Source organism: Nocardia jejuensis NBRC 103114, assembly GCF_001613145.1.
Lineage (GTDB): Bacteria > Actinomycetota > Actinomycetes > Mycobacteriales > Mycobacteriaceae > Nocardia > Nocardia jejuensis.
In genome coordinates this window covers 1-57517 of the sequence record NZ_BDBU01000053.1, presented here as the reverse complement: position 1 = coordinate 57517, position 57517 = coordinate 1, and the positions used below count along the sequence as shown (strand labels likewise).

51 protein-coding genes and 1 tRNA gene (1 of these 52 cut by a window edge) are annotated in these 57517 nt (G+C 66.6%); 30 read left to right on the top strand and 22 right to left on the bottom strand.

Features of this window, described 5'->3' with window-relative positions; all coding sequences use genetic code 11:
- The 7 genes in view from NJ1_RS33090 to NJ1_RS33060 are tightly spaced (at most 31 nt apart) and all read left to right on the top strand, a layout consistent with a single transcriptional unit that may run on beyond the window.
- Positions 1-1158, top strand: partial view of an MlaD family protein gene (locus NJ1_RS33090; protein WP_339381228.1) — the 3' portion only. It extends 213 nt beyond the left edge of the window; the window shows 1158 of its 1371 coding nt (coding positions 214-1371); its start codon lies off the left edge, out of view; it ends in the stop codon at positions 1156-1158.
- Positions 1155-2174: an MCE family protein gene (locus tag NJ1_RS33085; protein ID WP_067702605.1), complete on the top strand. Its 1020-nt coding sequence runs from the start codon at positions 1155-1157 to the stop codon at positions 2172-2174. Before NJ1_RS33090 ends, NJ1_RS33085 begins: the two co-directional genes overlap by 4 nt.
- Positions 2171-3247 carry an MCE family protein gene (locus NJ1_RS33080; RefSeq protein ID WP_339381227.1) on the top strand — a complete coding sequence of 359 codons (1077 nt, stop codon included), beginning with the start codon at positions 2171-2173 and terminating at the stop codon, positions 3245-3247. The genes NJ1_RS33085 and NJ1_RS33080 overlap by 4 nt, the downstream gene beginning before the upstream one ends.
- Before the next feature lie 8 nt (positions 3248-3255).
- On the top strand, positions 3256-4347 hold the full coding sequence (locus tag NJ1_RS33075) for an MCE family protein (RefSeq protein ID WP_245717688.1): 1092 nt from the start codon (positions 3256-3258) through the stop codon (positions 4345-4347).
- Entirely contained in the window at positions 4344-5426 is a 1083-nt protein-coding gene (locus NJ1_RS33070) for an MCE family protein (RefSeq protein WP_067702599.1), read from the top strand. The genes NJ1_RS33075 and NJ1_RS33070 overlap by 4 nt, the downstream gene beginning before the upstream one ends.
- Entirely contained in the window at positions 5423-6682 is a 1260-nt protein-coding gene (locus tag NJ1_RS33065; protein WP_084479102.1) for an MCE family protein, read from the top strand. The genes NJ1_RS33070 and NJ1_RS33065 overlap by 4 nt, the downstream gene beginning before the upstream one ends.
- 31 nt (positions 6683-6713) lie before the next feature.
- Positions 6714-7469 (top strand): Rv1363c family protein, encoded by a 756-nt coding sequence (locus NJ1_RS33060; protein WP_067702596.1) that lies wholly within the window; start codon positions 6714-6716, stop codon positions 7467-7469.
- Between the two features lie 29 nt (positions 7470-7498).
- Here NJ1_RS33060 and NJ1_RS33055 read toward each other — a convergent pair whose 3' ends face one another.
- Both NJ1_RS33055 and NJ1_RS33050 read right to left on the bottom strand, forming a co-directional pair.
- Positions 7499-8371 (bottom strand): TIGR03619 family F420-dependent LLM class oxidoreductase, encoded by an 873-nt coding sequence (locus NJ1_RS33055; RefSeq protein WP_067702593.1) that lies wholly within the window; start codon positions 8369-8371, stop codon positions 7499-7501.
- A gap of 245 nt (positions 8372-8616) precedes the next feature.
- Complete coding sequence (locus NJ1_RS33050; RefSeq protein WP_067702667.1) at positions 8617-9615, bottom strand: AurF N-oxygenase family protein; 999 nt, start codon at positions 9613-9615, stop codon at positions 8617-8619.
- A gap of 409 nt (positions 9616-10024) precedes the next feature.
- Between NJ1_RS33050 and NJ1_RS33045 the strand changes: the two genes are divergently transcribed.
- Positions 10025-10603 (top strand): HdeD family acid-resistance protein, encoded by a 579-nt coding sequence (locus NJ1_RS33045; RefSeq protein ID WP_084479101.1) that lies wholly within the window; start codon positions 10025-10027, stop codon positions 10601-10603.
- On the opposite strand, the gene NJ1_RS33040 is transcribed toward NJ1_RS33045, so the two are convergent.
- From NJ1_RS33040 to NJ1_RS33030, 3 genes are all read right to left on the bottom strand, one after another.
- Positions 10570-11865: a DUF2786 domain-containing protein gene (locus tag NJ1_RS33040; protein WP_067702589.1), complete on the bottom strand. Its 1296-nt coding sequence runs from the start codon at positions 11863-11865 to the stop codon at positions 10570-10572. The genes NJ1_RS33045 and NJ1_RS33040 overlap by 34 nt on opposite strands.
- 144 nt (positions 11866-12009) lie before the next feature.
- Positions 12010-12420 (bottom strand): nitroreductase/quinone reductase family protein, encoded by a 411-nt coding sequence (locus NJ1_RS33035; RefSeq protein WP_067702586.1) that lies wholly within the window; start codon positions 12418-12420, stop codon positions 12010-12012.
- A gap of 83 nt (positions 12421-12503) precedes the next feature.
- A complete protein-coding gene (locus NJ1_RS33030) occupies positions 12504-12896 on the bottom strand; it encodes an ankyrin repeat domain-containing protein (RefSeq protein WP_067702583.1) in 393 nt (130 codons plus the stop codon).
- A gap of 257 nt (positions 12897-13153) precedes the next feature.
- Between NJ1_RS33030 and car the strand changes: the two genes are divergently transcribed.
- Positions 13154-16654, top strand: a complete 3501-nt coding sequence (gene car, locus NJ1_RS33025; RefSeq protein WP_067702580.1) for a carboxylic acid reductase — start codon at positions 13154-13156, stop codon at positions 16652-16654.
- 200 nt (positions 16655-16854) lie between these two features.
- Here the strand turns inward: car and NJ1_RS39500 are convergent, their stop codons facing one another.
- On the bottom strand, positions 16855-17025 hold the full coding sequence (locus tag NJ1_RS39500) for a hypothetical protein (protein WP_157574452.1): 171 nt from the start codon (positions 17023-17025) through the stop codon (positions 16855-16857).
- A gap of 106 nt (positions 17026-17131) precedes the next feature.
- Complete coding sequence (locus NJ1_RS33020) at positions 17132-18523, bottom strand: PucR family transcriptional regulator (protein WP_067702578.1); 1392 nt, start codon at positions 18521-18523, stop codon at positions 17132-17134.
- Positions 18524-18690: 167 nt separating this feature from the next.
- On the opposite strand from NJ1_RS33020, the gene NJ1_RS33015 reads away from it, so the two are divergent.
- Together NJ1_RS33015 and NJ1_RS33010 are read left to right on the top strand one after the other, a co-directional pair.
- Positions 18691-20427, top strand: coding sequence for an aldehyde dehydrogenase family protein (locus NJ1_RS33015; RefSeq protein WP_067702575.1), 1737 nt, complete (start codon positions 18691-18693; stop codon positions 20425-20427).
- A gap of 249 nt (positions 20428-20676) precedes the next feature.
- Complete coding sequence (locus tag NJ1_RS33010; protein WP_067702572.1) at positions 20677-21195, top strand: hypothetical protein; 519 nt, start codon at positions 20677-20679, stop codon at positions 21193-21195.
- Here the strand turns inward: NJ1_RS33010 and NJ1_RS33005 are convergent.
- From NJ1_RS33005 to NJ1_RS32985, 5 genes are all read right to left on the bottom strand, one after another.
- Positions 21192-22226 (bottom strand): AraC family transcriptional regulator ligand-binding domain-containing protein, encoded by a 1035-nt coding sequence (locus tag NJ1_RS33005; RefSeq protein WP_067702660.1) that lies wholly within the window; start codon positions 22224-22226, stop codon positions 21192-21194. The two genes, NJ1_RS33010 and NJ1_RS33005, sit on opposite strands and share 4 nt — an antisense overlap.
- 90 nt (positions 22227-22316) lie before the next feature.
- Positions 22317-23006 carry a response regulator gene (locus NJ1_RS33000; protein ID WP_067702569.1) on the bottom strand — a complete coding sequence of 230 codons (690 nt, stop codon included), beginning with the start codon at positions 23004-23006 and terminating at the stop codon, positions 22317-22319.
- On the bottom strand, positions 23003-24289 hold the full coding sequence (locus NJ1_RS32995; protein ID WP_067702566.1) for a sensor histidine kinase: 1287 nt from the start codon (positions 24287-24289) through the stop codon (positions 23003-23005). Before NJ1_RS32995 ends, NJ1_RS33000 begins: the two co-directional genes overlap by 4 nt.
- Before the next feature lie 96 nt (positions 24290-24385).
- Positions 24386-26620, bottom strand: a complete 2235-nt coding sequence (locus NJ1_RS32990) for an MMPL family transporter (protein ID WP_067702656.1) — start codon at positions 26618-26620, stop codon at positions 24386-24388.
- 110 nt (positions 26621-26730) lie between these two features.
- The gene (locus NJ1_RS32985; protein ID WP_067702563.1) at positions 26731-27216 is read right to left on the bottom strand and encodes an FKBP-type peptidyl-prolyl cis-trans isomerase; all 486 of its coding nucleotides are present in this window, start codon (positions 27214-27216) and stop codon (positions 26731-26733) included.
- 576 nt (positions 27217-27792) lie between these two features.
- Between NJ1_RS32985 and NJ1_RS32975 the strand changes: the two genes are divergently transcribed.
- Positions 27793-29802: a TerD family protein gene (locus tag NJ1_RS32975; protein WP_067702557.1), complete on the top strand. Its 2010-nt coding sequence runs from the start codon at positions 27793-27795 to the stop codon at positions 29800-29802.
- Between the two features lie 220 nt (positions 29803-30022).
- Here NJ1_RS32975 and NJ1_RS32970 read toward each other — a convergent pair whose 3' ends face one another.
- Positions 30023-30661, bottom strand: a complete 639-nt coding sequence (locus NJ1_RS32970) for a carbonic anhydrase (protein WP_067702554.1) — start codon at positions 30659-30661, stop codon at positions 30023-30025.
- A gap of 127 nt (positions 30662-30788) precedes the next feature.
- Here NJ1_RS32970 and NJ1_RS32965 point away from each other — a divergent pair, with 127 nt between their 5' ends.
- The gene (locus tag NJ1_RS32965) at positions 30789-31121 is read left to right on the top strand and encodes a hypothetical protein (protein WP_067702551.1); all 333 of its coding nucleotides are present in this window, start codon (positions 30789-30791) and stop codon (positions 31119-31121) included.
- A 50-nt stretch (positions 31122-31171) separates the two neighbouring features.
- On the opposite strand, the gene NJ1_RS32960 is transcribed toward NJ1_RS32965, so the two are convergent.
- From NJ1_RS32960 to NJ1_RS39495, 3 genes are all read right to left on the bottom strand, one after another.
- Positions 31172-32449: a lipase family protein gene (locus NJ1_RS32960; RefSeq protein ID WP_067702653.1), complete on the bottom strand. Its 1278-nt coding sequence runs from the start codon at positions 32447-32449 to the stop codon at positions 31172-31174.
- A 47-nt stretch (positions 32450-32496) separates the two neighbouring features.
- On the bottom strand, positions 32497-33774 hold the full coding sequence (locus tag NJ1_RS32955) for a hypothetical protein (protein WP_067702548.1): 1278 nt from the start codon (positions 33772-33774) through the stop codon (positions 32497-32499).
- 110 nt (positions 33775-33884) lie between these two features.
- Entirely contained in the window at positions 33885-34109 is a 225-nt protein-coding gene (locus NJ1_RS39495; protein WP_157574450.1) for a hypothetical protein, read from the bottom strand.
- A 130-nt stretch (positions 34110-34239) separates the two neighbouring features.
- On the opposite strand from NJ1_RS39495, the gene NJ1_RS32950 reads away from it, so the two are divergent.
- From NJ1_RS32950 to NJ1_RS32915, 8 genes are all read left to right on the top strand, one after another.
- Positions 34240-36612, top strand: a complete 2373-nt coding sequence (locus NJ1_RS32950; protein WP_067702650.1) for a phosphoketolase family protein — start codon at positions 34240-34242, stop codon at positions 36610-36612.
- 186 nt (positions 36613-36798) lie between these two features.
- Complete coding sequence (locus tag NJ1_RS32945; protein WP_067702545.1) at positions 36799-37668, top strand: MinD/ParA family ATP-binding protein; 870 nt, start codon at positions 36799-36801, stop codon at positions 37666-37668.
- Between the two features lie 126 nt (positions 37669-37794).
- A tRNA-Pro gene (locus NJ1_RS32940) sits at positions 37795-37868 on the top strand.
- A 455-nt stretch (positions 37869-38323) separates the two neighbouring features.
- Positions 38324-38728 carry a hypothetical protein gene (locus NJ1_RS32935; RefSeq protein ID WP_067702541.1) on the top strand — a complete coding sequence of 135 codons (405 nt, stop codon included), beginning with the start codon at positions 38324-38326 and terminating at the stop codon, positions 38726-38728.
- Between the two features lie 296 nt (positions 38729-39024).
- Positions 39025-39519 (top strand): hypothetical protein, encoded by a 495-nt coding sequence (locus NJ1_RS32930; RefSeq protein WP_157574448.1) that lies wholly within the window; start codon positions 39025-39027, stop codon positions 39517-39519.
- Positions 39520-39786: 267 nt separating this feature from the next.
- A complete protein-coding gene (locus NJ1_RS32925; RefSeq protein WP_067702646.1) occupies positions 39787-40314 on the top strand; it encodes an AAA family ATPase in 528 nt (175 codons plus the stop codon).
- Positions 40315-40597: 283 nt separating this feature from the next.
- Positions 40598-41962, top strand: coding sequence for an ABC1 kinase family protein (locus tag NJ1_RS32920; RefSeq protein WP_067702535.1), 1365 nt, complete (start codon positions 40598-40600; stop codon positions 41960-41962).
- Between the two features lie 313 nt (positions 41963-42275).
- Positions 42276-42731 carry a nitroreductase/quinone reductase family protein gene (locus tag NJ1_RS32915; protein WP_067702532.1) on the top strand — a complete coding sequence of 152 codons (456 nt, stop codon included), beginning with the start codon at positions 42276-42278 and terminating at the stop codon, positions 42729-42731.
- A 66-nt stretch (positions 42732-42797) separates the two neighbouring features.
- On the opposite strand, the gene NJ1_RS39490 is transcribed toward NJ1_RS32915, so the two are convergent.
- Positions 42798-42947: a hypothetical protein gene (locus NJ1_RS39490; RefSeq protein ID WP_157574444.1), complete on the bottom strand. Its 150-nt coding sequence runs from the start codon at positions 42945-42947 to the stop codon at positions 42798-42800.
- Between the two features lie 193 nt (positions 42948-43140).
- Here NJ1_RS39490 and NJ1_RS32910 point away from each other — a divergent pair, with 193 nt between their 5' ends.
- Positions 43141-43851, top strand: a complete 711-nt coding sequence (locus NJ1_RS32910) for a hypothetical protein (RefSeq protein WP_169813236.1) — start codon at positions 43141-43143, stop codon at positions 43849-43851.
- 446 nt (positions 43852-44297) lie between these two features.
- Here the strand turns inward: NJ1_RS32910 and NJ1_RS32905 are convergent, their stop codons facing one another.
- Positions 44298-44783 (bottom strand): hypothetical protein, encoded by a 486-nt coding sequence (locus tag NJ1_RS32905; protein ID WP_157574442.1) that lies wholly within the window; start codon positions 44781-44783, stop codon positions 44298-44300.
- Positions 44784-45259: 476 nt separating this feature from the next.
- On the opposite strand from NJ1_RS32905, the gene NJ1_RS32900 reads away from it, so the two are divergent.
- Genes NJ1_RS32900 through NJ1_RS32890 form a run of 3 tightly spaced genes read left to right on the top strand, consistent with a single transcriptional unit; the run spans position 45260 to position 46972 of the window.
- The gene (locus NJ1_RS32900; protein WP_067702522.1) at positions 45260-45589 is read left to right on the top strand and encodes a hypothetical protein; all 330 of its coding nucleotides are present in this window, start codon (positions 45260-45262) and stop codon (positions 45587-45589) included.
- Entirely contained in the window at positions 45570-46109 is a 540-nt protein-coding gene (locus tag NJ1_RS32895; RefSeq protein WP_245717687.1) for a DUF6879 family protein, read from the top strand. The genes NJ1_RS32900 and NJ1_RS32895 overlap by 20 nt, the downstream gene beginning before the upstream one ends.
- Complete coding sequence (locus NJ1_RS32890; protein WP_084479099.1) at positions 46106-46972, top strand: helix-turn-helix domain-containing protein; 867 nt, start codon at positions 46106-46108, stop codon at positions 46970-46972. Before NJ1_RS32895 ends, NJ1_RS32890 begins: the two co-directional genes overlap by 4 nt.
- A gap of 113 nt (positions 46973-47085) precedes the next feature.
- Here the strand turns inward: NJ1_RS32890 and NJ1_RS32885 are convergent, their stop codons facing one another.
- The 4 genes from NJ1_RS32885 to NJ1_RS32870 form a co-directional block, all read right to left on the bottom strand.
- Positions 47086-49179, bottom strand: coding sequence for a xanthine dehydrogenase family protein molybdopterin-binding subunit (locus NJ1_RS32885; RefSeq protein WP_067702516.1), 2094 nt, complete (start codon positions 49177-49179; stop codon positions 47086-47088).
- On the bottom strand, positions 49176-50174 hold the full coding sequence (locus tag NJ1_RS32880; protein WP_067702513.1) for an FAD binding domain-containing protein: 999 nt from the start codon (positions 50172-50174) through the stop codon (positions 49176-49178). The genes NJ1_RS32885 and NJ1_RS32880 overlap by 4 nt, the downstream gene beginning before the upstream one ends.
- Positions 50171-50692: a 2Fe-2S iron-sulfur cluster-binding protein gene (locus NJ1_RS32875; protein ID WP_067702510.1), complete on the bottom strand. Its 522-nt coding sequence runs from the start codon at positions 50690-50692 to the stop codon at positions 50171-50173. Before NJ1_RS32875 ends, NJ1_RS32880 begins: the two co-directional genes overlap by 4 nt.
- A 98-nt stretch (positions 50693-50790) precedes the next feature.
- Positions 50791-51432: a TetR/AcrR family transcriptional regulator gene (locus NJ1_RS32870; RefSeq protein WP_084479098.1), complete on the bottom strand. Its 642-nt coding sequence runs from the start codon at positions 51430-51432 to the stop codon at positions 50791-50793.
- Between the two features lie 166 nt (positions 51433-51598).
- On the opposite strand from NJ1_RS32870, the gene NJ1_RS32865 reads away from it, so the two are divergent.
- The 5 genes from NJ1_RS32865 to NJ1_RS32845 form a co-directional block, all read left to right on the top strand.
- Positions 51599-53410 (top strand): multicopper oxidase family protein, encoded by a 1812-nt coding sequence (locus tag NJ1_RS32865; protein WP_067702507.1) that lies wholly within the window; start codon positions 51599-51601, stop codon positions 53408-53410.
- A 128-nt stretch (positions 53411-53538) separates the two neighbouring features.
- Complete coding sequence (locus NJ1_RS32860) at positions 53539-54828, top strand: oxygenase MpaB family protein (protein WP_067702505.1); 1290 nt, start codon at positions 53539-53541, stop codon at positions 54826-54828.
- A gap of 53 nt (positions 54829-54881) precedes the next feature.
- Positions 54882-55946: a lipocalin-like domain-containing protein gene (locus NJ1_RS32855; protein ID WP_067702502.1), complete on the top strand. Its 1065-nt coding sequence runs from the start codon at positions 54882-54884 to the stop codon at positions 55944-55946.
- Between the two features lie 176 nt (positions 55947-56122).
- Positions 56123-56659 carry a hypothetical protein gene (locus NJ1_RS32850; protein ID WP_339381221.1) on the top strand — a complete coding sequence of 179 codons (537 nt, stop codon included), beginning with the start codon at positions 56123-56125 and terminating at the stop codon, positions 56657-56659.
- 217 nt (positions 56660-56876) lie between these two features.
- The coding region (locus NJ1_RS32845; protein ID WP_157574438.1) for an alpha/beta hydrolase at positions 56877-57517 on the top strand (641 nt) is incomplete at its 3' end.

Here is a 57517-nt window from a genome sequence, read left to right as displayed (position 1 = left end):
CTGGTCGGGACCGTGCATTCGGTGGACATCGCCGCGAAGGGACGCCGTCAGGATGTGCGCATCGAACTGAAATCCGCTGCCGCGGAGGCTATTCCCAGCACCGTGACCGCCCGCGTGATTCCCGCCAATATCTTCGGCGTCACCGCGCTGGAACTGGTCGACAACGGCGCGGGCCCGCGCGGCCTGCGCGCCGGAGCGAGGATCGCCCAGGACACCAGCCGCGGCACCGCCGAACTGCAGACCACCCTGACCACGCTGCGCACGGTGCTGGCGAACATCCAGCCCGAGAAGCTCGGCCACGTGCTCGGCACCCTGGCCGACGCGCTCGATCCCGGTGCGCGAGTGCCGGGTTCGACCATCGAGCGGCTCGATCAGTGGGTCACCGAGGTGCACGCGGTGCCCGGGGTCGGTGACCTGCTGGGCAATCTCGGACTCGCCGCCTCGGCGGTGAGCCGGTCCGCGCCGGACCTGATCGACGCGCTGAACCAGTCGGTGACCTCGGCCCGCACGCTGGTCGATCGGCGCGCGAACCTCGTCGCACTGCTCACCTCGGCCGGTTCCGCACTCGACACCACCAACGCCCTCTTCGCCCGGAACCCCGACTCCGGAAAGGAATTGGTGGTCGGACTGGATCAGACCTTCGGTGCGCTGGCCGCCGACCCGGACGCCATCGCCTTCGCGATCGGCAATCTCAACACCGCCCTGAGCCGGTTGGCCTCGGTCTTCAGCTGGGGTCCGGGCAAGCAGATGGTCTGGAGCATCGATGTGACCTTCACGCCGTTCACCCAGTACACGGCGGCGGACTGCCCGCGCTACGGCGATCTCACCGGACCGCGCTGCCGTGCCGGAACCGTGCCGGAAACAGCCCCGGCGCAGGAGTTTCCGGCACAGCTTCAGCCCGGCGCGGTCGGACCGCGCGACCCGGTGGCGGCGCCGGGCGTCCCCGGACTGCCCACGATCCCGGGCCTGCCGACCCTGCCGTTCACGCTGCCCGGCCAGGCCCAGCCCGCCTCGGCGCCGATCATGCTGAGCGGACCCGACGCGGTCAGCGCCCTGACCGGCGGGAAACCCAACGCCGCGCAGTCGCTGCTGCTCGGTGCCGCGCTGACCGGCGGCTCCGTGACGCTCGCACCCACCCCGGAAGGGGCGAACCGATGAAGAATCGTTCCGCCACACTCGGTTTCGCGGTCTTCGTGCTGGCCTCGGTGATCGCCACCTACACGATCTGGTCGACCCTGCAGCGCTCGGTTCCGGGGGACACGCACAAGTACGCGGCGACCTTCCACGATGTGCTCGGCCTGCGCGTCGGAGACGACGTTCGCGTGGCCGGCGTGCGGGTGGGCCGGGTCGACGCCATCGGATTCGACTCCGGCCGCAATGCGCGCGTCGTCGTGCAAGTGCGTGCCCGACAGTCGATCTACCCGGCGACCAAGGCACTCATCCGGTATCAGAACCTGATCGGGCAGCGCTACGTCGAGCTGTCGGGTCCCCCCGGTGGTGAGCCGCTGCCCCCGGGCGCCACCATCCCGCTCGAGCGCACCGAATCCTCCTTCGACGTCTCGACTCTGCTCTCCGGCTTCGAACCGCTGTTCAGCCTGCTGCAACCCGATCAGGTCAATTCGCTCTCGCAGACCCTGGTGCAGGCGCTGCAGGGTGACGGAGTATCGCTGAGCGCCTTGATCACTCAGGCCGCCGGCCTGGCCTCGACCTTCCAGCTGCGCGATCAGATCCTCGGTGACGTCATCACCAACCTCAGCGGTGTGGTCGCCGGTCTGGCCAATCGCAGTACCGAACTGGAAACCCTGATCGCGCAATCCAATGCCCTCGTCAGCGGCCTGTATGCGGAGGGCGAGACGCTGAAGAACGCCGTCACCCAGGCCGCGACCTCCACCACCTCGCTCACCGATCTGATCCTGCGGGTGAAGCCGGGAATGGCGCGCGCCCAGGCCGAGGCCACCACCGGGGTGAACCTGCTGCTGTCCAATGGGGCGCGGCTCGACACGGCGGCCTCGGAACTGCCCTTCGTGCTCGCGGGCCTGGCCCGGATCAGCGGCAACGGCGCGTACATCAGTTCCTATATCTGCTCGCTGGACGTGTCGCTGTGGGGTGTCCTGCTGCCCCCGGGACTGCTGCCACAGGTCGGCGGCAACAGTCATTCGGAGGTGTGCCGATGATGGAACGATTCCGCACCCGGTTCGATCGCGGGCTCGAACGGTTCGGGCTCCCGCGCCTGTCGCGCATGTGGGCCGCCGTTCCCGGCTTCTCGCAGAACCGGCACTGGTGGCTGGGCGTCGGAGTGGGCGGGGCGATCCTCGCGCTGCTGCTGGGCTCCGGCATCGTGACCCGCCTGCACCTGGGCGAATCCACCGTGTACGGCGAGTTCGCGCAGGCGGCCGGACTGCGGACGGGCGACAGCGTCGACATGTCCGGAATCCAGGTCGGCACGGTCGAATCCGCGCGCATCGAGAACGGGCACATCCTGGTCGAGATGGCGGTGGACCGCTCGGTCGAGCTCGGAGCGGACGCTCGCGCCGACATCAAGATGTCGACGATTCTCGGCAAGATGCACATCGCGCTGACCCCGGGCACCGGATCGGGGCTGCCGCAGCGACGAATTCGCCTGGACCACACCACCGTTCCGTACAACCTGGCCAAGGTCGTGAACGATCCGACCTACAAGAACTCCTTCGAACACCTCGAGCGCCTGGATCCGGAGCTGCTGCGCAGATCCCTCGACGCGGTCGGGCAGCAGCTGGGTGATTCGCCGAAGCTGACCGCGCAGGCCCTGGACAGCGTCGGCGCGCTGGCAAAGATCATCAGCGACCGCCGCGACGAGGTCGACTCGCTGCTGAAGAACATGGGTCAGGTGTCCCAGCTGGTGGCCGACAACCAGAACAGCGTTCTCCTGCTGCTCACCCGAGGTCAGGCCATCGGTGACGCGGTGTCCAGTCGCCAGGATCTGCTGCGTCAGCTGCTGGACAATATCGCCTCGGTCTCGAAAGCCCTGCGGGACATGGGCGTGGAGAACGGCGGGCAACTCGGGCCGCTGATCGAGAACCTGAACACCATGTCCGACGGTCTCACCAAGAACAAGGAGAACCTGGACCGGCTGTACCAGGTCATGCCGGTGACATTGCGCCAGTTCAACAATGCGTTCGGCAACGGACCCTATGGCGACATCTACCTGCCGTGGATCTTCCCGGACAACTGGCTGTGCCTGCCCAACGCCGTTCAGGACTGCAGATGAGGACCCGGATGCGTGTCTTGCTCCAATTGACCGTACTGGCCGCGGTGGCGCTGCTCGGCGCGGGTTGTGCACTGCCGCAGGCGTTCACCTCGCTGGCGGACTCGGTGCGCGGCGGCCGGATCCATTTCAGCGCCGACTTCGAGAACGTCGCGGGACTGTATGTCGGCAACGAGGTGGCGGTACTCGGCCTGCCGGTCGGCACGGTCGATGCCATCACCCCGCGCGGTGAGTACGTCGAGGTCCGCATGAGCGTGGATCACGGCACCGAGGTGCCGCAGGACGCGCTCGCCGCGCTCATCTCCCCGCAGCTGATCACCAACCGCCACGTCGAGCTCACCCCCGCCTACACGGGCACCGGTCCGCTGCTCACCGACGGCATGCATATTCCGTTGGCGCGCACCAGAACCCCAGTGGATCTCGATCGCGTCCTGCGCAATTTCGAGCAGCTGGGCCAATCGCTGCAGGGCGATCCGGCCGACGGCCCGATGGCCAGCCGCGTGCTGTTCCCGATGCTCGACGGCAACGGCGACAAGATCCGCCAGACCCTGGACGCGCTGTCCTCGGCGCTCGAGGTCGGCATGGCGAACAAGGACCAGGTGTCCACGACCATTGTGAAACTCAACGAGATCACCCAGATCGTCGCCGACAACGACCAGACCGTGCGCGATTTCAGCGGCAGGCTCACCGAATTGATGACGCTGCTGCGTGATCAGGCTCCCGGCCTGCAGGCGGTGCTGGCCCAGCTCGACGACTTCGTCACCAACACCAGCTCGGTCGTCGCGGACAATCGCGGCCCGCTGACCACCGCGCTGAGCAAGCTCACCACCATCACCCAGCAGATGCGCGACAACTCGCGCGGGCTCACCGAGGTGGTGGACATCGCACCGCTGTTCTTCCAGAACTACGCCAATGCCACCAGCAACGAACAGGGCGCGCTGCGCCTGCACCTGCTGACCGGAAAGACGTTGCTGGACAACGAACTGCTCTCGCTGTTCTGCGAACGCGTCCAATTGCGTTCGGACGGTTGCCGAACCGGGCGGCTGATGGATTTCGGTCCCGACTTCGGGCTCACCGCCGCACTCCTGGGGCTGACTCGATGAGCCGCCGATTCGCCGGCGTGGCAGCGGTCGTGCTGACCACCTCGGCCCTGGCCGGGTGCGCCGTCACCGTCGACAATGTCCCTTTGCCCAAGCCCGGCGTCTCCGGGTCCGGCTACACCCTGCACGCCGTCTTCGACAATGCGCTCAACCTGCCCGAACGCGCGCACGTGAAGATCGGCGGCACCGACGTCGGCCTGGTCACCGCGCTCGACACCGTCGACTACCTGGCCACGGTGGACCTGAAGATCCAGGGTGACATCCAGTTGCCCGCGGGAACCCGCGCGGAACTGCGGCAGGCGACCCCGCTGGGCGATATCTTCATCGCCCTGACCCTGCCCGAAATGAACGCCGACACGAAGATATTGCGCGACGGCGACAGCATTCCGCGCGAGCAGACCTCGGCCGGGGCGTCGGTGGAGGAACTCATGTCCTCCATCGCCATGCTGCTCGGTGGCGGTGCGCTCGAGCAGGTCGCGCGCATCACCACCGAGATGAACTCGATGGTCGGCGGGCGCGGACCGCAGCTGTCGCATCTGCTGACCGAACTCACCTCGGTGCTCTCGGCCCTGGATCAGCGGACCGGCCAGCTCGACGGCGTCCTGGTCGGATTGAACGGCCTGACCGTGACACTGAATCAGCGCAAGGCCGAGCTCGGACAGGCCGCCGAGGCCTTCCCACCCCTGATCGGCGTACTCGCCGAAAACAACCAGCGCATAGCCGATCTCGCCGGAAAGGTCTCGGTCACCGCGGCGGCGCTCGGCGATTTCGCCGACACCACCGGACCGCAGTTTCTCGGATTGTTCGACAGCGTGCAGAAGCTGATGGAGGGCTTCACCAAGATGGGTGACAACCTCGCGGGCACCCTCGAGGGCCTGCACACCCTGTATCCGTCCCTGCTGGCCACCACGGAGGGCACGAGCCTCGCAGTCGCGGCGAAGATTTCGTACCTGAGCGTCGGTGCGCTCACCGATCCGCAGGGGAGCCGACTCCCGGACGGCTCCGATGTCCCGGCGTTCATCGGCAGTCTCGCGCAGGTGCTCGCCCGGGTGATCGAGCGACTGCGGGGCGGGCAGCGATGAGCGCCGAGCGCCCCGAGCAGGTTCGCGGAAGGTTCAGCGCGCTGGGCCTGGTGGATACCGGCACCGCACACGCGGCGAGCCTCGCCGTGCGCGGCGGCGAATGGGCCAGCCGCCGCCGATTGACCCTGGCCACCCTGGGCATGGTGATCATGCTGCTGCTCGGCAGCGCCTACCTCGTGCTCGACATCATGCGGGTGAACCCGCTGCACCGGACCTTCGCGGTCCGGGTGCTGATGCCGGTCTCCGGCGGCCTGCTGCCGCACAACGACGTCACCTTCCGGGGCTCCCGAGTGGGCAGCGTCCGTTCGGTGGACCTGGCCGACAGCGGTGTGCTCGCGGTACTCGACATCGATTCCGGCACACAGATTTCCACCGGCAGCGCGGTAGTGGTGCAGCGGCTCTCGGCGGCGGGGGAGCAGTTCCTGGACTTCCGCCCCGACACCGGTTCGGGCCCATTCCTCTCGGACGGGTCCGTCATCGACGCCGCCCGGGTCAGCACCCCGGTCAGCATCGAATCGTTCCTGACCAATACCGGCGGCCTGATCGGCGGGCTCAATCCCGAACGCCTGACCGTCATCGTGAACGAACTGGACAAGGCGCTGGCCGACGGACCGGACAAGCTCCGCAATGTGATCAGCGGACTCAGTCACGCCATGTCGGGACTCACCGAACTGCTGCCCCAGACCCGGCAGTTGATCGCGAATCTGTCGGTGATCGCGGAGACCACCAGCCACGCGCAACCGGATCTCACCACCCTGGTGCGCGGCTCCGGCGAGTTGTTCGCGCAACTGTCCGCCGCCGACCAGGAGGTCCGCCGTCTGCTCGAGCAGGGCCCCGGCCAACTCGACACCCTGGGCGGCGTCATCGCCGAAACCTCCGACCCCATCACCAATCTCGTCACCAACTTCATCGCCATCACCCGCGCCGCACGCCTGCGCACCCCCGCGCTGACCGCGCTGTTCCCGGCCCTGCGTGCGGGTTCCGAGGCCATCGGCGTCCCGGCCCACGATGGTGCGTTCAACACTCTCCTGGACATCTGGCCCCGCCCCACCTGCGAATACGACACCATCCCGGTCTCCCCGTCCCAGGTCTCCGACGGTCGCGTCAGCCTCTACAACTACTGCCTCACCGGCGATCCCAGCCTCCAGACCCGCGGCTCCGCCAACGCCCCCCGCCCCGACATCCCCGACAACGGCGCATCCCGCCCACCCGATGTCACGGGCAACGAACAATCGGTCCCCCTGCCGGGCCGCTGACCCGAACCCCTACCTCATCGGAGCCTTCGACATGACCGACAAATCCACCACCGATCACAGCGAAACAGCTTCCGCACCAATAGAACTCGTCAAGTCGGATCCCGGAACACCCCCCTCGGACACCGCCGCGACCGACACCCCGTCGGAGCCCGCGCGAGCTGAAGTCCTCGACGACTCCGACGCGACGGGTCGGGCCGCCGCGGCTGCGGCGTCCGACCCGTCCGCCGCCTCGACGGATCCCGGTTCGCCATCGCGTATTCGTGGCGCGGGGGCGTGGCTGCGCGGGCACGCCGTTGTCGTCGGCGCGGTCGCGGTGTGCCTGGTAGCCGCCGGTGTGACAACGCATTTCGTGCTGCGGGCGGGTGACCTCACCGACCGTGAGGACGCTCGCGCCGAAGCATTGCAGGCGGCCTGTGCCTACGCACCGGTCCTGGCCACCTATGACGCCAAGGACATCGACGGCTACTTCCGCACGGTGCTCGCGGGCGCGACCGGCAATTGGAAAGAGGAGTTCGACAGCACCAGCAAAGATCTGCGCGAGGTCCTCATCCAGGGCCAGGTCACCTCCAAGGCCACCGACGTCCAGTGCGGCATACAGTCTTTCGCGCCCGGCACCGCCAAAGCCCTGGTCGCGATCAACCAGACCATAACCAGCGCGGGCACCTCGGGCCAGCCCCGCGCCGGCCAACTGACGGTCGGACTGACCCTGAAGCAGACCGAGGGCCGCTGGTTGGTGGACAAGGTCGACTCACCTCAGATCCCGAAACCGGCCACCTCACCCAAGTGAGCGACGTCGGGACCGTGTGATCGGCCGGGTCAGGTCGAACGCGCGAAGCAGCTCAGCCGGGACAGCGCGTCGAGCTGTTCCAGGTAGTGCCCCAGCGACTTGTGCCGTATCCGGGGCTGGACGATCGTCGATCCCGCGTCGGCCAGTCTCTCGATGATCTGCTCGGCACACGCGAGATCCTGGATCGGATCCAGTGCCTCGGCGGTGCCGACCACCACGTCGAACTCCGGCGGCAGGTCGTGGTCGGCGAGACGCGCACGCAGCGTCTCGGGTGCGACCGCGGCGGGGATCCAGCCGTCGCCGAGGGTCAGGGCCCGGTGGAGTGCGGCGTCGCTGATGCCGCCGACCCAGATCGGGGCACGCTCACGCACCGCATGCGGATCGACCACCATTCCGCTGAATTCGTAGTAGCGGCCGCTGAATTCGGGCTCGCGCCGACCCCATGCCGCCCGCAGCGCCGCGATCGCGTCGTCGGCCCGTCGCCCGCGATCGGAGAACGACGCGCCGAGCAGGTCGAATTCCTCACGCGCCGTACCGACTCCGACGCCGAGCACCACGCGGCCGCCACTCATCGTGTCCAGCGTTCCGTATCTCTTGGCTATCGCCAGCGGATGGTGGTAGCCGAGCACGAGAACGCTGGGGCACAGTCGAATTCGCTCGGTACGCGCGGCCAGATAGGACAGCGTCGCGAGCGGATCCCAGTACCGCGTTCCCCGCGATCCGCCCAGCATGCCCGAGGTCGTGGTCGTCGCCAGCGCCACATGCTCACTGCACGTGACATGGTCGAAGCCGAGCCGATCGGCGGTCTCGGCGATGCGCGCGATCTCCGCGATCCCGGCCGTGCGCTCCCACTCGGCCGAGCGCCCCGGGATCTCCAGGACCACCGGGGTGCTGATCCCCATGCGTACCGACACCGAACCTCCTGCGCCATGACCGAGCCCGGTGATGTCACCGTGCCCCGCCATAGTGCCTCGTGGTCCACGGCGCTGCGCCGGGCAGTCCGGTCATCGGAACCGACCCGGTAGGCCCAGCTCACGCGGGTGCGCTCGGCCCGCGGGTCCGAAGGTCGGCACCGGGCGTGGGGTGAACACGGCCGAACGGCGCGGACCGGGCTCACCCGAGGCGAACCCGGCCCCCGGACACCGGCTCAGGCCGCGTGGGTGGTGCGCCGCTCGGGCTCGCTGCGGTAGCGGGACTCGTCGCCGTCCACGTGCAGCACCTTCCACAGCGTCCGCGTCACCGGATTCATCAGCCCCATGTCGCCGGCCAGCTTGCGCATATCACCGAAGTATCCCGACAGGATCTTGCGTGAGGACGGCGCTTCCCAGAAGGCCTCCTTGATCACGCTGCGCGGAATGTCGAACGTCCGCGCGAACGACGGTGGGGGAGCCATGATCTCGCCCGCGAGCCATCGCATGGCGAGGGGGAAGGCCAGGCCGCACACGGTTCGATAGACCGTGTTCATCGCGGGCACATGCTCTTTGAGGAATTCGTTGGCGAAGGAGATGTGCCGTGCCTCCTCGGCGATATGAATCTCCATGCAGCGCACCACCGCCGGCGGCAGGTGCGCTCCCTCGCGGATGATCGCCTTCTGATAGTGGTCGATCGGCTCCTCGCCGCCGAGGATCCCGATGAACAGGATCGCCCACGCGTACCCGCCCGCGACGCCGATGAGCGGGGACAGCGCCCGGAAGATCGGCCGCATCCCCGGCACGTCATCGCCGATCCGATTGACCAGCTCCTGGAACATCTGAATGTGATTGCACTCTTCGGTCATCTCGTGCAGGCAGTACCGGAACTCGGGCGAGTTGTTCGGCAGCTGCATGATGTACTGCATCATTCCGCGGATCAGCACGCTCTCGAAGGCCGCTCCGACCTTGATGGAATTGGCGATGCGCCACCGCCCGATCTCTATCTGCCGCTCGAGCGGCAGGCTCCGATACCAGTCCGTCGCACCGAGCGGATCGATCTCCGGCGCGAGCACCCAGCGCGGATCGTTCCGGTCGATCGCGAATTCCGGTGCGTCCCAAGGAATATCGAGGTAGGGGTCGAAGTGGCGCTGCACCGACCCTTCGGAGAGAGTCAGCAGGACATCGTGGTAGTCCTGCCCGCTGGTCGCGGTGTCCGGTGTGGTCGAAAGAGCCATCGTCGCCTCCTCATCGTTGAGCGCGATGCACCAGCTCACAGCGGACGACTCCGCGACCACGGCGATGTGGTGCAACACGTTCCACGATAAGTGGTAATCCAAGTCACACACAAGTGCCGAATTCGACGACGCCCCGTATGTGCTGGTCGGGCGAGCCTCTCAAGCTCATGGCAATTATTTGGCAATTCCGTTCCAGTGCCGCCTTTCCGGCCGGCGATCAACTTCTTCGGCGGCGACACCGCCGTGGAACGGATTCGGCGACATCCGCTTTCGGGCTCGTTCTGGTCAGTGTCGCCACGCGTCGGTGCGGGTACCGGCCGGTGTAATCCCTGGTGGATATCCGTCACGATACGAACATTCATCGTTGTGATCGGCCCGAATCGACCTGCCTTTTCGTTACTCTCCATCAATGGCAGGCAACTTCGAGCAAACCGCCCCTGGATCGCTCGCTGCGCCCGCGCCCGATCTGGGACGACTCCTCTCCCCACTCGCCGTGGCCTCCCTGGTGTTCGGAGTCCTGATCGTGCTCTGGCCCGCGCCGACCGTCACGGTGGTGGGCAGGCTCTTCGGCGCCTACCTCGCCATGTCCGGTGGCGCGCACCTGTTCCTGGCGGTGGTGGTCGAACGCGATTTCGTGGCGCGGGCGCTCGCGCTGATCGGGGCGATCCTCACCCTCGTGCTGGCGGTGGTCTGCTTCCGGCACGAACTCGCCTCGACATTGTTGCTGGCGCTGTGGATCGGCGTGTTCTGGGTCTTCCGGGGGCTCGGCATGCTGGTGGCCGTGTTCCTGGAAAGTGATCTACCGGGCCGATTCTGGCAGGGGGTGGTGGGCGTGCTGGCGACCGTGGCCGGCATCTACATGATCACCTGCCCAGTCGAGAGACTGACCGACCTGGCCGGCCTGGCCGGGTGGTTCCTGATCGTCCTGAGCCTCGCGGAACTGGCTCGGCCGCTCTATCTGTCGATCGGTCGGCGAGCTCCGAGCTGAGCGCGGTCCGCCGCCGCCTGCCCGGCCTGCCAGCCCTCGGCGCTACCCGCGGAGATCCGGGACGACTTCACCGTCGGGAACAGGGTGTCGAAGGCGTTGTCGACCGCGAGCTGATGCGAGGCCAGCACCGGCAACAGGCGTTCGGGCTCGGCGGATTTCGCGATGGTGGCCTCGTTGGCCAGCGCCAGTCGCTCACCGATGCGGGTGGCATAGGCGATCAGGAACGATTTGCGGAACGAGCGGCTGCGCGCCTCGGCGCTGCGTGCGGCGTCGTTGCCGCTCGCGATCATCGCCCGGGTCGCCTGCACCAGCAACGAGGTGGTCAGCAGTTCGACAGCGTCGAGATCGGCGTCGTCGCCGACGATCGCGACGAAACCCCATTCGGCGGAGAAGATGGCGCGGCAGCGGTTGGCCTGGGCGACCACATCCACCAGCAGCGCCTTGGCGTCGACGTACGGCGTCTCGAGCCACAGCCTGCGCGCCCCGGGCAGATCCGGGTCGCGGGCGTCGGCATCGAGCAGCACGCGGTCGATGGCGTACTTGGTCATGAGTTCCTGGGCCTTGGCGGAGAGGGTTTCGGCCTCCTCCGGGAACGCCGTCGACTCGGCCTTGGCGAGCAGCCCGCGCACCTTGCCGAGCACCTTCTCATCGACCGCGTGATGCGATACCGCGTGCGGTCGCGCGTCACCGGGCAGCGGCCGGATGAGCTGCATCTTCGGCAACCGGAACAGCAGCCCCACCGCCTCGACGACGGTCGTGAGCGCCTCGGCCGGGATCAGCAGCTGCTTCGCCGCCCACTGGCGCAGATGCGGATCGCCCGTGGACCACCAGCGGGTCGCGCCGAGCTGCTCGAGCTGGACCTGCCACGTCGGGTCGATCGTGTCGGGTGCGAAGTGTGCGATGTGCACGGCCATCATGTCGGTCAGATAGCCGACCGCGAACGCGTCGAGGTTCCGGGCGGCAGCCTGGTGGATGTCCTCGGGCAGCCAGCCGTTCTTGTACACGGCGGCCAGTACCTGCAGCGCCGCCTCCTGCGCGCCTTCCTCGAGAATCGGCGTGAACACCCCGTCCCGAATCAGCGCATCAGCGAAATGCCGTGCGGCGCGGGTGTTTCCGCGCGAAGACTCCAGTGCGCCCATGAGTATCGCGTGCGCCGGCTCGGCGGCAGTCGCGGCGTCCATGAGCGCGGCGAATTCGGGCCCGTGGTCGGCAGCCGTCCGACGCGCCTGCGCCGCCGCCTTGTGCCGCCGATTCTTACCCATGACCCGACCCGCTCCTGTTGTCCGCGCCTGTTCCCGACGGACAGCAACGATAGAGGTGACCACCGGCATCCGGCGGCGGGCGGTCGGCTTCGGTCCGGGACCGCGCTGCCCGCGGCAGCTCCGACCCCGGCCGGGCCGACGATCTCAGGCGATGCGGTTGGCGGCGATCACCGGGATCACACGGGTGGTGGCGCGCTCGTAGTCACCGAACCCCGGCATGATCTCCACCATCCGGGCGTAGAGCCGATCGCGCTCCTCGCCGGTGATGAATTCGGCTTCGGCGCGGTAGGTTTCGGTGCCCGTCTCGACGGTGAACTCCGGATTTGCCCGCAGATTGTGATACCAGGCGGGGTTCTTGTCCGCGCCGCCGTTGGAGGCGATCAGCACGATCCGATCGCCGTCGGGCAGGCACACCAGCGGATTGGTGATCTCGCGCCCGGATTTCGCGCCGACGGTCGTGATGACCACCATGTTCGGGTTGCCCTCGAACATGCCGCCGACCCGGCCCTCGTTGGCCCGGAACTCCTCGATCACACCCGTATTGAAGTCGTTCATAGGTCCTCTCCCGTCGCGGTGTCCGTCACCGCCAACCGACCTTGCCACAGGAAAATTCCGCGTCCGGGAGGGCACGCGGCGCCTCAGGAAGGTGAGAAGAACTTCAGCAGTTCGGTCCGCTCGAACATGGTCGCGGAGTCCCGTGCGGACGGATTGCCCGCATCCGGATCCGCGCCCGCGGCCAGCAGCAGTCGCACGACCTTCTCGTCGCCCTTGAACACCGCGCCCGCCAGCGGCGTGGCTCCGGCGTCCTCGGGTCCGTTGGCGTCGGCCCCGCGCTCGAGCAGCACCGCCACCGCGTCGCTGTGCCCGTAGTACGCCGCCAGCATCAGCAGCGTGTCGCCACGCTCGTTGGTCAGATTCACCGGCACGCCGGCGTCCACGTAGGAGGCCAGCCCGGCGGCGTCGCCGTTGCGGGCGAGGTCGAAGATCTTCCCCGCCAGCTCGATCACCCGTGCGTCGTCGTCAGCGCTCATCAGCCATTCCTATCATCTGCGCGAGACGGACCGCGGGCGAGCGGCGCAACGATTCGACACTCACGCGCGATGCTCCGCATTTACCGGGGTAATGGTCCGTCTCAGCGGGATTCGACCCGGTGGGACGTGGGATGCTTGACATTCGTCCGGGGGCGGCCCATCGTGAAATGGTTAGCAAAGCTAATTGGCTGCGGGGGTTGTGGCCCGCGGATGTGATTCACGACCGTTGATGATTGTGACGATCCAGGAGGCAGTCCATGGCGCAGGATGCCCGTAAGGCCGAGCGCGAGGCTCGATTCGCCGAATTGCTGGCAGACGAGCAGATTCGGGCGGCGATCCCGGTGCCGGCGGTCGGCGAGGCGGCCCGCGCACCCGGGCTGAGCTTGGCGCAGATCGTGGGCACGATCATGCAGGGGTACGCCGATCGGCCCGCGATCGGTTCGCGGGCCGCGGAGCTGGTGACCGACGACTCCGGGCGGCGAGCGCGGCGGCTGCTGCCGACCTACGAGACCGTGAGCTATCGCCAATTGTGGTCGGGCGCAGGGGCCGTCGCGGCGGCCTGGGAGCGGGACCCGCGCCATCCGGTCCGGCCCGGGGACTTCGTGTGCATGCTGGGATTCGCCAGTCGCGACACCACCCTGCTGGATCTGGCGTGCGTGCGGCTCGGTGCGGTCAGCGTGCCGCTGCAATCGAGTGCTTCTGCGGCACAGTGGAGTTCGATCATCGCTGAGACCGATCCCCGGGTACTGGCGGTCAGCGCGGAACTGCTGGACGCGGCCGTCGACAGCGTGCTGGCGAGCAGCACCCTCGAGTCCGTGGTGGTCTTCGACTACGAATCCGGCGACGACTATCAGTCGGCGGCGGTCGAGGCGGCCCGGGAGCGACTCGTCGCGGCAGGCAGCACCGTCGTCGTGGAATCGCTCGACACCGTGCTGGAACGCGGCGCGCAGCTGCCCGAACCGCCGTTGCACGTCAGCGGCGACGGGGACACCCTCGCCCTGCTGATCTACACCTCGGGCAGCACCGGCACGCCCAAGGGCGCCATGTACCCCGAACGGTTGCTGTCCCGGATGTGGCTGGGCCCCACCGAGATTCCCATGCCGGTCGTCAATTTCAGTTATATGCCGATGAGTCACGTGGCCGGGCGCATGGTGGTCACCGGGACCCTGGCGCGCGGCGGCGCCACGTACTTCACCGCGTCGAGCGATATGTCCACGCTCTTCGACGACATCTCCCTGGTCCGCCCGACCGAGATCTTCTTCGTTCCGCGCGTGTGCGACATGGTGTTCCAGCGCTACCAGAGCGAACTCGAGCGCCGCGTCACCGGTGGTCAGGACCGGGCCGAGGCCGACGCGGCGGTGAAAGCCGAACTGCGGCAACGGTTCCTCGGTGGCCGCCTGGTCTGGACCATGGTCGGGAGCGCGCCCGTCTCCGCGGAGATGAAGACGTTCATGGAGTCGGTGCTCGATGCCGACCTGCACGACGGCTACGGCTCGACCGAGGCGGGCGGCGGCCTGCTGATGGACAATCAGATCCGGCGTCCCCCGGTCATCGACTACAAGCTCGCGGATGTGCCCGAACTCGGTTACTACACCACCGACAAGCCTTATCCGCGTGGCGAACTGCTGGTGAAGTCGACGCAGATGGTGCCGGGCTACTACAAGCGGCCCGAGGTGACGGCCGACATCTTCGACCCGGACGGCTTCTACAAGACCGGGGACATCGTGGCCGAGATCGAGCCGGATCATCTCGTCTACGTGGACCGCCGCAACAATGTGCTCAAGCTGTCCCAGGGCGAGTTCGTGGCGGTGGCCAAGCTCGAGGCCGTCTACGCCACCAGCCCACTGGTCCGGCAGATCTTCGTGCACGGGTCGAGCGAACGCGCGTTCCTGCTCGCGGTGATCGTGCCGACCCCCGAGGTGCTCGCCCTCGGCGACGTGCGAGCCACCGCGGCGCTGAACGAATCGCTGCAGCGGCTCGCCAAGGACAATGCCCTCGAGTCCTACGAGATCCCGCGGGCGCTGCTGCTGGAGAGCGAGCCGTTCACGATGGAGAACGGGCTGCTCTCCGGCATCGGAAAACACCTGCGCCCCAAGCTCAAAGAGCACTACGGATCGCGACTGGATCAGCTCTACACCGACCTGTCCCAGCGGCAGGAGAACGAACTGCTGGAGCTGCGCCGCCACGCCGCGGACCGCCCGGTGCTCGAGACGGTCGCCCGCGCCGCGGCGGCGATACTCGGCTGTGCCGCAAGCGATGTGCGCACCGATGCCCAGTTCACCGATCTGGGCGGCGACTCGCTCTCGGCCCTGTCCTTCTCCACCCTGCTGCGCGAGATCTTCGGCATCGAGGTGCCGGTGGGCGTGATCGTCAGTCCCGCCAACGATCTGCGTCAGCTGGCCGAGCACATCGAGGCCGAGCGTCACTCCGGCGGCACCCGTCCCACCGCGACCTCGGTGCACGGCGACGGCGGTGAGATCCGCGCCGCGGACCTCACCCTGGACCGATTCATCGACGCGGGGACCCTGGCTGCCGCTCCCACCCTTCCCGCCGCCCCGCAGCCGCCCCGCACGGTGCTGCTCACCGGCGCGAACGGCTACCTGGGTCGCTTCCTGTGCCTGGAATGGCTACAGCGCCTGGACGATTCGGACGGCACCCTGATCTGCGTGGTACGTGGCAGCGATGCCGCCGCCGCGCGCGAACGACTCGATTCGGTCTTCGACAGCGGCGATCCGGACCTGCTGCGCCATTACCGGGATCTGGCCGAGCGCCGCCTCACGGTCCTCGCCGGGGACATCGGCGAACCGAATCTCGGTCTCGGCGAACAGGAATGGCAGCACTTGGCCGACACCGTGGATCTGATCGTGCACCCCGCTGCCCTGGTCAACCACGTCCTGCCCTACGACCAGTTGTTCGGGCCCAATGTCGTCGGCACCGCGGAGGTCATCCGCCTCGCCCTCACCACCCGGCTCAAGCCGGTCACCTACCTGTCCACGGTCGCGGTGGCCGCTCAGATCGCCCCGTCGGCCTTCGAGGAGGACGGCGACATCCGCGAGATGAGCGCGGTGCGATCCCTGGACGAGCACTACGCCAACGGCTACGGCAACAGCAAATGGGCGGGCGAGGTCCTGCTGCGCGAAGCCCACGATCTGTGCGGGCTCCCGGTGGCCGTGTTCCGCTCGGACATGATCCTGGCGCACAGCCGCTACGCCGGGCAGTTCAACCTGCCCGACATCTTCACCCGTCTGCTGCTCAGCGTGCTCGTCACCGGCGTGGCCCCGAAGTCCTTCTACCGCACCGATTCTCAGGGCAACCGGCAGCGCGCTCACTACGACGGGCTGCCCGCGGATTTCACCGCCGCGGCCATCACCGCGCTCGGCGTCCGCGCCGCAACGGGCTTCGACACCTTCGACGTCCTCAATCCGCACGACGACGGCGTCTCTCTCGACGAATTCATCGACTGGCTGATCGAGGCCGGCCATCCGATCGAGCGATTCGACGATCACGACGCCTGGTTCACCCGCTTCGGCACCGCCCTGCGCGCGCTTCCGGAACGTCAGCGCCAGCATTCGCTGATTCCGCTGCTGCACGCCTACCGCCACCCGGCCCCGCCGATCAAGGGCGCGGCGTTGCCTGCCAAGAAGTTCCAGGCCGCGGTGCAACAGGCGAAAGTCGGTCCCCAGGGCGATATTCCGCATCTGACGCGGGATCTCATCGTCAAATACGTCGACGACTTGAATTTGCGCGGCCTGCTCTAGTGATTGCCGAAGGGTAACGGAACGCTCGGTCCCGGCGATTTCGACATATATCGACAATCGCCGGAACCGAGGGAAAGGTCAGGCCGTGAACTTCGTCAATGGACTCGTCAACGCGGCGTATCAGTTCGCCATCGGTGCGCCGCAGGACATCGTCATCGGCTGGCTGCTGTACGCCATCTCCTAGCCCGCGCCGATTCGCGCTAGGCCGCCTTGCGGTCGGGAGCGCCGCCGTTCGCCTCGTTCCGTTCGGCCTGATGCTGCGCGCACAGGTACAGGAAGCGCTGACCCCGGCGATTGAACGCCGGATCGAGTCGCTGGACGAAACTCAGATTCTCGCGACGCCAGCAATCGCCGCAAATGAACTCGTTCATGCCGGGCCTCCTCGGTGCTTCGCTCAGCGTGTGCACCGGGGGTGCCCATTTCCGGCCGTGCTCAGTCCTGCCGTTCTCATAGCCAGGCCCTACGGAGGCCGGATCGTTACGTCGTGCCGACCCGGACACTTCGCGACCGAGACGACGCGGCCGTGAGTCGGTCGGTGCGATCGCCCCGCAACTGGACCGCCTGCAAGGCGACGAACAGTTCGGCGGCCTGAGCGGGATTGTCGCAATCGCGGCCGGTCAGGTCCCGGATCTTGCGAAGGCGATAGAGCATGGTGTTGCGGTGGCAGTGCAGGTGGCGGGCGGCGGCCGGGTTCGATCCGGCGTGATCGAACCACGCGCGCAGCGTCGCCAGCAGTTCCGCGCGTTCGGGAGCGGGCAGGCTCAGCACCGGGCCGAGAATCTGCTCGGCGGCGCGATGCGCCGCCTCGGGAAGTTGCACCAGCAGTAGCGGGATCGGGTCCGCGCCGTATCGGGTGACCGCGGCCGACCCCGCGCGGCCGCAACGCAGCGCCAGCCGGGCTTCGTCGTAGGCCACGGCGATCGTCGTCGGCCGGGTGGTCGAGCGACTAAGGCCGACGCGAGCACTCGGCTCCTCGGCGAGAATCGCCTCATGGGCCGAGTCGAGAATCGCCTCTTGGGCCGAGTCGAGAATCGCCTCTTGGGCGGAGTCGAGAATCGCGTCTTCGGCCGAGTCGAGAATCGCCTCTCGGGCCGAGCCGAGAGTTGACTCTGTCCAGGAGCCGAGAATCGTCTCCGCCGTGGCGATATCGGCCTCCGACCGCCCGCAGATCAGACCCACACAGGAATCGATCCGCTGATCCCAGACCGAGGCGATACCGCGCGCCCGCAGACGTTCCGCCACCGCGCCCGCCCCGTCGGCGGACATGCGCCCGGCCTCGGCGGCGACCACCACGAAGGTGCCGGTCTCCGGAAGGCTCAGTGCGCGTAGCGTTTCCAGCACCCGCGCGGGGTTCTCGGAGTGATCGTCGAACAGGGTGCGGGTCAGATGGGCGCGCACCTGGGCGTCCGCGCGCACCAGTTCGGCCTCGGTGTCGCGGTAGCCCTCCGCCGCGGCCTCGGAGCACAGATCGACCACTTCCCACAGTGCGGCAGCGAGTTTCATCAGTTCGTCCCCCGAGATGCCCTCCGCGCGGGCCGCGTACTCCTCCCAGATGAGCCGACCGCCGAGCCGGAAGGCGTGCAGCGCGGCGGCCAGCGGAATGCCCTGCTCGGCCTTCAATCGTCCGGTGGCACGGGCGGATTCGAGCCGGATGGGGTGCCGACCGGAGAGATACTCGAAGATCTCGGTCAGATTGTCCAGCACCGAACCGCGCAGCTGCTCGTCGGTCAGCAGCTGGGTTTCGAGGTAGGAGCGCTCGGCGTCGATGATCCGCGCGGTCACGGTGTCGGCCAGGGTGTCCACCGAGTCCAGCAGGTTCTGCGCCACTTGTGCCAGCGCAGTGCGTCCGGTGGTCGACGAGATGCTCATACTGCGAGAATAGCGGGGGACCGGACCAGCCGCCGTGGCCCCTTCTGTGCCCGGGCACAAGAGGCTCGAGTCGGAGACGGTGCCGGGGCCTATGGCCGAACGGCGCTCCCGAGCGGAGAATCGAGGGTAGTTGTGACCCGAGCGCGTTCGAATTGGAGATCCCCGGAATGACTGCCGAACACCCGCACGCCGATCCCGCCCCCGCTGATCCCACCCCTGAAATCCTTGTCGACACGGCGCTCGCGGAGCTGGTCGAGGGTGAGAAGGCATGGGGTGCGACCACTCTCGCCCAGCGTGCCGCCCTGCTGGATCGTATTCGGGTGCTCGCCTCGGGACACGGCGCGCAATGGGTGGCGGCCGCCGCTCGCTACAAACAGCTCGATCCGGATTCGCCGCTGCTGGGCGAGGAATGGATGTCCGGCCCCTACGCCATGGCGACCGGCGCGGGCGCCATGGCTCGGTCGCTCGCCGACCTCGCCGCACACCGCAGCCCGCTGCACGAGGCCGACTTCGGTACCGCCGCCGGCCGCACCACCGTGCGGGTGCTGCCATCCTCGACCTTCGATTCGTTGCTGCTCAGCGGATTTCGCGCCGACGTGTGGCTGCGTCCCGGCGTGGATCAGGCCACCGCGACCGGCACCGCGGGCCTGGCCCAGCTGGATCCGACCACGACCCACGGCATCGGCGTCGTGCTCGGCGCGGGCAACATCACCTCGATCGCGCCCCTGGACGTGCTCTACGAACTGATCGCCCACAATCGCGTGGCGGTGCTCAAGCTCAACCCGCTCACCGATCCGATGTTCGACGTGCTGAGCACGGTGCTCGAGCCGCTCATCGCCCTCGGTGTCGTCCGGATCCTGCGCGGCGGCGCGGACGTCGGCGGATATCTGGTGCGGCACCCCTCCGTCGCGCACGTGCACATGACCGGTAGCGCCGCCACTCACGATGCCATCGTGTGGGGTGTGGGGGAGGAGGCGCTGCGGCGCAAGGCGGCCAACGAGCCGCTGCTGGACAAGCCGATCACCAGCGAACTGGGCGGTGTCTCGCCGACCATCGTGCTGCCGGGCACGTGGAGTCGCGCGGATATCCGGTATCAAGCCGAACATATCGCGACACAGCGCCTGCACAACGGCGGCTACAACTGTGTCGCCGCCCAAGCGGTCGTGCTGTCCTCGGACTGGGAACAGAAGCAGGAGTTCCTGACCGCGCTGCGCGAGGCCCTGGATCAGGCTCCCGCGCGCACCGCCTACTACCCCGGCAGCGACCAGCGCGTCGCGTCCGCCGTGGAGTCCTACCCGAACGCCGAGTTGCGCGGCGGCGGCAAGCGGGTGCTGGTCACCGGTCTGCGGCCCGAGGCCGTGGAAGACCTGCTGCACACCGAATACTTCGCCCCGGTTCTGGGCGTCGTCGAAATCGCCGGTACCGGTGCGCAATTCGCGCAGCGTGCCACGGCGGCGGCGAACGACGAATTCGTCGGCACCTTGGGCGTGAACATCATCGGCCACCCCGCGACCATCAAGTCCCTGGGCGCGGACTTCGACACCATGCTCACGGACCTGCGCTACGGCACCATCGCCGTGAACGCCTGGACCGCGCTGGGCTTCCTCACCGCCGCCGCCACCTGGGGCGCGTTCCCGGGCCACACCATCGACGACGTCCAGAGCGGTATCGGCCTGGTGCACAACGCGTTCCTGATCGACGGCGCGGAACGCACCGTCGTGCGCGGCCCGTTCCGCCCGGCCCCGCGCTCGCTGCTGCACGGCGAATTCGCGCTGACCCCCAAGCCGCCGTGGTTCGTGAACAACAAGTCCGCCGTGACGACCGCGCAGCGGCTCAACGACTTCGCGGGTGATCCCCGCTGGTCCCGTCTGCCCGGAATATTCGCCTCGGCATTGCGCGGCTGACTCCCCGAATTCCGTCGGCCCGGCCGTTCTCTACGGCCGGGCCGATATTTTTCTTCTGATCCGGCCGACTTTCGGCGTTTCTGGCCCACGGCATACCGGTGTAACCGGAACTGTGGAGGTAGCCTCACACTACTAGCAACCTTTCCGCGAATATTCGCGGCGGGGACATGTCCTGGGGAAACAGCACGAATATCCATGCTGCGGGATGCGTTCCGCGTCTCGCATCGCCAACGGACAGGGAGGGCCACGATGACGGTGAGCATTGCGCAGTTGCGGGCGGTGTTGGCGATATTGAACGTCTATCCCGAGGATGTGATCGCGCCCATGGGTAGCGCCGATCATCGGGAGCAGTCCGAGCGGGCGATGCTGATCGGTCTCCTGCACGCGCGGACCAGTGGTGAATTGCGGCGCATGATCGACACCACCGAGGAGACCGCCGCGAGCGTGATCGCGCACGGCGTGGGTTCCTCACACGGTGAGGATGTCTGGGCGCAGGCGGATTTCGATTCCCGCTGGCTGCGCGACCGAGTAGAGCTGCTGGCCGCCGCGGCCACGGTGGATCCGACTCCGATCCTGCTCGACGCGGCGGCTCGCTCCGCGGACGCAACCGCCGCGCTACTGGCGCTGAGCCGCAATCCGAACGATCCGGCGGCCGAATATCGGTGGCAGCGCGCCCTGCACGGCCTCGGGCAGGCCTATCGATCCATCAACGACGAGTACATCGATCGGTCGAACACGGTCACCGCACCACTGCGGCAACTGATCTAGCCCTCCGAGGCGAGCTGGCCCCGATGCGTCCGGGCGAATGTCCCGGGCGTCTGGCCCTTCCAGGCGCGGAAGGTCGAGGCGAACGCCGAGACACTGGCATAGCCGAGCCGGTCGGCCACCGATTCGACCGTCAGCCCCGCCAGCAGCAGTTCCTCGGCGAGCAATCCGACGGTCTCGCAACTCAATTCGCGGAAGGTGGTGCCCTCCTCCGCCAGCCGGCGGCGGAGGGTCCGCACACTGACGTCCAGGTCCGCGGCGATAGACGTCTGATCGACGACGCCGGACTGTTGCACCAGCATCTCCCGGACCCGGCCGCTGATTCCGGCCCGCCGCTTGCGCCGCTGCATGATGCTCACGCACTGCTGCTCGTACGCGCGCGCGAGCGCGGCATTGGCCTGACTCGGCCGCATCTCCAGCATGGCCGATTGCAGCACGATCTTGAATTCCGGTGCCTTGAAGACCAATTCGTCGACATTGAGCACGACCCCGAGGGTCTCGTACACCGGATGCGCCTCCCACTCGAGTTCCACGCGCTGCACCGGGAACTGCATGGGCAGCAGATCCTGCTGAATGGTGGAGATCATCGCGATATCGCGCTCCTGCGCGAACCGGCGCAGGTCCGAGGGCACCACGCGATCATCGCGCAGCATCGCCACCTCGGATCCGTTGGTCTCGAGATGATGAGAGGCGATGGCCACTGACAGATCGGTGTACTTCAGGGCCACCTCGAGCGCGCAGCGCAGCGTCGGGCTGCTGATCATCGCGAACCCGAGCACGCCGAAACTGGTGGGATGACACTGGAATCCGGCCAGGAACCCCAGTCCGGGTTCGTCGCCGATGCCCTCGACGACATTGCGCATCACGACCAGTTCCTGATCCAGCATGATCTCGCTCGCGGGGTCCGACAGGTCCGCCTCGGCGATCCCGCTGCCGTGCAGGATCGAGGACATCGTCAGCCCCCGCCCGACGCCGAATTCGGCCAGTAGCGCCGTGCTCGCGATGGAACGCAGTCTCCCCAACCCGTCGACCATCTGCGAATCGTCGCAAACAGTGGGCATACAGGTGGGGCGAACCAGTCGGTAACTTCGAAATCGTGGCCGATTGTCGAGGTTTTTGCCCGATTACCGGCGACCGTCGTCGGATCGCGGCGGTTCCACCCGCACCAGGCCCGACTGGAACGCGATCACCACCAGCTGCGCCCGATTCTGTACGCCCACTTTGGACATCGCCCGCTGCACATGTGTGCGCACCGTCAGCGGGCTGACGTACATCTTCTCCGCGATCTCCTCGTTGGACAGTCCCTCCGCGACCATCGCGACCACCTCGCGTTCGCGGGCGGTCAGCACCTCGAGCGATTCCGCCGCGCTGATCCGGCTTTCGGGCCGGGACAGATACCGTGCGATCAGGGTGCGGGTCGCGGTGGGGGACAACAGCGCATCGCCCGCCGCCACGGCGCGGATCGAGCGCAGCAGCTCCTCGGGGCCGACGTCCTTGCCCAGGAAACCGCTCGCCCCGGCCCGAAGCGCCTGGGCCACATACTCGTCCAGTTCGAAGGTGGTGAGAATCAGGACCCGGGTCTCGCGCAACGCCTCGTCCGCGCAGATCTCCTGCGTCGCGGTCAGCCCGTCGACCCCCGGCATGCGGATGTCCATCACGACCACGTCCGGCGTGGTCGATCGAGCCAATTCCACTGCCTCCCGGCCGTTTCCGGCGATACCGACCACGTCCATATCCTCGGCGGAATCGATCAGCAGCCGGAAGGTGCCCGCCAGCAGGGCTTGATCGTCGGCCAGCAGTACCCGGATGGTCATGGCGTGATGTCCTCGTGGTCGGGGGTGGTCGCGGGTTCGAGCGGAAGTTCGGTGGTGACCTCGAAGCCGCCGCCCGGCCTGCGCCCGGCGCGCAGATGACCGCCGACCGAATTGGCCCGCTCGTTCATTCCGATGAGACCGTAACCGTTGACGCCCGGGTCCTCGCCGTCCGCGTCGCGGCCGTCCGAATGCTGTTCGCCGCGCGGACCTTCGGCGCTCGCGGCGCGGTCGGGCCCGTCCAGGACGCCGTCGTCGATCACGCTGATCGTCAGCAACAGCCGCGAGTACACCAGTCGCACCGTGGCCGTCGCCGTACTCGCGTGCTTGGTGACGTTGGTCAGCGCCTCCTGGATGATCCGGTAGGCGGTCAGATCCGCGCCGGGGGACAGCGGCCGCGGCACCCCCGTGATCGACACCGACACCGTCAGGCCGGTCCGCTCGAACGAGGTGAGCAGCTCCGACAATTGGCCCAGCCCCGGGGTCGGCTCCAGCGGCGCGTCCGAATCGTCCTCGCGCAGTAGGCCGACGGTCGATTTGAGTTCGCGCAGCGCCGCGGACGTGGTGCCCGCCAGCTGGTCGAGCATCTCCTGCGCCTGATCGGGCTGGCTGCGCAAAAGGTATGCGGCCGTGGAGGCTTGCGCGTGCGCCAGCGCCATATGGTGCGCGACGATATCGTGCAGCTCACGCGCGATCCGCAGGCGCTCCTCGCCCACCCGCTGGCGCGCCTCCTCCTCCCGGGTCCGTTCGGCCAGCTCCGCTCGTGCGTGCAGCGCCGCCAGATAATTGCGTCTGCTGCGGCCCGCTTCGGCGAACGCGCCCGCCACCATGATCCCGGCGATCAACGTGATCCGGCCGCCGGTCAGCAGGGGATAGAGATGGTGAACGAAGGACATGACGAGCAGCGCGCCACCGGCGACCAGCGGTGCGACCTTCGCGATACAGAGATTGGACGACCACAGCCCGAGTGAGTACATCGCGACGAACGCCGCGCCCGCGCTGAAGACCGACACCTCGAAACCCAGCGCGCCGATCGTCAGCGCACAGCCGGTCGTGATCACCAGGACCGGCCACGGAAACCGCCGCCGGAACAGCAACGCCACCGAGGCCGTGGCCGAGAGCCAGAACACCGCGAGCGACGCCGGCCGGACCACCATCGCCGCCTGCTCGCGCGTCTCGTCGCTCAGTTTGCTCGCATAGGTGGCCAGAGCGCACAGCATGACGGCGACGACGATGTCGATGACCCGGCTGTGCCGGCGCGGCCACTGCGACCATTCGACGGCCATGTGCACTCCTGTTCTGTCTGCGAGAACCCTAATCGTCCGGTTCCGAAGCGACCGGTAGGCCGCCCATCCGGGACGGCCTACCGGTGCGTTCGAGACTCAGGCCCGGGCGCTCTCCAGCTCCCGCTCCGGCTCGGCCTGCTCGAGACGGGCGAGGCTCTCACCCTCCACATCCACGTTCGGCAGGATCCGGCTCAGCCAGTTCGGCAGCCACCAGGCCTTGTCGCCGAGCAGTGCCAGCACCGCCGGGACCAGGGTCATCCGCACCACGAAGGCGTCGAAGAAGACCGCCGCCGCCAATCCCAGGCCCATCATCTTGATCATCGGTTCACCGCCGCCGACGAACCCGGCGAACACCGCGATCATGATCGCCGCGGCGGCCACCACCACCCGCCCGCTGTGCCGGAATCCGGTGACGATGGAGTCCTTCGCGCTCTCGCCGTGGGCGAAGGCCTCGCGCATGCGGGTCACCAGGAACACCTCGTAGTCCATCGCGAGTCCGAACACCACGCCGATCAGGAAGATCGGCATCATGCTCATCACCGGTCCGGTCTGATGCACGCCGATGAGCTCGGCCAGCCAGCCCCACTGGAACACCGCGACGATCACGCCGAAGGCCGCACCCACCGAGAGCAGGAAGCCCAGCGCCGCCTTGATCGGGACCGCGATCGAGCGGAACACGATCATCAGCAACAGGATCGCCAGGCCGACCACCACCGCGAGGTAGGGCAGCAGCGCGTCCGTCATCTTCTGCGAGACGTCGATGTTCATCGCGGTCGCACCCGTGACCAGCATGGTCGCGCCGGTGGCCGCGTGCAGGCCGCTCGCCTCGCCGCGCAGGGCGTGCACGAGATCCTTGGTCTCGGTCGTGGACGGGCCCGTCGAGGGAACCACCGTGATCATGGCGGCGTCACCGGCCTGATTGAAGATCGCGGGGGAGACCGACACGACGCCCCGGGTATCCGCCAGCGTCCGAGTCGCCTGCTCCACAGCGGCTTTCGGGTCCGCGAGGCCCTTGACGTCCAGCGCCACGGTCAGCGGCCCGTTGAACCCGGGACCGAAGCCCTCGGCGAGCGCATCGTAGGCGCGGCGCTGGGTGGTCGAGGTCGGCTGCGATTCCTCGCCGGGCATGCCCAGCTCCAGACTGGTGACCGGCAGCGCCAGCGCACCCATTCCGACCAACCCGATCAGCAGCACGGCCACCGGGCGACGGACCACGAATCCGGCCCAGCGCGTGGCCATTCCGGCCTTCTCGTCCGGACCGCTGACGGTCGCGTGTGCGATGTCGCCGCCGGAGGCCTGCGCCCTGCGGGAGGCGAGCGCGTTGCGGAACTTCTTCGGCATGACCGCGTTCTGGAAGAACCCGAGCAGCGCGGGCAGCAGACTCAGCGCGATCGTGACCGCCACGACCACGGTGCCCGCCGCGGCCAGCCCCATCTTGGTCAGCACCGGAATGCCGACCACGGCCAGTCCCGCGAGCGCGATGACCACGGTGAGTCCGGCGAAAACCACTGCGGAACCGGCGGTTCCGACCGCGCGGCCCGCGGCCTCCTCGGCGCTGTAGCCCTCGGCGCGTTCGGTGCGATACCGCGAGACGATGAACAGCGCGTAGTCGATGCCGACCGCGAGTCCCAGCATCATGGCGAGAGTCGTTGTGGTGGTCGACATTCCGATCGCCACGATGGCGGCGATGCCGACGCCGATGCCGATCAGCGCGGTGAGCAGCGGCAGCCCGGCCGCCGCGAAGGCGCCGAAGGTGACCATCAGGACCACCGCGGCGATGGCGATGCCGATGGCCTCGGTGGCGCCGCCCATCTCGGGTTCGGCCAGCAGCGCCGATCCGCCGATCTCGACGGTGACTCCGGCGGACTTGCCGGTCTCGACCGCGTCGGTGAGCGCGGACTTGGTGGCGTCGGTGAGGTCGTTGCTGGTCGCGCCGTAACTGACGCTCGCGTACGCGGTGCTGCCGTTCTTGCTGATCGCACCGGTCTGGAACGGGTCGAGTACACCCTTCACCTGCGTACCGCTCGCCACCTCCGAGACGATCTTCTCGATCGCGGCCTTGCTGGTCTCGGAGGTGATCTGCTGGCCTTCGGGCGCCACGAAGACGATCCGGGCTTCCGCGCCGTCGGATTTGGTTCCCGGGAACCGCTCACCCAGCAGGTCGAAGGCCTGCTGCGATTCGGTGCCGGGAATGGAGAAGGAATCCGGTGGAGGGGTGGGTGCGTTGGCCGCTCCGGCCACCAGCGCGGCCATGACCCCCAGCCAGAGCAGGACGACCAGCCGCCGCTTCTCGAACGAGAACCGACCGAGTCGGTACAGGAATTTCGCCATGCCGCCATGCTCGTTCGCGGCGGCCGTAGTCGGCATCGTGCGCGAGGAGGCCGTTGCGCGTACTGCCGATGCAGTACGCGCACCTCATGGCGTACTCGATTCGCAGGTGATCAGTGGTCGTGATCGTCCTCGCCGTGCACGTGACCGTGCGCCAGCTCGTCCTCGGTGGCGTCGCGGACCTCGACGACCTTGATCTGGAAGTGCAGGCGCTGACCGGCCAGCGGGTGATTGCCGTCGATGGTGACGTCGTCGCCGTCCACCTCGCGGACCGTGATGATCTGCACATCGCCGTCCGGATCCTCGGCCTGCAGCTGCATGCCGACCTCGAGGTCGTCGATGCCCTCGAACATATCCCGGCTCAGGGTGCTGACCAGCTCGGGAATGAATTCGCCGTACCCGTCCTCGGGCTCGACGACGACGGCCAGCTCGGCGCCGGCCTCCTTGCCCTCCAGCGCGGCTTCCAGACCCTGCACGATGTTCCCCGCGCCGTGCAGGTACACCAGCGCGGGCCCACCGGCCGAGCTGTCGACGACGTCGCCGTCATCGTCGGTCAGGGTGTATTCGATGGCCACTGCCTTGTTGGCGGCGATCAGCATGAGGGGGACCTTTCGCGAAGAATCGAGGACACGCAAGCTTAGCCACGCGGTCGCTCACGGCCGTGGTCCGGGAGCACGCCGTGTCCCCGACGGCGGTGCACGACCGGCGGCTACTCGCTACGGGCCGAGCCGCAGCCCGTACCTCACTCCCGGCCACACCACCACAGTCCTGGACGACTCGAGCCCGACCCCGGCCGCCGACTGACTTTCTGCGCCAATAGTTCGGCCCTCGAATGCCAATCTCCTCGGGCCGGATCGCCTCGATCGCCGAAAAGGTCGATCGTTCGGTGGATCTCCCTATCGTGTTAAGCAGCCGGATCGCCCTTTCAGCGCTCCGGCTATTCGTCGTGATCGCTACCGCCGCAATGGGAATCGCCGGATTGAAATGGTGTGTCCTCGGCACTGGAAATGGCTCTCCCGCCGCGTTCGCGGGCGTGTAACGGCGGCCTCGGCACCGCCGAATACGACTGCGTCGCCGCCATTGTGCGGCGCCGATGCACTGGGGCAGCATCCGGATCGATTCCACTCGGATTTGCCCGCGACAGCGCGTGCCGAACACCGCGAAAGGCGAATCCCGTGACGTCTCCGATACTGTCCAAGGGCCAGAACGTGCCGCTGCCGAACGACCTGGATCGGGTCGATGTGGTGATCGGCTGGACCGAATCGGAGTTCGAGGTCGACGCCTCGGCGCTCCTGCTCGGAGCGGACCGAAAGGTTCGCTCCGACAGTCATTTCGTCTTCTACAACCAACCCGAATCCGAAGACGGCTCGGTCCGATTCCTGGGCACCAGCGCGACCGAGGAGGGCGCGCAGACCCGGATCTCGATCGAACTGTCCACCGTTCCGCAGGATGTGCACGTCGTCGCCCTGGCGGGCAGCCTCAACTCGGGTGTCTTCGGCGAGGTCGGCAAGATCGCCCTGCGAGTCGTCGACGGTGCGGGAGGCTCGGTGGCCGAATACGTGACGGCGGACGCCACCTCGGAGTCGGCCTTCCTGTTCGGTGAGGTGTATCGCCGCGACGGGCAGTGGAAGGTGCGGGCAGTCGGTCAGGGCTGGGAATCCGGATTGGCAGGTCTGGCAACGGATTTCGGGGTCTCGATCGCCGATGACGCCGAACCCGAGTCGGGTGCCGTGTCACAGGATGTGCCGGTCGTGCAAGCACGCGTGCAGGAGTCGCCCGTCCCCGCACCGGCGCCCGAACAGCCGGGCCCCAAGACTCCCGCGCGTGCCCGCGGCGTGCGCACCGCCAAACGCGTCGCCAAGAAGATCAAGCCGGTCGAGTTCACTCTCGCCGAACAGGACAGTTGGCAACCGGCGCGGCTGTTCTCGGTGATCGGCGTCGGCACCGGTGAGGAACAGGAGCGCCGCGCGACCTCGGCGCTGATCTCGACCATGCAGGCGGTCAGGCCGTTCGCGCGCGCCATCTGCGCGCGAATGGGCGCTCCCGCAGGCGCTTTCGAGGGATACATCGAGGTGCCGTACGAGCGGGGCGAGAGCAAGGTCATCCCCGACGCGGTGCTCAAGGTGGTCCGGGGGAGCCGGGTGTGGACCGGGCTGCTCGAGGTCAAGACCGGGAACGGCAAGCTCAGGCGCGATCAGCTCGAGAGCTATCTCGATGTGGCGCGTAAGAAGAAGTACGACGCGGTGATCAGTCTGTCCAACGATGTGCCCGCCGGTCCGGGGGAGTTGCCGGTCGAGGTCGATCGCCGGAAACTGACCAAGGTCGCGCTGCGGCATCTCTCGTGGGCGGAGGTGGCGCACGAGGCGCGAATGCTGCTCTCGCACGGCGATATAGACAATGAACTGCACATCTGGCTGCTGAGCGAATTCCTGCGCTATCTCGACCACCCCCGCTCCGGCGCCGCCGAGTTCATCGACATGGGACGGCACTGGGTGGCCGTGCGCGACGCGGTCACCGCGGGCACGCTGCGCGCGGGTGATCCCAAGGCCCTGACCGTCGCCGATACCTGGGTGTCGCTGTCGCGCCACCTCGCTCTCCGTATGACCGCCGAACTCGGGGCCACCGTGACGCACGTGCTGCCGCGCCGCCACAAGAGCGATCCCGCCGCACGCAACGCCGCGGTAGCCGAGCGTCTGGCGACGGACGGCAGTTTCGAGGCTCTGCTGCGAATCCCCGACACCGCGGGCGATCTGGCCATCGTCGCGGACGTGCGCACCAACCGAATCCAGTGCCGCACCACCCTGGACGCGCCCAACGAGGGAACCTCCGCCCGTCGCCTGACCTGGCTCCTCAAACAACTCGCGGACGCACCCGGTGCGCTCCGGGTCGAGGCGGTGTTCTCCGAGCGCGGCAACGAGGCCTGCGAACTGCTCTCCGCGGTCCGCGCGGAACCGAAACTCCTGACCGCCGGACGTGCGGGCGAGATCACCTCGTTCACGCTCGAACAGTCGTTTCCGATGGGCAACAGGCGATCCGGCACCGCCACCAGCTTCATCGCCAGCATCACCGCCGCGACCGACGCGTTCTACGGCTCGGTGGTGCAACCCCTGCGGGAATGGGTTCCCGCCGCCCCGAAGCAGTCGGAAATCGCCCCCCTCGAGGGTGATTCGGCGAGCAACGCGTGAACCCGCACGGTATTTCCGGGAAGGACGATATGCCAGCGGTCGACAACAGCGGCATCGCCGAGGAACCCATCTGAGGCCCGGGCCGTGGCGTGCGCCGCGGCGGATGTGGTCGGCGACGCACGGAACAGGAGCCGGACCGGCGCCCCGGGGTGGTTCGAGCTTGGGGAGCGGCTCGACCGGATGCCGTGAGTCCTGTTCCGTGCGAGGCGGATTCGACCGGTCAGGCTTTGGCGGGGACCTCTTCGCCGATATCGCCGACCACGCCCTGGAGATGGACGTGGCCGTCGGCCAGGGCGTAGGTGACGCCGACGATGGCGCACTTACCGGCCTCGACGGCGGCGGAGATGTAGGTCGAGCGCTGCATCAGGAGCTGACTGGTTTCCACGACGTGGCGGGCTTCGAGTTCGTCGATCTCGGTGAGACCTTCGCGGCGGCCGATCAGAATCGAGGGGGTGACGCGCTCGACGAGGCTGCGGATGAATCCGCCGGGCACATCACCGCCGTCGAGGGCGTTGACGGTGGCCGCGACCGCGCCGCAGCTGTCGTGGCCCAGCACCACGATCAGCGGAACGCCGAGCACCTCCACGCCGTATTCGATGGAGCCCAGGACCGAGGAGTCGATGACGTGTCCCGCGGTGCGGACCACGAACATATCGCCGAGACCCTGGTCGAAGATGAGTTCGGCGGCCACCCGGGAGTCACCGCAACCGAACAGGATCGCGGAGGGATGCTGGCCCGCGACCAGCTTCGCGCGGTCGGCGGCGCCTTGACCAGGGTGTACCAGTGTGCCTTCGACGAAGCGCTCGTTCCCTTCGCGGAGCGCTTTCCAGGCAGTGATCGGATTCTTGGTATGGGGCATAGGTCCGATTTATCACGTTCAGATGAGGAGTTGCTGAGGGGGCACGCTCAACGTAGTGATTTGTGCCGAAGTCGAGCGGTCTACAAGATCGGAAACCCGACGCCCGAAGCTGTGATACTTCTCGACTATGTCGACGAAAGTACGAGGACAGTCCGGGCCCAAGCGGTTCGGACGGCGAGGCAATCAGCCGACCGGCGGCCGGTCGGGACTGTGGTCGCTGGGCCTCATGCAGTTGCTGTTCCTGGTTCCGTTCGCGGTCATCCTGCTCGGCCTCGGCGTCCTGATCGCGATCGTCCTGTTCGGATCGCATTCGGATCCGAAGCCCGGCGGCACCACACCCACCTCGGCCGTGAACTCCCCGGCCGCCACCCCCGGAGCCCCGGTCACCACCCCCGGGTCCCCCGCGGTGGCCCCCACCACCGAAGTGCGCGCCTGCTACCCGTTCCAGCCGAACTGCTGAGCCGCGACCGGCCCCGGCGACGAACACCGGGGCCGGTCACCGAACCCGGTTCAGTCGAACGAGCTCTCCATCCAGTCGATGGTCTGCATGCCGAAAAGGTCTGTGCCCCAGCCGTATATATCGGTCAGCATCTTGACCATCCCGCAGTCCGTCGGCTGATAGGTGACGTCGGTACCCTGCGCGCGATAGGTGTCGACCAGGTTGCGCGCATCCTGCGCCGGAACCAGCGACATGAACGAATCGTCCCGCGCGCACGAGGCGACCAGCACCTTGGCCTTCGGAGTTCCGAAGCGCCCCAGCTGATTGTCGTCGAACGCCGCCTGGAACGCCGGCTCGTCCGCGGGGGAGACCCCCGAGCTGAACAGTGTCCGCAGCGGCAGGAACGGCAGCGTGAAATACGCGTCCTGGCACTGGGTCCGGTAGATGTTCGCCACCCCGAGCCCCGCCGAGTTCAGTCGCGAGTCCAGCGCCATCTCCGGATACCACGGCTCCAGCCCGAGCAGGGTCGCGAACGCGAAGCCCGCCCCGACCGAACCGTCCGCCACCCGCAGGAAGTTCCGCTGATCGACGACCATCCCTTCCAGCACAGCCGATTTCACGTTCAGCTCCGGTGCGTACTCCGGCTGCAGCTCTGCCGAGAACGCCGCGCCCACACCACCGCCCGCGATCCCGAACAGCGCGATCTGGGTGGCCGGATTCAACCCCGCCTCGGTGAGGTGCAGTGCCGCCCGTGCCGCGTCGAGTTGGGTGTGCGCGGCGAACTTGCCCGCGAACACCCCGTGCGGCCTGCGATCGGCGTCGTTGCCCACATCCGAGATCACCACCGCGTGCCCCTTGCCGAAGATCAGCGCCAGCGGCCCGAGCGCGGACCACGACGCCCCGTCGAGCGGATCGCCGCCGGTCCACTGCGTGCTGGGATGGCAGCCCCACCCGACACTGTCGTTGGCTTCCTGATAGGACACCAGCTTCTTGTCCGCGATCGGCGTCCCGTCCAGCGGGATCATGAGAATGCCGGTGCTGATCGCCGGAGTCACGCCGTCCACGCCCGTGCTCACGAACATCAGCTTGTAGGCCAGGAGATTCGCCGGCTTCACGCCGGTGAACAGCACATCAACCCGCTTGGCCTTCAGCAGCGTCCCGGGCTGCTCCGATCCGCTCAGCACCGGTTCCCGATAGAACGGATCATTGACCAGCAGCGCCTCGAACGCCTCCTGCGGCGAGGCCGGTGTCGCGCCGCGCAGCGATCCGACGACGAACCCGTTGAACACCTCGTCCAGCCCGGGTGTCCGAGGCGGAACCGGTTGCGCCGCAGCGGTGGTCCCGCCCATCGCGATGATCGAGAGCGCGACGAACGCGAGGATCAATGCCCTGAATTTCACGGCTGTGCACCATCATTTCCGGTGTCGACGGGGGTTATCTTCATCTCTCGTACCGCGGAATCGAGCAGTTGCGGAATGTTCAGCAGCGGGCGGTGCGATTCCATCTGCACCTCGTAGGGGGTGCGCATCACCGATTCCAGTGCGGGCCAGTCGTTCTGGACCTGGAAGGCGTACTTGGGCAGCAGTTCGGTGGTGATGTAGTCCCAGCGGGCATCGAACACCGCCCAGTTCCAGTCCGGCAGCGGCAGCGTGAGCACCGCGGGCCTGCCGTCGGCCATGGTGAATTCGATACTCGCAGGGCGGAATTCGCGCGGGGGAGTGACCCCGGCCACGGAGGGGGAACCGGCCGCGCCGCTGACATAGGTGATCGCCTCGCCGACGACTCCCTTGTAGGTGCGCACCGAATCCCACTGTCCGCCGATGGCCCACTGTTGTTCACGGCGCAGCAGAACCCCGTTGCCCGCGGCGATTCCGTCCGGATTCCCGGAGGCGACATCACGCCACGCGCCCAGGATGTCGTCTCCGAACAACCCGGCGGCCCGGAACTCCTCCAGCGCGGGCAGGCCCTCGGTGACGTACGCGTCGTGCATGGGCATCAGATCCGAGAAGATGTTCTTCTGCATCACCAGGATCATCCCGATGATGTAGTGCAGATCCTCGGGTGTGATCTGCGGCCCCGCCTGTGCGAGCGCCACCAGTCCGCGCGGCAGTCGATCGAGAGCGGCGGGACCTGCGGCCTGTTCCACCGCCCCCAACACCGCCCGCGCCGAGTCGGATATCCCGGCCAGTCCGTAGATCGTGCTCATCAACTCGAAATCGAGCAGCCCGCCACCGAAATCCGCGCCGACCTGACCGCCCATTCCCGCCCACTGCAATTCGCGATGCGCCAGCTGCAGATCTTCGTAATAGCGATACGACTTGATGAGGTTGTTGCGATTGGCCTGCACGCCGGTGCGCGGATTCCAGGAGCGCAAATCGATACCCGCGCGACCGGTCGCATCCACGAGCCAGAACTGATACAGCAGCGCCGCGTAGCGAGTCGGCGCGATTCTCCGAGAGCGCGCCTCGTCCAACAGCCCGCGCAACTCCAGCGCGTCGTACGGCAATTCGGGATTCACACCGCCGGGCCCGTTCGAGGCGTCTCTGTTGATCAGAGGGAGATCCAGATATCGATCGATCTCGGAGGCCGTCGCGGGACCCGCCGCGGCGAGCCCGAGCCCGACCGTGGCGGTCAGAGCCAGTGCCATCGCGCGCAGCGAAACACCGATACGCATCAGTTGTTCAGCCTTCCCTTCAGCACATTCGAGTCGCACGATCCATGGAATGGCAGATCTCTGCTCAGTAGCTGTGGTGCACAAATGCTGCCGTCGCGAGACGGCGCTGGTCAGCGAGGCGTGCCGGCTGCGGAGTCGAAATGTCGCAGGCCTGCGGGATTTTGGAGCACACGGCGGCCATCGGCCGCTTTCGCGCGCACGACCGTAACACCTCTCGCGCCGTGCGATAGCCGTACTTGTCGAGTGTCGAGCGCGGTGTGGAATTCGATCGCGATTTCCGCATCACGGTCACCACGCGCATCACGTATCGACGCGGCGGCCGACTCGATCGCCATCGGTAGTATCGGCGGAAGCAGGACAGACACGGCACAACCCCCACGGCACGATCAGGCGCGCGAAAGGGTGAACGTGAGTTCGACCAGCGATACCTCAGCGGACAACGAGACCGGCGGCGACGGCGAGACCATCGCCCCCACCGCGTACCACCTGGGATCGGCCCCCGGACCCCTCTCTCCCGACGAACTCACGTCCATAGACGCCTGGTGGCGGGCCGCGAACTATCTCGCCGTCGGACAGATTTATCTGCGGGACAATCCGCTGCTGCGCACGCCATTGCTGCCCGAACACATCAAACCCCGCCTGCTCGGACATTTCGGCACCGTGCCCGGCCTGAATTTGGTCTGGGTGCACGCCAACCGCGTCATTCGCGAGCGCGATCTGAACGCGGTCTTCGTCGCCGGACCGGGCCACGGCGGGCCGGGCCCGAACGCCTGCGCCTGGCTGGAGGGCACCTACTCGGAGCTGTACAGCGATATCCCGCGCGACGCCGACGGCATGCGGGCGCTTTTCGCGCAGTTCTCGTTCCCCGGGGGCGTGCCGAGCCACTGCGCGCCCGAGACGCCCGGGTCCTTCCACGAGGGCGGCGAACTGGGGTACTCGCTGCTGCATGCCTTCGGCGCGGCCCTGGACAACCCGGACCTGACCGTGTTCTGCGTGGTCGGCGACGGCGAGGCCGAGACCGGCCCGCTGGCCGGCAGCTGGCACGCGAACAAGTTCCTCAATCCGGGCCGTGACGGTGCGGTCGTCCCGATTCTGGCGCTGAACCAGTACAAGATCGCGAACCCGACCATCTTCGCCCGGATCCCCGAGTCCGAACTGGAGTCGCTGCTGCGCGGCTACGGCTACGAGCCGATCATCGTCTCGGGCAGCGATCCCGCCACCGTGCACCAGGCGATGGCACAGGCCATGGCCGACTGCATGGATCGGATCGCGGCGATCAAGGCCGCCGACACCGAAGAACGCGCGATCTGGCCCATGATCGTGCTGCGCACACCGAAGGGCTGGACCTGCCCGCCGGTGGTGGACGGCGAACCGGTGGAGGGCACCTTCCGCGCCCACCAGGTGCCGCTGCCCGCCGCCCGCGGCAACGACCGTCACCGCGAGGTACTCGAACAATGGCTGAAATCGTATCGGCCACAAGAACTTTTCGACGCCGACGGCCATCCGAACGCGGATCTGCTGCGCCTGTCGCCCGCCGGTGATCGTCGTATGAGCGCGAACCCGGTGGCCAATGGTGGTGTGCTGCTTCAGGATCTGCGCCTGCCCGACTGGCGCGAATACGGCGTCGAGGTCGGCTCCCCGGGCGTGAGCAAGGTCGAGGCGACCAAGGTGCTGGGCACCTGGCTGCGCGACGTCACCCGGGACAATCCGGAAAACTTCCTCACCTTCGCCCCCGACGAGCTCGCCAGCAACCGCCTCCAGGACATCCTCGAGGTCACCGGCCGCGACTGGCAGGCCGAAATCGGTGAGTACGACGTCAAATTGGACCGCACCGGCCGCGTGATCGAGGTGCTGTCCGAGCACATGTGCCAGGGCCTGCTGGAGGGCTACCTGCTCACCGGCCGCCACGGCGTCTTCACCTGCTACGAGGCCTTCATCCACATCATCGACGCCATGTTCAACCAGCACGCCAAATGGCTCGATGCCGCCTCGGCGGTCCCGTGGCGTCGTCCCATCGGCAGTCTCAATTACCTGCTCTCCTCGCATGTCTGGCGACAGGACCACAACGGCTTCACCCACCAGGACCCCGGATTCCTGGACGTGGTCATGAACAAGAAGCCCGAGATCGTCCGGGTCTACCTGCCGCCGGACGCGAACACCCTGCTGTCCACCTACGACCACTGTCTGCGTTCGCGCCACTACGTGAACGTCGTGGTGGCGGGCAAACAGCCACAGGAGAACTGGCTCTCGGTCGAGCAGGCGGCCGTGCACTGCGCGCGCGGCATCGGCATCTGGCCGTGGGCCGGGACCGAGCACAACGGCTCCTCACCCGATGTGGTCCTGGCCTGCGCCGGTGACGTCCCGACCCTCGAAACCCTCGCCGCCGCATCGATTCTGCGCGCCAACCTCCCGGATCTACGCGTGCGCGTGGTGAACGTGGTGGACCTGATGCGCCTGCTCCCGCAGGACGAACACCCGCACGGCCTGCCCGGCAGTGAATTCGACACCCTCTTCACCCGCGACCGCCCGGTCATCTTCGCCTTCCACGGCTATCCCTGGCTGATCCACCGCCTCACCTACAGCCGCACCAACCATGCCGGGATGCATGTGCGCGGCTACAAGGAAAAAGGCACCACCACAACACCTTTCGACATGGTCATGCTCAACGACCTGGACCGCTACCACCTGGTCATGGATGTCATCGACCGTGTCCCGGAGCTGCGTGAGAAGGCCGCGGGCCTGCGTCAGGAGATGGTCGACGCCCGCTGGCAGGCCCGCGCCTGGACACGTGAGCACGGCGAGGACATTCCCGAGGTCGTGGACTGGAAATGGGTCTAGCCGCGTGCTCCCGCTCACTCCGGGCAAAGTAATTGCCTCGTCTCGAACCATGTTCGCGCGCAAGTAGTTACGGTGTTCTGATTCGGTCAGTGGCATCCACCGTCGTAGGTCACGAACCGGGCGTCCTCGCGGCCGCCCGGCGGCCGGTGCCCCCTGGAACCGAACGGTCTGCAGAGGATCCACGAAGTGTCCGACCGCATCGACGAACGCCCGATCGACCTGCCCCTTGTCGGCCCCGACGATCCGTCCTGGTTGCTGACTCCCGCACCGCCCGGCTCGCCGACCGATCTGGTGCGCGTGCACGGCGGCCCCGGCCGGCTGGTCCGCCTCCAGATTCCCCCGATCCTGGTCATGGGCAGCTCCGGCGGCTCCGGCACCACGACCACCGTCCTGGGTCTGGCCGCGGCCGCCGCCGACGACAACCCCGAGCAGTCCCCGGTCGCGGTGGATGCCACCCCCACCGGCGGTGACCTGGCCCGTCGCGGCTGCGACGTCGCAGACCCCGCCGGAACCGTGCAATCCTGGCTGGCCATGAAACACCGCAGCCTCCCCTCCTCGGTCATCGCCACCTGCGGCGAGACCAGCGCCGAGACCGGCGTCCTCCCGCGCGGCCCCGAGCCCCTCCCGCGCCGCGAGAGCTACATCTCGGTCCACCGGGACCTCTGCGACGCCGGCGCCCTCCCCATCTACGACGCGGGCGGCGCCGTCACCAACCGCCTCATCGCCCCCTTGCTCGCCGATCCCCGAATCGGCCTGGTCATCACCCTGGCCTGCCGCCCCGACGCGATAAACCGCCTCCAACCCGCCCTGGTCTGGCTGGACGACAACTACAGCCAATACCACCTCGCCGACGCCGTCATAGTCATCACCCGCCAGCACCGCTCCGACGGCCCCGACGTAGCCGACCACGCCCGAAACTACTTGGGCGGCTTCGTCCGAGCCATCGCCGAAATCCCCTACGACCCCCACCTCAGCACCGGCGGCCCCATCACCTGGAACCACCTCACCCCCCTCACCCGAGCCGCCTACCGCAACCTCCTGAGCCTCCTGCGCTGAAACCCCCTCCCACACACCCCCTTCCACGCCCCTGGAAAACCACCCCACACGCCCGAGAACAGGCGATTTGGTAGCAGAGGGGGGTAGTGGGGTAATCTCGTCGAGCACGAGCGAGAGCGAATGCCACGGGCTGTGGCGCAGCTTGGTAGCGCACTTGACTGGGGGTCAAGTGGTCGCAGGTTCAAATCCTGTCAGCCCGACATCTGAAAACCCCGTCCAACCTGGTTGGACGGGGTTTTCTCATTCTCCCACCACGCGAAGTTGGGGACCATTTGGGGACCGGAGATGCCGCGCCAGCAGTCCTGCTGTAGCGACCGCGGATCGGGATGCAGGTAGCGCTGGGTGATCCTGGGATCGGTGTGCCCAGCGATGCGCCGAAGTCGATGCGTCGGCACTCCCGCTTGCGGCGATCGGTACATCGTCGAGGAATCAGTATCTCGCCGGGCCGCCTCCGGTATCGACGGTGCCGGGGAACCGGGGGCGGGTGGTGGTGGGCCGGATCGCCGCGCGGGTGGGTGTGGCTTCGAGGGTGATTCCGCGGTCTCGGCGCGGTGGGTGCGTGGCTATCTCTCCGAACGCCGGTTGGGTTCCATAGGATTTCGCGGTCCCAGCTAGCATGACGGGACGTTTCACATCGCTCGGGGGGGATCCACCAATGATGACTACGTACGTGCGCGCCTTGACGCTCGCAGCCGCTCTGATCGTGTTGTCCGGCTGTTCCAGCACCGATTCCACCCCTTCTCGGGAATCGGGCACGCCTTCCACCGACCAGGTTTCGGCCACCGCCTCGACGACCGCGAGCTCTGTACCTGCTCCGCCCATCGGCGGGCCGGGCAGTCTGGAGGGAGTCGCGATGCGACGAACGGTGTGCCAGTCGTTGATCGCGTCATTCGATCAGGACAAGCAGACTCTGGCTTCCGAGAGCTGGGATGCCGAGCAAGCAATAGCGGACACGATCGAAACACTCCGGGCATCGCCCGAGTGGAAGACCACGCGCGATGCTGACCGTGCCGGAGCGGTCGCCGGCGTACGCGATGCAGCGAATGGCGCCTGCATCTGAACGAAGTCCAGTTCCCGAGGGCCGCACCGCTTTCGACGCCGGGGCGTTGGTGGCGAAGCCCGACATCCGACCCGCTGCCGCCGGTGCGAGCCCGGAAGATTGGATCGCAAGCGGGCGGTGACTTGCGGCTACCGCGCGGACATGGCTGGTGTCGTACAGCCCAGTGGCAGGATGCTTGCGATGCCGGTGAAATTGGGGGCATCAATGCGAAACGTAATCCTTTCAAAGTGCCGTAGTCGGCGCTCGGCAACGCTTAACCTGCGTAAGGTTTCGCTGCGCAAGTGCTAGGAGATGTGTTGAGGCTCATGCAATTCGGTAAGGGCGCGGCGTGCATCGCCGCGGTCGTCGGCGCGATGGTCGCGGGTACCCCCGCCGCGTCCGCGACGGTTCAGTCGGTGACGGTCCAACTCTGTCGCGATGACATGTTTCATCAACCCTGTGGCACCAACATCTATGAGATAAAGGTCAAGGTCAGCGACGCCTCGGGTGAGGTGTGGATCTCGGTCGACGGCAAGGTCGTAGGCACTTGGCCGATCGCCGCGAGCCACGCGTACGAAGGTGACCACAGCGGCTCGGCCAGTGGCGTCTGGACCGCGACCTACGGTCGGCACCATGTCGTCGCGGAGCAGCGCAATGCCGACGGTTCCGTGTCGAGTTCTGCCGCAACCGATCTCGAGGTCACCCTTGCCAGCGGAAGCGCAAGCTCTCCGCCGGACACCAGTAGCGCAACCTCACCGACCACCGGAATCACCGGTCTGTTGAAGTCCCTGTTCACCGGCAGCGGGTCCTGACCACTCGACCCTCCCGCGCTTTCGCCCGAAACGGCCGATGCCTGGGAGTGGCGCGGCCCGCGGATCGCTACGGCGCGCTGTTCCGATCCAGCTCTACATCTCCGACCCGGTAGTTCCACCACGGCCGTGACCTGCGCTCGTTGAGCCAGGTCGAGTGCCGCGGCAAACTCGACGGGCTCCCGCTGCCGGGTCCGGCGTCACCCGTGATCGTGTGCTCGCTCCGAAATCGGGTGGCCGTCGAATCCCGGATGGTTCAGCATGGTCGCCATGACTGGTGCGGTGTATCTGATTACCGGGATTCAAGCGGCGGGCAAATCCACTGTGGCGCAGGCACTGGCGGAGCGGCTGCCGCGCTCGGTGCACATTCGCGGGGACGCTTTCCGTCGGTTCGTTGTGAACGGCCGCGAGGATATGCGCCCGGATCCGCCGCAGGAAGCGTTGGACCAGCTGCGATTACGGTATCGGCTCGCGGCGCACACCGCGGACGCCTATGCGGCCGAGGGGTTCACGGCCATTGTGCAGGACGTCGTACTCGGCGATTTCCTGCCCTGGTTCGCGGAACGGATTCGAACCCGGCCTCGCCATGTGGTGGTGCTGGCCCCTCGGCCGGAGGCAGTCGCCGCCCGGGAAGCGGGGCGCGGCAAGAAGGCCTACGGCGAGTACACCGTCGAAGACTTGGACACGGGCCTGCGCACCACGACTCCACGCATCGGAGTGTGGCTGGACACAACGGACCTGACAGTCGAGGAAACAGTCGATGCGATCTTGTCGACGGCACGGCCGCTGCCGGAGTGATCGCGCTCGGCGACCGCCGTGACGGAGTCGGTCAGACCCGCCCGGCACACTCAACCGCCTGCGCCGAAGCATCGCCATCAAATTTGTCTGAGACAGTTTACGCGAAAGCATTGAGCGGCCCCTGCTCGCTGGATACCCTTCACTCCGAGGTGCCGGTACCGATATCGCGTTGCGATGGCTCGCCAGAGCCACGCCGTCCGGGTCAGCGGCTACCGAGGTCGACCCTCATCGGCGGAGGTCGATAACCGGCACCTCGGCCGGAACGACAGGGGGCGCGACATCGATGACGAAGATCCCGCAGAACAGGGTGACGCGAGGACGCAAGCTCGGCATGCTCGCGGTCGAGCAGGCCGCGCGTGGGGCGAGTACGCGACTGGCGATGATCGGACGGTCCGAGCATGCCCGCGAGGTGCTGGCGCAACGTTCGACCCTCGAAGCCGCCGAGCAGGTCGTCGATGTGCTCGGTGCCATGAAGGGCGCGGCGATGAAGCTGGGGCAGATGTTCTCGGTGCTGGACCTGGAGCTGGTGCCCGAATCGCATCGCGAACGATTCCGCACCAAACTCGCGAAGCTGCAAGACCAAGCCCCGGAGCTGCCGTTCTCTGCCATGAGAGAGGTTCTCGAAGCCGAATACGGGTCGCTGTCGACGGTATTCCGTGATTTCGATGAAGAGCCCATCGCGGCGGCATCGATCGGCCAGGTGTATCGGGCGGTGCTGCACGACGGCCGTGCGGTCGCGGTGAAAGTGCAGTACCCCGGGGTGGAGAAGGCGATCAGGTCCGATCTGCGCAATCTGGCGCTGTTCTCGAAAGTGGGGACCACGATGTGGCCGGCACTGGCCGGGGGCGCGCTCGTGGAGGAGGTGCGGCGCAATCTCGAATCCGAACTCGACTACCGCCGCGAGGCGCACACCCAGCATCAGGTCGCCTCGCACTACCGCCGGCATCCGTTCATCGTGGTCCCGGACAGCGTCCTGGAACGCTGTGGTGACCGGGTCCTGGTGACCGAGCTGCTGGACGCGAAACCGTTCTCCCACATGAAAACTCTCGCCGATGCCGACCGTGACCATATCGGCGAATTGATCTACCGGTTCTATGTCGGATCGTTGCTCGAGCGTGGCGAGTTCTGCGGCGATCCGCACCCCGGCAACATCCTGCTGACCAGCGACGGACGCGTCGGGTTCATCGATTTCGGTCTTTACAACCGCATGGCGCCCGCTGACCTGGAATTCGAGCGGCAGGTGGGACGAGTCGCATCCGAACGACGCACGAAGGATCTGCACGACTTGCTGATGGGACGCGGCATCATCGACCCCGACGTCCAGATCGACCCCGAGGAGTGCATGGAGTACGTCTGGTCGGCCGCCGCGTGGCACCTGGCGGACGAGGAATTGACCATCACTCCCGAAATGGCCACCAGCGCAATGGTTTCGGCCGTCGATCCTCGGGTCGCCCGGTTCCGCGGGATGCGTCACCAGATGCTGCCACCGGAACACGTGTTCTCGCGCCGCGTCGATTTCCTCACCTTCGGGGTGCTCGGGCAACTTCTGGTCACCAACAACTGGCACCGCATCGCCCGCGAATGGGTCTACGGCGAGCCCCCGTACACCGACATCGGACGCACCCTCGCCGCCTACGCACCCGGCTGAACAATTTCCGGGCTCGCGTGGTGCCCGGCGCTGCGCAGGGGATGACTTGTCACGAGCGAACTGCCCGAACCATCCGAAAGTGAAGCAATGACATCCCCTTCTCGCGACCGCGTCATACTCGATACGCCGCTGACCGGGGTGCTGCGGGACATCCTTTCGGCCAGTACGGTCTCGGGGTGACCGCGTGCCTGCCTACGGATTGCCCGGAACTCGCACCACACCCCGCGCGACTCACAGTGACCACACATGATGCTCTCAGGAGCGCTAACGAAGATGTCGACAGAGATGCCGACCGAACCGAACAGGAGAAACCGTGGGCGACAAGCAGAAGACCCCCGACTGGGTTGCGGAAAGCGGCGCATGGGTGCTGGAAAACGGGCACCGAACCTTGTTGACGCTGACCGGCGGTCGCTGGCCGCACAAGCTCGGCTCCATGCACGCGTTGGAGCTGCACACCATCGGCCGCAAGACCGGTCAGCGCCGCGCCACGCTGTTGAGCACACCTATTCTCACCGCGGAGCGGATCGTCCTGATCGCCTCGCTCGGTGGCGCTTCGCACAACCCCGCTTGGTATCTGAATCTCGTTGCCTGTCCTGACATCGAGATCACCGTGCGCGGTGAGACCAAGCCGTACATCGCGCGCACCGCGTCCCCGGAGGAAAAGGCCGAGCTCTGGCCCGAGATCACCCGCGGCTTCGGCAACCCGTACGACGGATATCAGCGCAGCACTACGCGGGACATCCCGGTGGTTATCTGCGAACCGGCCTGAGAGCGGCTCCGCCCGCGGTCAGCAGTTCGCCATGGCAACCCGAACTCCGAACCGTTATGGCGGCAGTCAGGCGCGAATGCCAACTTTCTGACTGAGTTCCCGAACGTCGGCGCGCATGCCGCTCGGCGGCTTCCTCAGCAGAGAGAGTAGCATGTCACGCGCGTATCCGTTGTACTTGTTCGTCTCGGGCGCGGTCTCTTCCGATTTGATCAGCATGCCCAGCGCCCCTGCGGGCTCGTCCTTCTGGGCGTACGCGCGGGCGATCTCACCTCATGCCTCGGCAATCACTCCGCATCTAACAGCGAGCTCTCGATGGCGGAAACCACCGTCGGAGTCATACCTTGTAGGCAGCTCAGCTGGGATATCCTGCGCCGGTCGGAAGTTCTGCGCCGAAGGAGGGTTGCGCCTGTTGGGCGAGATTGAGTCGGACTATGAGCGTCTCCACAACCTGTGGATCGGCGCAACGGCGCAACCAGGTCCCTCAAAATCCACCAGTGCTGGCGTCGAGCTTCTACTCCGGAGCATGGGCATCGACACGGATTTCGAGGCCGCAGACTTGGCTTCTCTGCAGAGGCTTCTCGATCGAATCGATTCGATCATCCAAACGGCGGGGTCGGCCGAAGACTTTGACTGGAAGGTCGATGGCAGGTCACTGCCTGGAGTGTGGGCGCTGCCGTACTTGTTGGGCTACCGTGGCAAGCTCGCGCAGCTCCTTGCGGAGCAAGATCGTAAAAGGGAACAGGACGAAATCCAGGTTGCTGTTCAGCTGGCGATCGATGACGAAGGCGCCAAAGAGGCGCTCCCCAGTACGGTGGCGGCAATCGCTAAACGATACGACGACGCCGCTTCCGAACGTAAGGCCAGGGACTCGGCGTTCTTCAACGAGATGCAGAAGGTCGAACTGGCCAAACGCAAATGGGCCATGCGGCAGTCGATCTTCGCCCGTGAGCCGGCGGCAGTCTTGATCGGCGGAGTTCTTCTTCTGGTGATCGGGGCTGCGCTCTTAATCGCGATGTTCACGGGCACTGCGGTTCCTGAGCTCGTCTCAAGCGCATTTCTGCTGATCCTCGGGTTCTTCTTTGGTCAAACCTCGAGCAGCAAGGGCAATTCCGACGAGTAAGTCGATCGCAGACTATACGATCGTATCGTCCTTCTCTGTTGGAGGATTCGAGGTGCTGACCGGCGGGGTTCTGACTTCGAGGGCGTGCCCTTGCCCCGCCGGTCGTCAACGGATATTAATCAGTGTTGGCCGACGGTTGTCCCGAGCTATCGTGTGAACATGAGCCGCGACTTGTCCTGGTTGCCGACGGAGTTGGTCCTGGTTGTTCTTCGCTTGACGCGTGCTGATCAGCTTCCTGTCTAACTCGGAAGCATTGCCGCCGCGCTGCGGAAGTGGTGGGCGACATAGCAAGACAAGAGATTTGGATACCTAGGGTAACCAATGTCTTGCGATTGGCTTGTTCGCTATTCAAATCAAGTGGGTGGGTTCGCGTGTTCGGTGCGAAGTGGCCCGGTGCGCATGACTGGGCACGTATGCCATGCGCGCCGGGCTACAACCCTGGACCGTTACTTGCCGGTCGGGCCGATGTTGTCTCGGCCGTCGTCGTCGGCGTTCACGGGCTCGTTCCACATGTCGTGGGAGCTACCGTTCGGGCCTGGATCACACAATTTCATTGTCTTCACCCCCTGTCTCTCTGGTTCGTTGCCGTCTTGCTCCCGGATCGTGAATCTCAGCCCTTCTGTCAGGCAGTAGATGTCGACGATCTTGACCAGAGCCTTGATGTCGTGTTCGTCGAAATGTGCTCGGCTGGGGACGAATACGGCGTCCGCGTCCTGGCTGTATGCGAGGTTCATCAGCCGCATGAATGAGGTGTCGTCGCCTGGCTGGACGTAGTTGATGAGGATCAAGTAGAAACCGTGCTGTCGCGCGAGGTCTCGCAGTGACTGCTCGTGTGAGGTGTCATCGAGCAGGTCGGGACGCAGGTAGCCCACAGCTGGTCGAAGAGCGATTGCGGTGCGCGCGATACCGATGATTACTGGTTGTTGGGCCATGTTCAGCTCACGTACTCGCTGTATACGGGTTGCCTGCTGACGCGTCGGCCTCGGTCGGTGGACTGCCACCGCGGCGCGCCCCGCTCTGGTCGGGTCGTTAATCCAGTGTGGGCGAGACGAAGTAGTGCTTCGCGAACCGTTTGGCTTCTGAGCCGGGTTGTGTCGCAGAGCTGTTCCACGCTGAGTGCCTGTGACGGGTTGAGGGCTACTAGTGCCCCAAGGACTTTGGCCTGTGGTTCGGTCAATGCCATACCAGCGCCCCTTCGTTGTCTCGTCCTCATCGAAGGCGGCTCGGGGCGAGGACAACGAATCCAGGCCCGATCGCCTGAGATGAAGGTACGAATCGTCCTGGGTGATCGTCTACGTGCTTGCACGAACTTGCATAAAAAGCTCTATCACGCAGCATGAGTCAGTGGAGTGCGCAAGAATTGTCTGGTGCATGCAAGTCCGCGCACAAAATCAGGCAGGAGAGAACAATGCGACTGCAGTTCCTCGGCAAGGGTGGCTCCAACCAGGACGGATGCCCAACCCTCTACGTCACTGATAAAGACACCTTTGTCGTTCAGGGATGGACAACCGACGAGGTCGGAACCGTCGAGATCCCGCACCTGCTGCTCGGGTTCACTGAGGCTCGGACCTTCATTGATTCGCCGCTGATCGACACGGGCCGTGGCACATTCGCCGTAGCTGGCGACCCGATCACCGATCGGGAGACGCTGGAGCAGCTGACCTTGGCCGGCGACGAGAGTGCAATCGAGGTGCGGCGCGCGGAGAGGACGTTCTTCGGTGGAATTTCGCCCGAGTAAGCAGTTTCCGGAGTGGATGCGCACGGCGCGCAAGTCCGCGTTTCACATGGAGCTGCGGGATGCCTACGCGGTGCCGAGTGAATCGGAACCTCTGCGACGGTTCCTGAATGGAGAGCCACCCCCGGTCTATGACACGAGCGGCTGGACCGAACTGATCAGAGAAACCACCGATCGTGGACTGGCGATCAGCCGGGTGCGGGTGGTTACAGTCCCGCACAGCGACTACCAACGGTGGCTGCTGTCGGTGACACATGAGAATGTCGACGCAGGGGAGGACATCCGCTACCTGCCAAGGCATCTCGCAGAGTCCGCGCACCTCCCTAGCGATGACTGGTGGCTGTTCGACGACGAACTTGTCGCCTTCAACCTTGTCGACAGTGAGGGGCGCCCGGCGGGGTACGGAGTGACCGCAGACCCGTCCATCGCTGCCTACTGCAGCTCGGTGAAAGAGCGGCTCTCGACGCTAGCAGTGCCCTTTTACAAGTATTTGCAACAAGTTCCGGTAGACACCTTGGAATGACTTCTTCGACGCAGGAAGCTCGGCAGGCTCTCGGGCAACGACTTCGCGAGATACGACGCGGGGCCGGGTACAGCGCCCGGGAGCTCGCTGCGCGCGCGGGGTGGCACGAGTCGAAAGTGTCGCGCATCGAGCATGGCAAAACGGCACCCGCGCCATCGGATCTGCACGTCTACTGCCAGCAGTGCGGTGCGGTCGAGCAACTACCTGATCTTCTTGCCACACTTCACAACATCGATATCGCCTACATGGAGTGGAAGAGGCTGCTGGGCGCAGGCGTGCAGCGCGGTCAAAAGCTGACCCTGAAGCTGGAAGCGTCGTCCACGCTGATCCGGAACCTGGAATCGCAGATCATTCCCGGCCTCCTGCAGACCTCGGAGTACGCGGAAGCCAAACTGAGGCGGGTGATCGAGTTCTACAGCCTGCCTGACGATCTGGACGCAGGTGTCTCCAAACGCATGGAGCGCCAGCAGATCCTGTACAAGAAACGACACGGCTTCCACTTCATCATCAGTGAGAAGTCGCTGTACACAACGGTGGGTGACGACCGCGTCATGCTGGGGCAGATGGACAGGCTTCTAGCCATCGTCGGGATGCCGCGTGTGACATTCGGAATTATCCCTCTCGATGCCGAAGCCATCGTTGTGGTCGACAACTTCATGATGTTCGACGATCGGCTCGTCAAAGTCGAGGGGCATTCCGCTCAGCTGAGCATCACGCAGCCTCGCGAGATCGCCTTGTACGGACGTGCCTTCGACATCTTCGCCAGCCAGTCGCAGACAGGTGACAGTGCCCGTTCGTTGATCATGAAGGCGATCGCAGTGCGCAGCCGAAACGTTCAGCAGCGTGGTTGTCGAGATGCCTGAACAGGCTGATGGCGCGATTTCGATGCATTCGGGCTGTTCGCTTGAGATCCGAGTTATGCGCGGAGGCAGATGGTTTCGCTCGCCGAGCGAGTAGCCACCGCCCCGCGCGCCTCTCACCCCAGCAGCCGATCCACCGTGATCGGCAGGTCCCGGACCCGAATTCCGGTGGCGTGGTAAACGGCGTTGGAAATCGCCGCGGCGGCACCGACGATCCCGATTTCGCTTGCGCCTCGTGAACCCATCGGATTCGCGTGCTCGTCGGACTCGTCGAGCCAGATTGCGTCTATATCTTGCACATCGGCGTGTGTGCTGATGTGATAGTCGGCGAAATCCTGGGTCACCACATGGCCGAAGCGGTGATCGCGCACGCTTTCCTCGTGCAGGGCCATCGACAGGCCCATCGTCATTCCGCCGATCAACTGTGATCGCAGCGTGCGGGCGTTGATCGCCCGCCCGATGGAGAACACGCCGAGCATGCGCGGCACTCGGATCTCGCCAGTATCGCGGTGCACCGCGGTTTCGGCGAATTGAGCGCCGAAGGAATGCATGGCGAACTTGTCGATGTCGGGGTTATCCGGAGCGTCCGCGGTGGTCCGCGCACCGACAGCGGGTTCGGTGCCGTGCTCGGCGCGAAAGGCACGCGCGGCGGTGACGACGGCCGTACCCCAGGAGGTGATTCCCGACGACCCGCCCGCGACCGACGCGGAGGGCAGGTCCGTATCCCCGATCTGCAGGTCTACCGCCGCTACGTCGCAGCCGAGTGCGTCGGCGGCGATCTGGGTCAGGGCGGTCCAGGTGCCGGTGCCGATATCGGCGGCGCCGATCTGCACGGAATATCGCCCGTCGGCCAAGTACTCGATGCGAGCGGTATTGCCGGGGCTCACGTTCACCGGGTAGGTGGCCGCGGCCACTCCGGTCCCGATCAGCCACTCACCGCGGGCCCAACCGCGCACCGCTGGGTCGCGATTGTGCCAGCCGAAGCGTTCGGCACCCGTGCGCAGGCATTGCAGCAGATGTCGCCCGGACCAGGGCTTGCCCGATTCCGGGTCACGCTCGGGTTCGTTGCGGATCCGCAGTTCGATCGGATCGATGCCGCAGGCGATCGCGAGTTCGTCCATCGCGACCTCGGCGGCGAACATACCCGGGCATTCGCCGGGGGCACGCATCCAGAACGGCACCGGAACATCCAGCGCGCTGAGCCGGTGGGCGGTTCGGCGGTTGGGCGTGCTGTACATGGTGCGTGATGCGATCGTGGTCTGCTCGGCGAATTCCTTTACGGTGGAGGTGGATTCGGCCGCTTCGTGCCACAGTGCGGTCAGCGAGCCGTCCGCGTCGGCGCCGAGTCTGATCCGCTGGATCGTCGGGGTGCGGTAACCGACCAGCGAGAACATCTGCTGCCGAGTCAGTGCCAGTTTCACCGGGCGGCCACCGCTGTACTGCGCGGCCATGATGACGAGCACATTGTGCGCGTGCGGGGCGCCCTTGGAGCCGAACCCGCCGCCGACATGCGGTGCGATCACACGTATTCGGTCGAGCTCGAGGCCGAACAGCGGCGCGAGTGTCGTGCGGACGGTGTGCACGCCCTGTGTCGAGTCGTAGAGGAGCAGTTGTGGCTGTCCCGAGGAGTCGTCCCACATCGCAATGGACGCATGGGGTTCCATCGGATTGTTGTGTTCGGTGGGAGTCGTGTAGGTCTGGTCGATTCGCACCGCGGCAGCGCGCAGTGCGGCCTCGACATCGCCCCGGTCGGTATAGGATGGGGAGCCATCGCTGACTTCCTCGGGAGCGTAGAGCGTAGGGTCGTCCGCGCGCAGTTCGCTGTCATGCGAGTCGGTCTCGTAGTCGACTGTCACCGAATCTGCTGCGTGGCGGGCGATTTCGAGCGATTCCGCGAGCACCGCGCCGATGAGCTGGCCGCGGAATCGCACACGGTCGTCCTGCAGGATGCTCAGTTCGCCGTCGGAGGTGTCCGCCAGCTTCGGCGCATGGAACACCGTGAGTACAGCGAGCACGCCGTCCAGCCGTTCGGCCGCGGTGGTGTCCATCGCGGACACTCGGCCTCGGGCGATGGTGGACTGGATCGGATGCAGGTAGGCGGGCCGCTCGACCGGATGCTCGAAGGCGTATCGCGCCGCGCCCGTGACCTTGGCCGGCCCGTCGATCCGGGGCAGTGGTATGCCGATCGACTCGCCTGGGATGGTTGTCATCGCGATGCCTGTTCGGTGAGGGAGCGCAAGGTGGCGACCAGGGTTCGCTGGGCCAGTTCGACTTTGAACTCGTTGCCTGCCAACGGATTCGCGTGCGCGAGTTCGGCCCGGGCCGCGCGAGCGAAGGCATCCTCCGTCGCGGGGGATCCCCGCAGTACGCCCTCGGCTTCATGGGCACGCCACGGCTTGTGTGCGACGCCACCGAAGGCGATGCGCGCGGAGGATATCTCGTCGCTGCCGGGCTCTCGAACCAGTTCCGCGGCAACGGAAACGAGTGCGAAGGCGTAAGAGGCGCGATCGCGGACCTTGCGGTAGTTCGACCGCGCGCCCGGAGGCGGAGCGGGAATCTCCACGGCGATGATGAGCTGTCCGTGGGTGAGTACGGTGTCGAGTTCGGGTCGGTCGCCCGGCAGCCGATAGAGGTCGGCGAGGGCGATCCGCTTCTCGCCCTCGTGATCCTGGAGTACCACGTGCGCGTCGAGCATGCTCAGCGCGACGGCCATATCGGACGGGTGGGTCGCGACGCACTGCGGTGAGGCGCCCAGGATCGCGTGATAGCGGACGTAGCCGCCGATCGCGGAGCATCCGCTGCCGGGATCGCGTTTGTTGCACGGGGTGCTCACGTCCTGGAAGTACACGCATCGGGTGCGCTGCAGCAGGTTGCCGGCCGTGGTGGCCAGATTGCGCAGTTGGCCGGAGGCGCCCGCCAGCAGTGCTCGCGAGAGGGCGGGATAACGAGCGCGCACCACCGGGTCCGCCGCGAGGTCGCTGTTGCGGACCGCCGCGCCGATCCGCAATCCACCGTCGGGATCTTCGGTGATGTCGGTCAGCGGCAGGCGGCTGACGTCCACCAGCAAGCTCGGCGCCACGACACCGAGCTTCATGTGATCGACCAGGTTCGTTCCGCCCCCCAGGAGTACCGCGTCCGGGCGTTCGGCCAGCACCGTCACCGCGTCCTGCGCGCTGCTCGCGCGGTGGTACTCGAACGGGATCACGGCGTGGCCGCCTGCCGGATGGCGGCCAGGATATTGGAATAGGCGGCGCACCGGCACAGATTGCCGCTCATCCGCTCCCGGATCTCCTCATCGGAGAGCTCCGGCTCCGCCGCGAGATCCCCGGTGACATAGCTGGCATGACCGGATTTCACCTCGTCGAGCATGCCCACGGCCGAGCAGATCTGGCCCGGTGTGCAGTATCCGCACTGCAAACCGTCCTGATCCAGGAAGGCCTGCTGCATGACGTGCAGATCGGCGCCCTCCGCGAGACCGGCCGAGGTGAGGATGTGCGCGCCGTCGTTGGCGACGGCGAAAGTGAGGCAGGTGGTCACTCGGCGACCGTCCAGCAGGACGGTGCACGAACCACACTGACCGTGATCGCACCCCTTCTTCGGCGCGGTCACCCCGAGCCCTTCACGCAGGGCGTCGAGCAGCGTGGTGCGGTTGTCTACCAGGAGTGACCGTCGTTCACCGTCGACTTCCAGGGTGATGGCGGTCCGAGCGTCTGCTGGTCCCATTGGTCCTGCATACCCGCAAGCTTCGGGCTGAATCTCGCTGAAAACCAGGGGGTCGGATCTTCGAGAAGTGGCATGCCCGCCGTCGAGCTGCGCGGTGGTTACGTCCTTCGAGTAAGGATGTCGATCACCGCGTTCACCTCCGTCTCCGTCGGAATCGGCAGACTCCCGCGGCCGTGGATGAAACCGATCCCGAGATACACCATCGCGCCCGCGCGCAACCTCGCGGTTTCCTCGTCGAATCCGAGTTCGGACAATGCCCCCTGGATGGTCTCGAAGATCCTCTGATCCAGTTCGCGCACAGCCTTTTCCACGCGCGGGCGGGTGCGGCTCCACTCGCGAACGGTGGCTTCGACCAGCCAGTTGCGTTCGACGAGCATGGCGCCCATCGCCGCGATGCGCTGCTCGATCGGCATCGAGTCGACCGTGGCCAGATTCGCGATCACCCGGGCCTGGGTGGCGCTCCAGCGGTCGGCCATCGCTTCCTCGAGCTGGTCGATGTCGTCGAAGTGCCAGTAGAAGCTGCCCTTGGTGACGCCGAGCGCTTCGCAGAGCCGGGGAATGCGCACGGCGGGTGCGCCTTCGCTCGCGAGCAGCTCGAGTGCGCCGTCGACCCAGTCGTCGAACGAGAGCCGGGGACCGCGGCCCCTGCCGGATCGGCTGCCGGATTTCGCACCGCGCTGCTGCGCCTCGGCCTTCTTGGATCTACGTGGCGGGGCGGGGTGCGAGGGCTCGGTCGTCATCGGGGCCTGATGGTCATGTGCACACCTCGATCGTAGAAGGCGCGTCCGGGGCGGCGAAGCGTCGGGCCGGAGCACTCCGGGTGGACCATTCTCCTGAGTACTGTCTACTGTACCGCAGGGTATGGAGGTGTGATCGGATGCGACCTCCGCCCGAGAAGGGTGAAAGATGGACAGCACTATCGGACGTCGTCGGCTGCTACGCGGGACGGTTCTCGGCGCGGCGGCACTCGCGATGTCCTGGAACGGAATTCGTGTGCGGGGTGAGCCGTCCAGCCCCTTGGTCTTCCATTCGCCCGACCTGACGCCGTTCGTCGACGAACTGCCGCGACCGCCCGTCGTGTCCGGGCGGGAGCTGGAACTGACGGCCACGACCACCACGCATCGATTCCATCGGGACCTGGCCGAGTCACCGGCGATGGGATACGGCGGCATGAGCTATCTGGGCCCGACCATCGAACATCGGGCAGGCACTCCGCTCACCGTGCGATTCGCCAATAACCTCGGCGAACACCCCTTCGCGGCCGATATCGACACCACCGTGCACGGAGTGAGCGAGGCTTTCCGCAGCGCGCCGCCGACCGTTCTGCACCTGCACGGCGGTGTCACCCCGCCCGCGAGCGACGGCCACCCGGAACGACTGGTGCACCCCGGGCAGCACGCGGAGCACGACTATCCGTTCCCGCAGCAGGCGGCAGGTCTGTGGTATCACGACCACACGATGGGCATCACCCGCGCGAATGTGTATGCGGGACTTGCCGGAACGGTGTTACTCCGCGACGAATTCGACACCGGTGCCGCAGACAATCCGCTGGGATTGCCATCGGGGGAGTTCGAGGTGCCTCTGGTCCTGCAGGAGAAGATCTTCGCCGCCGACGGACGGCAGCTCCTCCGCACCACACCGGTGGTGCCGCCGGGATCATGGGAGGGCGGCGGAGTCGGTGATGTGGGGGTGGTCAACGGCAAAGTGTGGCCGAATATGGATGTGGCGCGCGGCCTCTATCGATTCCGGGCGTTGAACGCGGCGTCGTACAGCGTGTGGAATCTGTTCTTCGGCAATCGAATGCGGTTCTGGGTGATCGGCAACGACCAGGGCCTGCTGGACGCGCCGGTCGCGGTGACCGAGCTGCTGCTGGCCCCGGGGGAGCGCGTCGATCTGCTCGTCGATTTCTCCGGGTTGGCCCCGGGCGAGACGGTGGAATTGCGTAATGATCTCGCACCGCCGTTTCAGGCGGCGGTGCTCGGTGAGGTGGCGATGGAGCTGTTCTGCCGCTTCCGCGCGCAGGATCGCGCGGGCTTCGCGGGGCCGGTGCCGGAGCGGTTGCGGGGCGGCCCGGGAATGCCAGAAGCGTTGCCGCCCTTGGAATCACCGACGGTCATCCGGAATGTGACCGTGAGTCAGCCGTATGAGCTGCGGATGCCGCCCTCGATCATGACGTTGAACAATCTGCGCTACAGCAGTCCGGAGATCGACATGCTCAGGCAGGGCACGGTCGAGCAGTGGAACATCGTCAACGTCACCCCCGATCCGCATCCCATTCATATCCACCTGGTGGAGTTCCGCGTTCTGGATCGCACGCCGTTGCGGACGATCGAATATCAGGCGGCCGATCCGCAGCCGCCGGTGGGAGTGAAGTGGACGCCGTCGCCGGACGGATTCCTGGGTGGGGCCGCGCTGCCCGCGCAGCAGTGGGAGGCGGGGTGGAAAGACGTGGTGCGCACCGACGGTGGCACGGTGACCCGGATCATCGTTCGAATTCCGACCGCGGCAGAGCTCGGGTTCGATCCGGACGCACCCTTTTCGCGAGTTGCGGGTGAGCCGGTATCGGTGACCGCTCCGATGGACGTGCCCTCGCGGGCGGGGACGCATCCGGTGCACGCCGGATCGCACGCCGACGACCTGCGGGGGTACGTGTGGCATTGCCATCTTCTCGATCACGAGGATCACGACATGATGCTGCGCTTGCGTATCGTGCCGTGACCGTCGGATATCGGCCGGTAGGAACCCGATTCTTTTCCATACTTTCAAGTACCGTTATCAATACTTGAGGGTATGGTGAGGGCGTTGTCCCGGAGCTGCGAGCCGGGACTCGACCGGAAGGATCGCCCATGTCCGTGGATGTACCGTCGGCACCCGCCGGAGCGCACGCCCCGCCGCCGGGCCGCTGCCCGAGCGCCTTCCGCTACTGGGAAGGCCGCGCCAAGCCCGGTGTGCGGCGGGTGGATCGCCTCGTCACCGCGCTGACCGGCTCCGGGATATTTCCCACCGATGAGCAGGCAACGGCGTTGTGCGCGGATCTTTTCGCCGGCGACCCGGTGGCCGAGCGGTTCGTCGCGGAGGTGATGCACGGCGAGATCGGCCCGAAGCGCGGCCGTGAAATGCTGGAAACCGCACTCGTCTCGGGTGTGGACGCGGTACCGGACGCACCCGCCGAAATGCGAGAACTGTTCGCCGAGTTCGAGACTCGGCCCGACTGGCTGCAACCGGAACTCGTGGAACAGGGCGCCGCCATCTGGCGGCGCTGGGGCACCATGCTTTTCAGCTTCGCCGGTGCGGAGACCTTGGAGGTCTACACCGAAGCGGCGGTCGCCACCCCGCTCTCGCTCGCCGGGGGTTACGCCGGAAACAGCGCGCTGCGACGGTTTCTCGAGACCTGCCGATTCTGGATCGACGTCTCGCAGCCGGGCGCCCTGCTGACCCCGGGATCGCAGGGCCGGGCCACCGCCATGAAGGTGCGGGTCATGCATGTGTCGATTCGGGCCCGCGTCGCCGAGCATCCGGAATGGGATATGCAGCGGTGGGGGCTGCCGATCAGCCAGACCTATCAGCTGTTGACCTTGCTCGCGGGCAGTGTCACGCCGGGCATGGGGTTGTGGCTGCTCGGCTATCAGACCACGCCCTCGGAAATTCGTGCGCTGCTGCACTTTCAGAGGTACATGGGGCATCTGCTCGGAGTGCGGGTGCAGTGGTATCCGGAGACTGTCGCCGACTCGCTCCGCGTGCTGGCGATGACGATCGTCTCCCGCTCCTTCGACGCCGGGCAGCACGGCGCGGAACTGATCGAGTCCTACCCGGCGGCCTTCGCCCCGCGCCCCGAACATCGCGGGCTCGCCCGGGTACGCGCGGCGTACAACTTCCGGATCAATTCGGTGTACTCGGCCATATACATGGCACCCGGCACGCGGCGGAAATACCGCATGCCAGCGGCCTTTCCGTGGATTCTCGTTCCCATCGCGCGGTTTCCGCTGATCACCGCGATGGAGGTGACGCGGCGCGCCTGCCCGCCGTTCGCGCGGCTGCACGAACGGCTCATGCGCACGCATCGCGAGAACTGGTATCGCGCCCAGATGGCGGGGCGGGAAGCGCAATTCGATGCCGCCGGTGCGCTGAGGCGCTGAACCGGCATCCCGAGCCACACTTCGATCCGCTTCTCTCCCAAGGATGTACAGCTATGCCGAGTACCGCGATAACCGAGGTGTGGAACGGCCCGGGACGTCGTGACGGGGACCTGACCACGGTTGTCCCGCACCACAACGGCCTGCACCCCTCCCCGAGCAGGGCCGCCTTCGAACACTGGTATTTCGATGCGCAGCTCGACAGCGGGCACGTGGTGGTCGGATTCCTGACCAAACGCCGCCCGGAAGATCTGCCCTGGGCGCGACCGTGGGTGGAGTTGATCGTGTACACCCCCGACGGTGGCCGCAGGCAGGTCGCCAAGCGCTATCCGCATTCCGCGACGAGCTTCTCGGCCGCGGCCTGCGATGTGCGAATCGGTGACAACAGCGCGCGCTCGGAGTTTCCGGCCGACGGGCTGCCGATCCATCAGGTGCGGCTGGCCGAGGACGGTGTGGCATTCGAGCTGACCTTCGAGAACGAGACGCCCAGCTGGATGCCGGGCAAAGGCGAGACCCGGTTCGGCGACGGCGAGACCTTCGGCTGGGTGGTCGGCGCGCCCCGGGCGCGAGTGCACGGCACCCTGGAGATCGATGGCGAGACGCTGTCGGTCACCGGACGCGGCTACGCCGACCACAATTGGGGCGTCGGCGATATGAAACGAATCATCGACCGCTGGCATTGGGGCCGCCTCTATACCGACGAGTATTCGCTGCTGTACGCGAACGTGCTGACCCAGCCGCAGCGCGGCGGGCACGCCATCGCCCCGCTCATGCTGGCCCGCGGCGGCGAGGTGGTGTTGTCGACCGGGGAAACGGTGCTGACCGAGGGGCCGAAGCGTTATGACGCGATCGCGGGCCGGGAATTTCCGGAATGGATCGAATTGCGCGTGCCCGATCAGCTGGAATTGCGACTGACCGTGCAAAAGGTGATCCACGCGCAAGATCTGCTCGACGATGTTCCGATTGCCCGCTCTCGCCTGCTGCGGCTCCTGCTGCACAGGGTGATCGGGCATCCGGCCTACTTCCGATTCCAGTCCTGTTTCGAACTCACCGTTCATAACGGAAACGCTGCCGAGCGGCAGGTCGGCACCACATTGCACGAACTCGTCGCACTACGCTGATCGACGCGACGCTGTTCGGTGTGTGCGCATGAATTTATCGGCGAATAGGGGGTAAAGGGTACGGGCAGCTACTTCGACGAATGGAGCTTCTGATGAATGTCGATGACAGCGTTTCGGCCGGTCGAGGCCCGGCACTCCGGATTCCGCGCACTCGGGGAGCCCTCGGCGGGCTCGCGGTGCTCCTGCTGGGGATCTGGGGTGCGTTGATTCCCTTTGTCGGTCCGCACTTCGATTTCGCGTTCACCCCGGATGAGCCCTGGGTATGGACCTCCGCGCGAGGGTGGCTCGAACTGCTTCCGGGCATCGCCGCAATTCTCGGCGGAACGATGATGGTGGTGAGCCGTAACCGCCTGGTCGCGAGCCTCGGCGGCTGGTTGGCGGCAGCGGCCGGTGTGTGGTTCATCGTGGGTCCGTTCCTGGCGGATCCGTTGAAAATCGGTACCGTCGGTGATCCTGTCGCAACGTCGGATTTCAAGCGCGCGCTGCTGCAGTTGACTTTCTTCTACGGTCTCGGGGCGCTGATCCTGTTCTTCGCCGCCAGCTCACTGGGTCGGTTGTCGATGCGCAGTACACGCGATATCGCTTTCGCGCGTCGTGAGGTCGATGCCGCCACCCGGGTCGATGTGGTCGACACGAAGCCGGTGGAATACCGTCCCGCGAATGAAAGCCCGGCAAACGTGAAGAAGCCGGGGCTCCGCGCCGGTCACGCATAGGTCCGGATGATCCGGCGTTCGGTCGAGTGGATCCCGCTGTCGCGGGCCGGGACTTTCGAACTTCGCGTCGAGGGTCCCGGCCGCGCGCGGTGTGCCCTGCACATGGCTGCGCGCCGTAAAGTGACCCGCGAGTAGCGAATTCGTGGCGCGGCGCCCACTCGGTGTGACCCGCGCCATAATTAGGATAGCCTGAATTGCGTTGTGTCACACTGCCTCGGTGCCATTCTTCAACGGACTTCACGGGCTCGTGCACTACCGTCGCTGGCCCGTGCAGCGTCCTTCCGCGGTCGTGGTTCTGCTGCACGGACTTGGGCAGCAGAGCGCCGACTACCGCCATTTCAACCGCTTCCTGAATCGCTATGACATCGATGTCTGGGCAATCGACCACATCGGTCACGGACTCAGCGAAGGTGATGCGGCCCGCGTCGCTCCGGTGGAGCATCTCGCGGCGCACACGGTGCAACTGCTCGAACGCGTACGACGCGAGATACCCGAGGCGCCACTGGCCCTGATCGGCCATTCCCTGGGCGCCGGAACCGCACTCATCACGATGGGATCCGAATCGGCTGCCGTGCGCAGTGTTTCGGCGGTCGCACTGACCGGCACCCCGAACAAGGTGCTGGAACTGAACACCCCGGCCCCACCGGTCCCGACCCTCGTCCTGCACGGGCAGGACGATCGCCGCGCACACCTCGACCCGATCAGAACCTGGTCCGCCACCCGGCCCACCGTGACCATGCGCGAATTCCCGGACGCGGGACACGATCTGCTGCACGAGCCCGTGCGCCACGCGGTCGCCGGAGCACTGCTCGGATTCCTTACCTCCCACCTGCTCGATCCGGCCGCGCGCACCACCTT

What these genes read in the sequence shown, in the direction of transcription:
- NJ1_RS33085 (WP_067702605.1), top strand. Translation starts at nt 1,155, where the DNA reads ATGAAGAATCGTTCCGCCACACTCGGTTTCGCGGTCTTCGTGCTGGCC.
- NJ1_RS33080 (WP_339381227.1), top strand. Translation starts at nt 2,171, where the DNA reads ATGATGGAACGATTCCGCACCCGGTTCGATCGCGGGCTCGAACGGTTC.
- NJ1_RS33075 (WP_245717688.1), top strand. Translation starts at nt 3,256, where the DNA reads ATGCGTGTCTTGCTCCAATTGACCGTACTGGCCGCGGTGGCGCTGCTC.
- NJ1_RS33070 (WP_067702599.1), top strand. Translation starts at nt 4,344, where the DNA reads ATGAGCCGCCGATTCGCCGGCGTGGCAGCGGTCGTGCTGACCACCTCG.
- NJ1_RS33065 (WP_084479102.1), top strand. Translation starts at nt 5,423, where the DNA reads ATGAGCGCCGAGCGCCCCGAGCAGGTTCGCGGAAGGTTCAGCGCGCTG.
- NJ1_RS33060 (WP_067702596.1), top strand. Translation starts at nt 6,714, where the DNA reads ATGACCGACAAATCCACCACCGATCACAGCGAAACAGCTTCCGCACCA.
- NJ1_RS33055 (WP_067702593.1), bottom strand. Translation starts at nt 8,371, where the DNA reads ATGGGGATCAGCACCCCGGTGGTCCTGGAGATCCCGGGGCGCTCGGCC.
- NJ1_RS33050 (WP_067702667.1), bottom strand. Translation starts at nt 9,615, where the DNA reads ATGGCTCTTTCGACCACACCGGACACCGCGACCAGCGGGCAGGACTAC.
- NJ1_RS33045 (WP_084479101.1), top strand. Translation starts at nt 10,025, where the DNA reads ATGGCAGGCAACTTCGAGCAAACCGCCCCTGGATCGCTCGCTGCGCCC.
- NJ1_RS33040 (WP_067702589.1), bottom strand. Translation starts at nt 11,865, where the DNA reads ATGGGTAAGAATCGGCGGCACAAGGCGGCGGCGCAGGCGCGTCGGACG.
- NJ1_RS33035 (WP_067702586.1), bottom strand. Translation starts at nt 12,420, where the DNA reads ATGAACGACTTCAATACGGGTGTGATCGAGGAGTTCCGGGCCAACGAG.
- NJ1_RS33030 (WP_067702583.1), bottom strand. Translation starts at nt 12,896, where the DNA reads ATGAGCGCTGACGACGACGCACGGGTGATCGAGCTGGCGGGGAAGATC.
- car (WP_067702580.1), top strand. Translation starts at nt 13,154, where the DNA reads ATGGCGCAGGATGCCCGTAAGGCCGAGCGCGAGGCTCGATTCGCCGAA.
- NJ1_RS39500 (WP_157574452.1), bottom strand. Translation starts at nt 17,025, where the DNA reads ATGAACGAGTTCATTTGCGGCGATTGCTGGCGTCGCGAGAATCTGAGT.
- NJ1_RS33020 (WP_067702578.1), bottom strand. Translation starts at nt 18,523, where the DNA reads ATGAGCATCTCGTCGACCACCGGACGCACTGCGCTGGCACAAGTGGCG.
- NJ1_RS33015 (WP_067702575.1), top strand. Translation starts at nt 18,691, where the DNA reads ATGACTGCCGAACACCCGCACGCCGATCCCGCCCCCGCTGATCCCACC.
- NJ1_RS33010 (WP_067702572.1), top strand. Translation starts at nt 20,677, where the DNA reads ATGACGGTGAGCATTGCGCAGTTGCGGGCGGTGTTGGCGATATTGAAC.
- NJ1_RS33005 (WP_067702660.1), bottom strand. Translation starts at nt 22,226, where the DNA reads ATGGTCGACGGGTTGGGGAGACTGCGTTCCATCGCGAGCACGGCGCTA.
- NJ1_RS33000 (WP_067702569.1), bottom strand. Translation starts at nt 23,006, where the DNA reads ATGACCATCCGGGTACTGCTGGCCGACGATCAAGCCCTGCTGGCGGGC.
- NJ1_RS32995 (WP_067702566.1), bottom strand. Translation starts at nt 24,289, where the DNA reads ATGGCCGTCGAATGGTCGCAGTGGCCGCGCCGGCACAGCCGGGTCATC.
- NJ1_RS32990 (WP_067702656.1), bottom strand. Translation starts at nt 26,620, where the DNA reads ATGGCGAAATTCCTGTACCGACTCGGTCGGTTCTCGTTCGAGAAGCGG.
- NJ1_RS32985 (WP_067702563.1), bottom strand. Translation starts at nt 27,216, where the DNA reads ATGCTGATCGCCGCCAACAAGGCAGTGGCCATCGAATACACCCTGACC.
- NJ1_RS32970 (WP_067702554.1), bottom strand. Translation starts at nt 30,661, where the DNA reads ATGCCCCATACCAAGAATCCGATCACTGCCTGGAAAGCGCTCCGCGAA.
- NJ1_RS32965 (WP_067702551.1), top strand. Translation starts at nt 30,789, where the DNA reads ATGTCGACGAAAGTACGAGGACAGTCCGGGCCCAAGCGGTTCGGACGG.
- NJ1_RS32960 (WP_067702653.1), bottom strand. Translation starts at nt 32,449, where the DNA reads ATGGGCGGGACCACCGCTGCGGCGCAACCGGTTCCGCCTCGGACACCC.
- NJ1_RS32955 (WP_067702548.1), bottom strand. Translation starts at nt 33,774, where the DNA reads ATGCGTATCGGTGTTTCGCTGCGCGCGATGGCACTGGCTCTGACCGCC.
- NJ1_RS39495 (WP_157574450.1), bottom strand. Translation starts at nt 34,109, where the DNA reads ATGGCGATCGAGTCGGCCGCCGCGTCGATACGTGATGCGCGTGGTGAC.
- NJ1_RS32935 (WP_067702541.1), top strand. Translation starts at nt 38,324, where the DNA reads ATGATGACTACGTACGTGCGCGCCTTGACGCTCGCAGCCGCTCTGATC.
- NJ1_RS32925 (WP_067702646.1), top strand. Translation starts at nt 39,787, where the DNA reads ATGACTGGTGCGGTGTATCTGATTACCGGGATTCAAGCGGCGGGCAAA.
- NJ1_RS32920 (WP_067702535.1), top strand. Translation starts at nt 40,598, where the DNA reads ATGACGAAGATCCCGCAGAACAGGGTGACGCGAGGACGCAAGCTCGGC.
- NJ1_RS39490 (WP_157574444.1), bottom strand. Translation starts at nt 42,947, where the DNA reads ATGCTGATCAAATCGGAAGAGACCGCGCCCGAGACGAACAAGTACAAC.
- NJ1_RS32905 (WP_157574442.1), bottom strand. Translation starts at nt 44,783, where the DNA reads ATGGCCCAACAACCAGTAATCATCGGTATCGCGCGCACCGCAATCGCT.
- NJ1_RS32900 (WP_067702522.1), top strand. Translation starts at nt 45,260, where the DNA reads ATGCGACTGCAGTTCCTCGGCAAGGGTGGCTCCAACCAGGACGGATGC.
- NJ1_RS32890 (WP_084479099.1), top strand. Translation starts at nt 46,106, where the DNA reads ATGACTTCTTCGACGCAGGAAGCTCGGCAGGCTCTCGGGCAACGACTT.
- NJ1_RS32885 (WP_067702516.1), bottom strand. Translation starts at nt 49,179, where the DNA reads ATGACAACCATCCCAGGCGAGTCGATCGGCATACCACTGCCCCGGATC.
- NJ1_RS32875 (WP_067702510.1), bottom strand. Translation starts at nt 50,692, where the DNA reads ATGGGACCAGCAGACGCTCGGACCGCCATCACCCTGGAAGTCGACGGT.
- NJ1_RS32870 (WP_084479098.1), bottom strand. Translation starts at nt 51,432, where the DNA reads ATGACGACCGAGCCCTCGCACCCCGCCCCGCCACGTAGATCCAAGAAG.
- NJ1_RS32865 (WP_067702507.1), top strand. Translation starts at nt 51,599, where the DNA reads ATGGACAGCACTATCGGACGTCGTCGGCTGCTACGCGGGACGGTTCTC.
- NJ1_RS32860 (WP_067702505.1), top strand. Translation starts at nt 53,539, where the DNA reads ATGTCCGTGGATGTACCGTCGGCACCCGCCGGAGCGCACGCCCCGCCG.
- NJ1_RS32855 (WP_067702502.1), top strand. Translation starts at nt 54,882, where the DNA reads ATGCCGAGTACCGCGATAACCGAGGTGTGGAACGGCCCGGGACGTCGT.